This window comes from Microbacterium kribbense (assembly GCF_039537285.1).
Lineage (GTDB): Bacteria > Actinomycetota > Actinomycetes > Actinomycetales > Microbacteriaceae > Microbacterium > Microbacterium kribbense.
Map to the genome: position 1 here is coordinate 226675 of NZ_BAABAF010000002.1, position 57671 is coordinate 284345.

The window sequence follows — 57671 nt, forward strand, 5'->3', positions numbered from 1 at the left end:
AGCGCGGGCCCTGGTGGACCGACACGGCCGAGCTGTTCGGCGCGCGCATCGACAGCGCCTACGGGCTCGTCGAGCCGATCGAGGACGAGGTCGTGGAGCTGACCATGACGGCGGCGCTGGGCACCCTGCAGCCGGGCGACCGGCTGCGGGTGCGGGCGGCGGGAACGCCCGACGGCCGCGCCTATCTGCCCGTCGTCGTCACCGACGGGCAGGTGCTGGCCGTCGACGCGCAGGGCCGGCCGGCCCTGGTCGGCCGCCGGCACGGGGCCGGCTGGGCGGTGCTGGGCACGTATCCGCTGGAGTACCTCGCCGCCCGCCGGGGGCGGGTGAACCCCGAGGAGACCTGGCGGCTGTATGACGCGCTGGCTGCACTCGCCGGCGTCCGCCGACCGGTGGCGCTGGATGACCCGGCTGTGTTCGTCGACGTGCTCGAGCACGCGGACGGCCGGCGGTTCGCGGTGTTCGTGAGCCAGCATCCGCAGCCCGTGCAGGTGCCGGCCACCTGCGCGGACGGTGCCCTGGTCGGCCTCGACGGGGTGCCGAGCCCGGTCGTGGCGCTGGCGGGGTACGGCGCGACGGTGCGCGCGATACGGTGAGGGCCGTGGAAGAGTAGGGGCGTGAACGGAGCCGAGCACGGCGCAGCGCGCGTGACGATCCACGAGATCGCGCGGCGGCTGGGCATCTCTGCCGCCTCGGTGTCGTATGCGCTCAACGATCGACCCGGCGTCGGCGCCGCCACCCGCACCCGGGTGCGGGAGCTGGCACGGGAGCTGGACTGGCACCCGAGCTCGTCGGCGCGTGCGCTGTCCCGCTCGCGCACCGACACGATCGGCATGGTGCTGCGACGCGACCCCGAGCTGCTGGGCCAGGAGCCGTACTACATGAACCTGCTCAGCGGCGTCGAGTCGGCGCTGGCCGAGGCGGGTCAGTCGCTGATGCTGCGGATGGTCGGCACGGAGCCCGGCCACGACCTGGACGTGTACCGGCAGTGGAGCGCGGAGCGGCGGGTGGACGGCGTCATCGTGCTGGACCGGCTCATCGATGACCCCCGGCCGGACCTGCTGCGTGCACTGGGGATGCCGTTCGTCATGCACGGACTGCGCATCGATCCCGCCACCGGCAGGCAGGTCGTGGAGGATCTGCTGACCGAGGCCCGGCTGCTGGTCGACCACCTGGCTGCTCTCGGCCACGTCGACATCCTGCACGTCACGGGCCCGCTGATGCTGACCCACGAGATCGAGCGGCGAGGCGCCGTGGCCGCCGAGGCCGCCGAGCTCGGCGTCAAGGTGAGCTTCGTCGAAGGCGACTACACGCGTGCCGGCGCCGAGCAGCTGGTCGTCGATCGGCTGCGCGACTGGGGGGCACCCACCGCCGTGATCAGCTCGAACGACGTCATGGCGCTGGGCATCCTGAGGTCGCTGCGGGCGGCCGGCCGCGAGCAGATCGCGCTGGTGAGCTGGGACGACTCGATGCTGTGCGACATCTCGGTGCCGTCGATCACGGCCCTGGCGCGCCACCCCGAGGTGCAGGGGCGCCGCAGCGCGCGCGTGCTGCTGGCGGCGCTGGACGGCGACCCCGAGCATCCGGAGCCCGCCATTCCCAGCGTGCTCGTGGTGCGCGAGACGAGTGTGCCCGCCGCCGGGAGGAACCATGCCCGCTGACCCTGCGCTCACGATCGGCCGCGCGACGCGGGTGCTGCACGAGCGGCTGCGCCCCGCGATCGACTCCGATCCGCACCCGCTGCAGCTGGCCGCGCACACCGTCGGCGGCGAGCCGATCCGGGTCGCGGCCGGCCTGGCCGGGCCGTTCGACCCGGTCGCCGTGGGCACCCGCTGGGGTCGCGCGTGGGACACCACCTGGTTCCGGGTCACCGGCCGGGTGCCGGCATCCGCCGCCGGGCGCCGTGTCGAAGCCGTGATCGACCTGGGCTTCGACGACAGCATGCCCGGGTTCCAGTGCGAGGGGCTGGTGTACCGCGCCGACGGCACCGTGGTGCGCTCACTGCATCCGCGCGCGCAGTGGGTGCCGATCGAGGCGGATGCCGGCGACCCGATCGAGTTCTTCATCGAGGCCGCCGCGAACCCGGTGCTGCTGGGCGAGCACCCGTTCCGGCCCACCGCGCAGGGCGAGTGGGACACGGCCGGCGACGAGCCGCTGTACCGGCTGGCGCGCGCCGAGGTCTGCGTGTTCGAGGCGGAGGTGTTCGAGCTCGCCGGCGATGTCGAGGTGCTGCTGCAGCTGGCCGTCGAGCTGCCGGATGCCTCGACCCGCCGTGCTCGCATCCTGCACGCCCTCGACGAGGCACTGGACCGGATCGACCTGCAGGACGTCGCCGGCACGGCCGGCGCCGGTCGCGCCGCGCTCGCCGACGTGCTGGCGGCCCCCGCCGACGCCAGCGCGCAGCGCATCGCGGCCGTCGGCCATGCGCACATCGACTCGGCATGGCTGTGGCCGCTGCGCGAGACGGTCCGCAAGGTTGCCCGCACCGCGGCATCGCAGACCCGCCTGCTCGACGAGCATCCCGAATTCATCTATGCCATGAGCAGCGCGCAGCAGTACGCCTGGCTGCGCGACGAGCGACCCGAGGTGTTCGCGCGGGTGAAGCAGGCGGTCGCCGACGGCCGCTTCGTCCCGGTCGGGGGCATGTGGGTCGAATCGGATGCCGTGCTGCCCGGCGGCGAATCGCTCATCCGGCAGATCGCCTACGGGCAGCGGTTCTTCCGCGAGGAGTTCGACATCGAGTGCCGCGGCGCGTGGCTGCCCGACAGCTTCGGCTACTCCGGTGCACTGCCGCAGATCCTCGCCGGCGCCGGATTCGAGTGGTTCCTCACCCAGAAGATGTCGTGGAACCAGACCAACCGCTTTCCGCACCACACGTTCTGGTGGGAGGGCATCGACGGCACCCGCATCTTCACGCACTTCCCGCCGATGGACACCTATTCCGCCGAGCTGACCGGCGCGGAGCTGGCCCGCGCCGTGCGGCAGTTCACCGAGCGGGCGGTCGCATCCTGGTCGCTCGCACCGACCGGATTCGGCGACGGCGGCGGGGGAGCGACCCGTGAGATGCTCGCCCGCGCGCAGCGCCTCGCGGACCTCGAGGGCAGCCCGCGCGTGCAGTGGATGCGGCCGGACGACTTCTTCGCCCGCGCAAAGGCCGAGCTGCCCGACCCGCCGGTGTGGCGCGGCGAGCTGTACCTCGAGCTGCATCGCGGCACCTACACCAGCCAACATGCGATGAAGGCCGGCAACCGGCTGGCCGAAGCGCTGCTGCGCGCCGCCGAGCTGTGGTCGGCGACCGCGGCCGTGCGCGCCGGGCACCCGTACCCCTACGACGCGCTCGATGCGGTGTGGCGCGAGGTGCTGCTGCTGCAGTTCCACGACATCGTGCCGGGTTCGTCGATCGCGTGGGTGCACCGCGAGGCGCGGGAGCGCTACGGACGACTCGCCGCGGCGCTGCGCGAGCTGATCGCCGCCGCGCTCGCCGCCCTCGGGGTGGGGTCGGAGGCCGGGGCCCGGCAGGTGCTGGTCAATCCCGCCGCCGTCGCCCAGTGCGGAGTGCCGGCCGGTTCGGTCGGGGTCGGCCACGCGGCGGCCTCCCGCAGCGCGCGGTCGGAGGGGGCATCCTTCGTCCTGGAATCGGACGCCGTGCGCGTGGTCGTCGACGCGAGCGGGCACGTCGTGTCGACGGTCGACCGGGCCACCGGGCGCGAGGCGATTCCGGCCGGACTCGTCGGCAACCAGCTGCAGCTGCACCAGGACCTTCCGAACAAGTGGGACGCGTGGGATGTCGACGCGCACTACCGGGGCATGCGCACCGACCTCGGCGGCGGCGAGGTCGCGATCGACGGCGACGCGATCGTGGTGCGCACCACGTTCGGCAGCTCCCGCATCGCGCAGCGGCTGACGCTGGACGACGAGGGCCGCACGCTGATCATCGACAACGACGTGGACTGGCACGAGAGCGAGAAGTTCCTCAAGCTCGCCTTCGCGGTGGATGTCTTCACCGACGAGGTCGTCGCCGAGACGCAGTTCGGCCACCACCGTCGGCCCATCCACCAGAACACGTCGTGGGACACGGCGCGCTTCGAGCAGCACACCCAGCGCTGGTTCCTGCTGGAAGAGCCCGGGTTCGGGGTCGCGTTCCTGAACGACTGCAGCTACGGGTTCGACGCGACCCGCATCCCGCACGACGGCCGCATCGTGCAGCTGGCGCGGTTCTCGATGCTGCGCGCGCCGCGCTACCCCGATCCGCGCACCGACCAGGGCGCCCAGCGGATGCGCTTCGGCCTGGTGGTGGGCACGGATGCCGCCGGCGCGACGGAGGCTGCGTCGCGCCTGACCGCACCCGTGCAGGTCGCATCCGGGGCCGAGGTCGCGCCGCTGGTGGTCTCGGCGAACCCGGCCGTCATCGTCAGCGCGGTCAAGCTCGCCGACGATCGGTCCGGTGACCTGGTCGTGCGGGTCTATGAATCCCGCGGCGGTCGGGCGGCGGCATCCCTCACCCTGCCGGCGGGCGAGGTCGTGCGCGCCGACCTGCTCGAGCGGCCGGGTGAGACCGTGCCGGTGCGCGACGGGGTCGCCCGGCTGACGCTGCGTCCGTTCGAGATCGCGACGCTGCGGGTGCGGCCACTGTGCTCGCCGGTCACCGATCGGGGCGTCGCATCGACCCGCTTGCCATGAACTGACCGTCTGCTGAGCATGAACGGGGCGGCCGGTGGGATAATGAAACCAGGCGTGCTCGTGTCGCCTCTTCCTCGCCCACCACGTGAGTTGAAGTGCCGCCGAGCCCGAGGACAGCGTCCGCCATCCACACTCAGTGAGGAGCGAAATTGTCCCTGCAGAACACCGCTGCCCGCGAGGCCGCAGCGCCCGCGACCGCACCGGCCGTGACATCCGACCGCATCCAGCAGCACCGTCGGTACCTGATGTGCCGACCGGGCTACTTCACGGTCAGCTATGAGATCAACCCGTGGATGCATCAGGCCGTGCCCACGGACACCGCCAAGGCCGTGCAGCAGTGGCAGACGCTGTACGACACGTACCTGGCGCTGGGCCATGAGGTCGAGCTGATCGACCCGGTCGAGGGTCTGCCCGACATGGTCTACACGGCCAACGGCGGGTTCATCATCGACGGCACCGCGCTGGGCGTGCGCTTCAGCGTCGCGCAGCGCCGCGGCGAAGAGCAGCCGTTCATGGACTGGTTCGCCGCCAACGGCTTCGACGTCGTCCGGCCGACCGCGATCCAGGAGGGCGAGGGCGACATCCTGCTGGTGGGGGAGACCATTCTGGCCGGCTACGGATTCCGCTCCGACGTCGCCAGCCACGCCGAGATCGCCAAGGTCTTCGGCCGCGAGGTCGTCTCGCTCAAACTGGTGAACCCGAGCTTCTACCACCTCGACACCGCGATCTGCGTGCTCGATCCGGTGCAGGGCCCCGGCGGTGTGGAGAAGGCCAACATCGCCTATCTGCCCTCGGCGTTCGACGATGCCAGCCGCGCGGTGCTCGCCGAGCGCTACCCCGACGCGATCGTCGTGCCCGAAGCCGACGGCGCCGTGTTCGGCATCAATGCGGCCAGCGACGGCCGCAACGTCTTCATCTCACCGCGCGCGACCGGCTTCGACGCACTGCTGCGCGAGCGCGGATACCACCCGGTGCACGTCGACCTGTCCGAGCTGCTGCTCGGCGGGGGCGGCATCAAGTGCTGCACGCTGGAACTGCGAGGAGGTCGGTCATGAGCATGGCGACGAGTCTGGACACCGAAGCGGTGCGCATCATCCACGACGAGGATGAGCATCTCGCGCACAACTACGAGCCGCTGCCGGTGGTCGTGGCCACCGGCGAGGGCGTATGGGTGACCGACGTCGAGGGCAAGCGCTATCTCGACCTGCTCTCGGCCTATTCGGCGCTGAACTTCGGGCACCGGCATCCCGACCTGGTCAAGGCCGCCGTCGACCAGATCGGGCGGCTCACGCTGACCAGCCGGGCGTTCCACAACGACCAGCTCGGCGCCTTCGCCACGGCGCTCGCGCAGCTGTGCGGCAAGGATCTGGTGCTGCCGATGAACACCGGCGCCGAGGCCGTCGAGACCGGCATCAAGACGGCGCGCGCGTGGGCGTACCGGGTCAAGGGCGTGCCGGCGGATGCCGCGACCATCATCGTCGCGAAGGGCAACTTCCACGGCCGCACCACGACGATCGTCGGCTTCAGCGACGATGCGACCGCGCGCGACGGGTTCGGGCCGTTCACGCCCGGGTTCATCTCGGTGCCGTATGGGGATGCCGCGGCCATCGAGGCAGCCATCGACGAGAACACCGCGGCCGTGCTGATCGAGCCGATCCAGGGCGAGGCCGGTGTGATCATCCCGCCGGCCGGCTACCTGCGGGCCGTGCGCGAGCTGTGCACGAAGAACAACGTGCTGATGGTCGCCGACGAGATCCAGTCGGGCCTGGGCCGCACCGGCACCACGTTCGCGTGCGATCGCGAAGACGTCGTGCCCGACCTGTACCTGCTGGGCAAGGCGCTGGGCGGCGGCATCCTGCCGGTGTCGGCCGTGGCCGGCGACCGCGACGTGCTGGGTGTGTTCGCACCCGGCGAGCACGGCTCGACGTTCGGCGGCAACCCGGTCGCCGCGGCCGTCGGACTCCGCGTCGTGCAGCTGCTGCAGACCGGCGAGTTCCAAAAGCGCGCCGCGACCCTCGGCGAGCACCTGAAGACACGGCTGGACGAGCTGATCGGCCACGGCGTCACCGAGGTGCGCGCGGCGGGCCTGTGGGCCGGCGTCGACATCGAGCCGGCGCTGGGCACGGGGCGCGAGATCGCGCTGAAGCTGCTGGCGCGCGGCGTGCTGGTCAAGGACACCCACGGTCAGACCATCCGGATCGCGCCGCCGCTGACCATTCGCGCCACCGAGCTGGACTGGGCGATCGAGCAGCTCAAGCTCGTGCTGGAGGGCTGAACGCCTCGCCGGGTGCTCGCGCGGCGGGCACCCGGCGGCTACTCGGCGTCGACGCGGGATCCGCGATCGGCTTCACGCCACGTGCACCGTGGTCTCGGGCCAGCCCGATGCACCGTCGGGCACCGGCGATGCCTGTCGTGAGGTCTGCACCTCGCCGGAGGCGCTGGTGGCGCGGCAGCGGATGACGTGATCGCCGTGGTCGGCATACCACGGCAGGTGCCACTGCACCCAGGTGTCGGCCGAGATCGCCGGGGCCAGCTGCGCCGCGACCCACGGGCCGCCGTCGACCGAGACCTCGACCTTCGCGACACCGGTGTGCTGCTGCCACGCGACGCCGGCGATCACGGATTCGCCGGCGTGCACGGTGCCGGTGCGAGGCACGTCGATGCGCGATTCCAGCTTGATCGGGCCACGCGGCGCCCACCCCTGGGTCGTCCAGTATGCGGTGGCCCGGTCGAACCGGGTGACCTCCAGATCGACCACCCACTTCGTCGCCGAGACGTAGCCGTACAGCCCCGGCACCACCATCCGCACCGGAAAGCCGTGCACCATCGGCAGCGGCGCGTCGTTCATGCCGACCGCGAGGATCGCGTGGCGATCGTCGGTGAGCACCTCCAGCGGGGTGGATGCGGTGAACCCGTCCACCGACCTCGACAGCACCATGTCGGCACCGGCGCGAGGACGGGCCTGGGCGAGCAGGTGGCGGATCGGATAGCCGAGCCACTTCGCGGTGCCGATCAGGCTGCCGCCGACCTCGTTGGAGACGCAGGCGAGCGTCGTGTAGCTCTCTTCGAGCGGGAGCGCCAACAGCTCGGTCCAGGTCAGCGTGAGCGGATGGTCGACCATGCCGTGGATGCGCAGCGACCACGATCCGGGATCGACCTGCGGCACCAGCAGGGCCGTGTCGACACGGTAGAACTGCCCGTTCGGCGTGATCAGCGGTGCGAGCCCGGGGATGTGCAGCGCTGCCGCGGCGGGGATGGGTGCGGCAGGTGCAGCCGGTGTGGGCAGGCGCAGTGCGGCGCGGGCCGCGCCGGCCGCGCGGGTGCCGGTCTGCAGCAGCGCGCCGCCCGCGGCGGCGGCCACGCCGACCAGTGCGGTCGCCGCCGTCCAGGCGAAGAAGCGCCGCCGCGAAGGCTCGGCCGGACGGTCTCGCACAGGGCGGTCGTCAGTCGGGCGTGTGGCGGCCGTTCGTGCGCCGTGCGCCGCCATCGCCCCGCCGGCTCGGCGCACCAGCGGCCCGATCGTGAACGCGGCGAGGCCGCCGGCGACGGCCGAGGGCGCCCAGGCCAGGCCCCCGGCATCGGCCCGCGTCACGGCCGCGACGATGCCGGCGACACCGAGCGCCCCGCACAGGACCGCGCCGATGCTCGGCGTCCACGACTCGAGGATGCCGATGCCCGCCGCGATCGCGAGCAGCACGATCACGATCCCGACCACGAGCGCCATCTTGTCGGCCGCACCGAACAGTCTGATCGCCGTCTCTTTCGCCCATCCGGGGGCGACATCGATGAGTGCGCCGCCGACGACCGTCACGGGGCTCGACGAGGGCGCGAACGCGGCGGCGGTCAGCTCGCCGACGCCCGCGCCGAGCACGACCGCGGCGATTCCGGCCATGGCCGCGCGCAGCCTCATCGACCCGCTCACGATCCCGAGCCTATGTCCTCGAGCGCGTCGCGCGCCGGGAGTTCGCGCTTGCTCGCTTCCGCAGGGCGGCAGGGATGCCGATCAGATCCGGGTGGTGGTGGTTGGCTGGGCGCACGGCCGCGAGACAGCGGTGGTGCAGCAGCGGCCACACGTCAGCAGCCTGGAGGGGAGAACTGATGGCACACGTGGCGATCGTGGAGTTCCGGGTCGACGCTGATCGGCTCGCGGAGGCGAAGCCGGCGTTCGAGGCGATGCTGGAGACATCCCGCGCTTTCGACGGATGCGTGCGGCTGGACTGGCTTGTCGATCGCGATGACCCCGCATCGTGGCTGCTCTATGAGGAATGGGACTCATGGCAGGCCGAGCAGGCGTACCGCGACTTCCGGGCGAGTCCGGCGGGGGCGGTGCCCGGACTGGCGGGCCTGTTCGCGGGTCCGCCGCGGCTGGTGCGCCTCGAGCCGATTGGCCGGTAGTCGATCGCCGAGTGGCCGATCGAGGGGTAGCCCGTGATCACGGGTCTCAACTTCGAGGATCGAACCGGCGCGGCGCGTGCGTGCGGGCGACGAGGTCGCGCAGCGATTCCAGCGAGCCCGAGACGAACCCGGCCGCACGCGCTTGCACCAGGATGTTGCCCAGGGCCGTCGCCTCGACCGGGCCGGCCAGCACCGGCATCCCGGCGCGCTCCCAGCCGCACACCGCCTCGGTCAGAACCCACAGACCCAGCGCGCCGTCCGTTCGGGCACCGGTCATGTGCCGGGCCTGCGTCGCTCACGCGCGGATCGGTGAGGCGGCGTGGTGTCAGCGCAGGTCGTAGACGCGCTGGTACTTGCCCTGGCTGCGGGGGAGGCTGCCGGGTTCTTCGAGATGGATGTCGACGGTGGTGCCGATACGTCCCTTCACGCGCTGCTTGAGGACGACGGCGGCCGCTTCGCACACCCCGACGTCCAGGGCGGGGTCGCGCTCGATCCGGATCGTCATCGCATCCAGGTGCCCGTTCTTGGTGAGCTCGAGGATGAAGTGCGGGGTGAGGGCCTCGATGCCCAGCACGAGCTCTTCGATCTGGGTCGGGAACAGGTTCACGCCGCGCAGGATGATCATGTCGTCATCGCGACCGGTGACCTTCTGCATCCTGCGCATGCCGGGGCGGGCGGTGCCAGGCAGCAGCCGGGTGAGGTCGTGGGTGCGGTAGCGGATGACGGGGAAGGCCTCTTTGGTCAGGGATGTGAACACCAGCTCGCCCAGTTCGCCGTCGGCCATGGGGGCACCGGTGGTGCTGTCGATGGTCTCGGGCAGGAAGTGGTCCTCCCAGATGTGCGGGCCGTCCTTGGTCTCCACGCATTCGTTGGCCACCCCCGGCCCCATGACCTCGCTGAGGCCGTAAATGTCGACGGCATCGATGTTCAAGCGCTGCTCGATCTGATCGCGCAGCTGAGTGGTCCAGGGCTCGGCCCCCAGCACCGCGACCTTCAGAGACGTGGATGCGGGATCGATGCCGGCCTCCTGAAGGGCATCACATCATCGTCTCCTCGTCATCGGCATCACCGATCAGTGATGCTCAGCCGTTCTCCGCAGCGATCGGCATCGATCAGCAGTGCGCACACTGTGCGTCATGGCCACCGTGCTCGCCATGCCCGGCGTGCTGCTCGGGCGAGGCGGGCACGTCGAGGGTGGGGTTGCGGTCGAAGAACCCGTTGGGCTTCAGGGTGAAGCCGCAGGTATCCACGGGCATGATCGGCCAGTCCTCCGGTCGGGGGAAGTGTGCGAGCCCGAACGTGTGCCACACGACGATGTCCTGACCGTCGATGTCGCGGTCCTGTGCGGCGAACGCGGGCAGGCCCACGAGCCCCGGCTGCTGATTGACGAAGTCGCCCGCCGCGTAGCGCTCGTCCGGCGCGTAGCGGGTCACCCACAGGTCCTTCGTCGCGAACCGGGCCCGGCGGGCGATGGATGCCTCATCATCGGCCATCAGCAGGGGCTCGCCCTGCGGATACAGGACATACGAGGTGGGCCGGCCAACCCGGTTGACGGACTCGGAGCTGCCGATCTGCCAGACGCGGCCCGCGGCCTTGTCGGCCAGGCGCTGCCCCTCGGACTCCCGATGCAGGCGTGTCGCACGTCGCGTGAACGCGTTGCCGTACGGGTTGTCGGGCCCTGCGGGCACCCGGACGGCGTCGAGCTCATCGACGGCGTTCTCGACACCGTCGACCATCATGTCCAGGCGCGCGCTGAACAGATGCTGATGGTAGGGCGCTCCCAGACCCGGCGCGACCTGGCTCGCCCACGGATACCCGTCACCCGGGTATGCGGAGGTGAACAGGATGCCGGTGGCCTTGCACTCCAGCTGGATGGTGCCGTCCAGATACAGGTACCAGTAGAAGCCGTAGTCGTAGTTGCCCACGGTGATGAAGAACGAGATCACCAGCCGCCGCGCACGGCGGGTCTCGGCGGAACCGGTGTAGATGTCGGTGTGCTTCCACAGCACGCCGAAGTCCTCTTCGTGCAGGCAGATGGCGTTCGCGATCTGCTGTGGATGGCCGTTGTCATCGGCGACCCACCCGTCGAAGTAGTGGATCTCGCCGAGGCAGTCGCAGCCCAGGACGAGCGAGTTGGTCCACTTGCCCATGAGGTATTCACCGGCGTCGAAGTAGTTCTGCCAGAACCGCACCGGGCTCGGGTCGCCGTAGGGGACGACCATCTCGGCGACCGAGGCCCGATAGATGATCGGCCGGCGGCGACCGCGGTCGTCGAACGACAACTGGTGCAGCACGAGCCCCTCGCGGGCGTCGAAGCCGACCCGGAACCGCCAGTTCTCCCACTCCACGACGTTGCCGTCGACCCGGAACGAAGGGCCTTCGGGTTGGGTGATGTGGATGGGGCGCAGCGAGGTGCGCGCCGGGCCGGTGGCTTCGGGGTCGTCGAAGTTGCCCTCCTCGTCGGGGATGGGCATGACGGTGTCGTCGATGACCTCGATGACGGTCTTGCGAGTCAGGTCGATGTAGGCGACGACGCCGTCGATCGGATGCGCCCAGGGGTGGTCCTCCTTGCGGTGCTGCAGGAACGACAGCACCCGCAGCATCCGCCGCCCTTCTTCACCCGGGATGCCGTAGGTGCCCGCCGAGAGGGGACACGTGCACACGAGATCGACGTCGGTCACACCGCGCCGCGCGATGGCCTCACGCCACCGCGGGTCGGCCTTGACGATGTCGTCGACGCTCTCGAAGTCATCCAACAGCACGGGCGGCTGCCCGTCGTTCTCGCCAAGTGTTCGTTCTCGGACGATCCGTCGGGTCGTCAATGACGCCACGACGTCCTGGGTACGGCTCGAGGGAAGGTCGACGAGGAATGCACGTACTCGACGGTCTGGGGGGCTTGCGGGATCGAAGGCGAGGACGTCCTGTTTGTCGGGCTCGTCGAGGCCGAGGTAGGCGAATCGCGTGTCGTCGGTGACCAGTCCCACATCGACGAGGATCTGGCGGGCGGCTTCGATCTCCGTCTCAGTCAGGCGATCCAGCGGGTGCGTCTGTGCGACGACGGTGGACGCCGGTGTGTCGGAGGCGGTCATGATGTGCAGTCCTTTCGTCGGGTGTCAGCCCGTGAAGCTTCCCAGCTGTGCGTAAGTGTCGGGTCGTGAGGTCTTCCATCGGGCGGCCAGGACGTACCCGAGCACGAAGGCCACCACGATGATCGCCTCGAACGTGATCGCCAGACCCATCGACCCACCGATCAGCGTCGTGAAGTTCCATACGACCAGCACCAGGAGGAAGAGAAGGCCCGCCAGACCCAGTGCGGGGGCGATGACGGTGTTCCAGGGTCTGGTGTCCAGGCGGCTTCGGCGGAAGAAGACGATCACGCCGGCCGAGGTCAGCGCCATCAGGGCGATCAGGCCGAGGGTCGCAAGGCCCGACATCCACGCGAACACGGCCGCGACGGGGTCCAGACCCGCCAGCGCGAAGATCGCGATGATGATCAGGGCCGACACGGTCTGGGTCAGCGATCCGAAGTGCGGGGATCCGTACTTGGTGTGCGAACGGCCGAAGCGCTCCGAGACCACATGCTCCCGGCCCAGCGAGAACAGGTACCGGGCGATCGCGTTGTGGAAGGCCAGCAGCACGGCGAACAGGCTTGTCACCATCAGGATGTTCATGGTGACTTCGGCCCACGTGCCCACGTACGTCTGCGCGGTGGCGAACGTCAGACCGGCCGTGTTCTCCTGTGCGGCGGCCACGACCTTGCCGGAACCGTACGCGATGACCATCGCCCAGGAGGCGAACGCGTAGAACACGCCGATCAGGATCACCGCGACGTAGGTGGCGATGGGGACGGTGCGCTTGGCGTCGCGTGCCTCTTCGCTGTAGATCGCGGTGGCCTCGAAGCCCATGAACGAGGCGATGGCGAACATGACGCCGATGCCCGGACTGCCGCTGAAGAACGCGGACGGGGTGAACGAGGTGAGGGAGACGCCGTCAGCCCCGCCCCGGGCCAGCACTGCCACGCACACGATCGTGATGATCGCCACTTCGCACAGCATCAGCACGCCCAGCACCTTCACGCTGAGGTCGATGTTGCGGTAGCCGAGCACAGCGACCACGGCCAGGGCGGCCACGGCGCACAGCCACCAGGGGATGTTCGGCACGCCCCACGAGGCCAGCAGACCCGACAGTGTCGCGCCGAACAGTCCGTACACGGCCAGTTGGATCGTCGTGTATGAGACGAGCGCGACGAAGGCGGCGCCCAGTCCGGCCGGCTTGCTGATGCCGCGGGTGATGTACGAGTAGAACGCACCGGTGTTCGTGACGTGTCGGCTCATCAGGCTGTATCCCACGGAGAACAGCAGGAGGATGACCGCCACCAGCAGGTATGCGGCGGGAACACCGGGGCCGTTGCCGATGGCCAGGGCGACCGGGACACCCCCGCCCACCACGGTCAGCGGAGAAGAGGCCGCGACGACCATGAAGACGATACCCGCGACGCCCAGAGTGCCGTGCAGGCGCTCCTGCCGGGCGGATCCCACGGCGGAGAGGTCGGCGGCTGGGGGGTTGACGGCACTCATGATTCCTCCTCGGTGAACGATCCCGCCGGACCCTTGACGGAGACGGCCTGTGCGCACTCGAGCAGGCCCTCGCGCCCGAACTCAACACCGTAGCCGGACCCCTTCGCTCCGCCGAACGGAACGCGGGGGTCGATGGTCCCGTGCTCGTTGACCCACACGGTGCCCGCGTGCAGCCGCAGCGCGACGTCGCGCGCCCGCTTCGGTGAGGAGGACCACACGGAAGCGCCGAGGCCGACATCCAGTCCGTTGGCCCACTCGATGGCCTGCTCGAGGTTCGTGTAGCGGATGATGGGGAGAGCCGGTCCGAACTGCTCCTTGGCGACCAGGGGGTTGTCGTTGTCGATGTCGGCGACCAGGGTCGTCGGATAGAAATTGCCGGCGGCGTCCGGATCGGGGTCACCGCCCACGAGGATGCGGGCGCCGGAGGTGCGGGCGTCCTCCACGAGAGAGGAGACGATGTCGTACTGCTTGCGGTTCTGCACGGGGCCCAGCAGGTTCTCCTCGGACAGGCCCACCCCCATCGGGACGGCGCGGGCGACCTCGGTGAGCTCGTCGCAGACGGCGTCGTACAGCCCGTCCGGCACATACAGCCGCTTCAGCGCGGCGCAGGTCTGGCCGGTGTTGATGAAGGCGCCCCAGAACAGTTTCTGGGCGATCTCCGCTGGGTCGGCGTCATCCAGCACGATCCCGGCGTCATTGCCTCCCAGCTCCATGGTGACCCGTTTGACTGTGTCGGCCGAGGAACGGATGATCGCCTGACCGGTCGGGATCGATCCCGTGAACATGATCTTGTCGATGCCGGTGTGGGCGGCCATGGCTTCGCCGACGTCGCGGCCCCCTGCCACGGCGATGAGGACGCCGTCGGGGAGCGCCGTGTTCAGCACGTGCACCAGGCCGAGGACCGACAGCGGGGTGAACTCGCTGGGTTTGACGACGATCGTGTTGCCCATCCGCAGGTTCGGGGCGATCTGCCAGATGGCGATCATCATCGGCCAGTTCCACGGACCGATGGCGCCGACCACGCCCAGGGGCTGATAGTGGACCTCGGCACGCGTCTCGCCGTCGTCGATCACGATCTGCGGAGAGACGTCGGGCACAGTGGCCGCACGCAGCCACGCGACGCATGCGCCGACCTCGAATCGGGCGTTCGGGCCGTTCAGGGGTTTGCCCTGTTCGCGGGACAAGAGCACGGCGAGTTCTTCGGCGTACTGCTCGATGGCGTCGGCGGCCTTGTTCATGAGTTCGACGCGTGTGGCGTCGCCGAGGGCGGTCCAGCCGGGTTGGGCGGCCCGAGCCGCCGCGATGGCCTTGTCCAGGTCGTCGACCGTCGCCGTCGGCGTGCGACCGATCTCCTCTCCCGTGGCCGGGTCTGTGATCGGGCGACCGCTACCGGCGGGGGCCTGGATGTCTTCCAGCAGAGTGGTCATGGCGTCTCCTTCGGAGTGTGCTCGGAGCGGTCGCGGACGACGGTGTACGGACGCGGTGGCACCGGAGCGGGGAATGTGCGCCGGTTCGGGTGGCCGTCTGCGTTGGTGTCGGCGGCCGTGCCGGTGCACGTCGGGTGGGGAATAGGTACTCCCTTGTGTCCTGTGTTGGGAACATCGTCGTCCGCGTGCGCATTGTGGGCATCGGCGTGGGGCGCCCAGCCGTGTCCACAGCGCGCCCTTTTCGGTGCGCAATCCGTCCATGATGTGGTGAACTGGGTACCAGCGCCTGGCACCGAGGGGGGGTCGGTCGGGTGCGGCGGGCGAGGAGGCTCGGCGATGAGCGTGATCGGGCAGGATGTGCAGGTCTTCGACACGGCAGCGATCGATCCTTCGGACCGGTTCGACGCGTGGCGTGAGGCGGTGGATGCGGCGTATGTCCCGTTGCAGGTGGAGGCGCGGTGCACGGGTGGGTACCAGGGCCTCCTCCGCTCGCAGGACCTGGGTGCCGTCATGGCCACAGAGGTCGGTGGTTCTCCGGTCACTGTCTGGCGCGACCGTGCGTCCATCGCCCTGTCCGACCCCGGAGTGTACAAGTTCGGGTTGCAGCTGCGCGGGTACTGCGTGCTGTGCCAAGACGGGCGCGAGGCTGCCTTGACCCCCGGGGACCTCGCGATCTATGACACGACGAGGCCGTATACGCTGCACGTGCCCGATCTCTACCAGATGTTCATCCTCGTGATCCCACGGGATCGGCTGGGTCTGCTGCCCGGACAGGTGCGGGAGTTGACGGCAGAACGGATATCCGGGCGTCGCGGACTGGGGTCGCTGACGTCGTCGCTGCTGACGCAGCTGGGGGCGCAGATGTGTGCGGGAGGGGCCGATCCGACGCCTCGTGCGGTCGATGCCATCGTGGACCTGGTCGGTGCGACGCTCAGCCAGCGGTTCAGCGACACGGGCAGAGTGCCGGGTGCATCCACGGTCGTCGCCGCGGCGACCGCATGGATCGACGAGCACCTGTGCGACCCCTGCCTGACCGTCGACGACGTCGCGCTCTCGCAGCACGTGTCGATTCGGTACCTGCAGAAGCTGTTCGCCGAGCAGGACGTCACGCCCAGCGGCTGGATCCGGCAGCGCCGGATCCAGCGGTGCCGGGCCGACCTGCTCGATCCCGCGTTGAGGACCCGGCCCGTCGCCTCGATCGGGGCACGGTGGGGCTTCGAGGATCCGTCCGGCTTCACCCGGGTGTTCAAAGCGCAGACCGGCATGACCCCCGGCGAGTACCGCGCCAGGGGAACCCCCTGACTGCCGCTGCCCGTCGCTGACCGCCCAGGAGGCGCGGGTCGGTCAGCGGCGCGGGGCGCCGACGCGGGCGCGGCGGGAATGGCAAATCCGCTCGTGAGCCCCCACGCGAACCCGATCAGAAGGAACAGGAGGCTTCCGACTCGGTCAGGACGGGCCCGGCCGGAACAGTGTCAGTCGCTGCGTGCGCGCGACGAGGTCGCGCAGCGCCTCGAGCGACCCGCTGACGGCACCGGCGGTGCGTGCCTGTACGAGCACGTTCCCCAGCGCCGTCGCTTCGACCGGGCCCGCCGATACCGGCAACTGCGCCCGGTCGGCGGTGGCCTGGCACAGCAGTGCGTTCAGTGAGCCGCCGCCCACGATGTGCACGACCTGCAACGTCCGTCCCGTCACGCGCGCCACGGTGTGCACGGCGTCGGCGAAGGCCTGAGCGATGCTCTCGATGATCGTTCGGACCATGGTCGCACGGTCCGCCGGCACCGGGTGCCCGCCGTGCTGCAGCAGCACTGCGATGCGTGCAGGCATGTCACCGGGCGTCGACAGGGTCTGATCGTTCGCGTCGAACAGCGGGGTCGGGCCGGTGACGGCAGCTGCCTGCGTCAGCAGCGCGGGCAGGTCGATCGGCCGACCGTCGTGCGCTTCCCAGGCACGCACCGATTCACTCAGCAGCCACAGGCCGGTGACGTTGTGCAGGAACCGCACGCGCCCGTCGACGCCGCCCTCGTTGGTGAAGGCGGCGGTCCTGGCGGCATCCGTCATCACCGGCGCATCCAGCTCGATGCCCACCAGCCCCCACGTGCCGCAGGAGATGTACGCGGCCCGCGTCGGGTCGGCCATGGGAACGGCGACGACCGCGGATGCCGTGTCGTGCGACCCGACTGCCACGACCGGCGCATCGCCGCAGACGGCCGCCGCGACGGCCGGCTGCAGCATCCCCAGCGCCTCACCCGGTGCGATCAGTGACGGCAGGATACCCTGTGGAAGGCCCAGGAGCTCCGCCAGACCGTCATCCCACGCACCTGCGCGCAGCAGCCCCGTGGTCGATGCGTTGGTGCGCTCGGCGCGGGCGTTGCCGGTGAGCCAGAATCCGATGAGATCGGGGATCAGCAGCACGGTGTCGGCGAAGGCGAGGCGGGCGGCGGGCTCGGCGGCCAGCTGGTACAGCGTCGTGAACGGCAGGAACTGCAGCCCATTGCGGGCGTACAGGGCGGCGTGGGGCATCCGTGCATGCACCGACGCCACCCCGTGTGCGGACCGCGGATCGCGATAGTGGAACGGGTTGCCCACCAGGCTGCCGTCTCGCAGCAGCCCGTAGTCCACGGCCCACGAGTCCACCCCGATCGAGGCGAGTCGGGGCTCGGCGCGGAACGCGTCGCGCAGCCCCGCCAGCGCCGCGCCGTACATCCGCAGGATGTCGATGTGCAGGCCGTCGCCGGCCTGCACGGGATCATTGGCGAATCGGGCGATCGGTTCCAGTTGCAACAGGCCGTCGCCGACGTGGCCGATCATCACCCGCCCGCTCGTGGCGCCGAGGTCGATGGCGGCGACCGCGCCCGCGCTCATCGCAGGAAGGCGGCCGCGACGCCGGAGTCGACGGGGATGTGCACGCCGGTGGTGCGGCTGAGCTCCGGTCCGGTCAGCACGAACACGGCGTCGGCGACGTTCGCCGGCACCACCTCGCGCTTCAGGATCGTCCGGTTCGCGTAGAACTGGCCCAGGTCCTCTTCCTTGACGCCGTAGGTGGCGGCACGCTGTGCGCCCCACCCGCCCGCGAAGATGCCCGAGCCGCGCACGACGCCGTCCGGATTGATGCCGTTCACGCGCACACCGTGCTCACCGAGCTCGACCGCCAGCAGCCGCACCTGGTGGGCCTGGTCGGCCTTGGTCGCCGAGTAGGCGATGTTGTTCGGGCCCGCGAACACGCTGTTCTTCGACGAGATGTAGATGATGTCCCCGCCCATCTGCTGGGCGATCAGGGCGGGGGCCGCCGCCTTCGACACCAGGAACGAGCCCTTGGCCATCACGTCGTGCTGCAGGTCCCAGTCCGCCTCGGTCGTCTCCAGCAAGGGCTTGGACAACGACAGCCCGGCGTTGTTGACCACCAGGTCGATCCCGCCGAATGCGAGCACCGTGGCGTCGATCGCGGCCCGCACGGCCGCCGCGTCGGCGACGTTGCATGCCACGCCGATCGCGACATCGGTCGAGCCGAGCTCGGATGCCACGTCCTGGGCCTTGCCGAGGTCGAGGTCGGCGACCACGACGCACGCGCCCTCGGCGGCCAGCCGCGCGGCGATCGCCTTGCCGATGCCCGATGCGGCGCCGGTGACGAACGCGATCCGACCCTGGTGCGACTTCGGCTTCGGCATCCGCTGCAGCTTCGCCTCTTCGAGCGCCCAGTACTCGATGCGGAACTTCTCGGCATCCGAGATCGGGCGGTAGGTCGAGACCGACTCGGCCCCGCGCATCACGTTGATCGCGTTCAGATAGAACTCGCCGGCCACGCGCGCGGTCTGCTTGTTCGCGCCGTAGCTGAACATCCCCACCCCCGGCACGAGCACGATGAGCGGGTCGGCGCCGCGCATCGCGGGCGAGTCGGCATCGGCGTGCGCGTCGTAGTACGCCCGATAGTCGGCGCGGTAGGCCTCGTGCAGCTCCTGCAGTCGGGCGACGGATGCCTCGATCGTGGCGTCTGCGGGCAGGTCGAGTAGCATCGGCCGCACCTTGGTGCGCAGAAAGTGGTCGGGGCAGCTGGTGCCCAGCGCCGCCAGCGCGGGCGCCTTCTCGGATGCGAGGAACTCGAGCACCGCGGGGGCGTCGGTGAAGTGGCCGACCATCGGCTTGTCGGTCGAGGCCAGGCCGCGGATGGTCGGGGCCAGAGCTGCCGCCTTCGCGCGCCGCTCGGCGTCGGGGAGCGCGTCGAACCCGTGCCGAACTCCTCCGAACGGGGCGGCCACGCCGTGCGTGTGCAGGTATGCGGCCGCCGTCGCGATGATCCAAGAGGAGTTCTGCTCGGCCTGCGCCGAGCTCTCACCCCACGCGGTGATGCCGTGCCCGCCGAGGATGCACCCCACGGCCTCCGGGTGCGTGTCCTTGATCGCGGCGATGTCCAGACCCAGCTGGAATCCGGGCCGGCGCCACGGCACCCACACGACCTTGGCGCCGAAGATCTGCGGCGTCAGGACCGCGCCGTCGGCGGCCGTGGCGATCGCGATGCCGGCATCGGGGTGCAGGTGGTCGACGTGGGCGGCATCCACCAGCGCATGCATCGCGGTGTCGATCGAGGGGGCGGCTCCGCCGGTGCCGTGCCGGCAGTAGTCGAACGCGGCGACCATCTCGTCCTCGCGGTCCACGCCCGGGTAGACCGCGCGCAGCGCGCGCACGCGGTCCAGTCGCAGCACCGCGAGACCCTCGGGCCTCAGGGTGCCCAGGTCGCCGCCGGAGCCCTTCACCCAGAGCAGGTCGACGCTCTGCCCGGTCACCGGATCGATACCGGTGCCCTTGGCCGACGTGTTGCCGCCGGCGTAGTTCGTGTTCGCCGGGTCGGCGCCCAGGCGATTGCTGCGCGCGATCAGCTCGGCGACGGTGTGGCCTGCCACGCTCATGCGCCCCATCCCGCCTGCACGCCGCCCACGCGGTCGGCTTCGATCTGCCCCTGGTAGCCGGATGCCGCATAGGCGGCCATCGGGTCGGCGGCGAGCCCGCGCGACTCGCGCCACTGCGCCAGGGCGGGGCGCACGTCGGTGTAGAACGCGTCCATCACGATCGCGTTGGCCGCCAGCACGTCGTTCGCGCGCTGCGCCGCCGCGAGTGCCTCGCGGTCGATCAGCAGCGCGCGGGCGGTCATCTCCTGCACGTTGAGCACGGAGCGGATCTGGCCGGGGATCTTCGCCTCGAGGTTGTGGCACTGATCGAGCATGAACGCGACGCCAGGGCTGTTCAATCCGCCGCCGCGGATCACCTCGGACAGGATCCGGAACAGCTGGAACGGGTCGGCCGCACCCACGATCAGGTCGTCGTCGGCATAGAAGCGCGAGTTGAAGTCGAACGAGCCGAGCTTGCCCAGACGCAGCAGCTGCATCACGATGAACTCGATGTTGGTGCCCGGGGCGTGGTGACCGGTGTCCAGGCACACCATCGCACGGTCGCCGAGCGCGGCGGTCTGCACGTAGGCGGTGCCCCAGTCGGGCACGTCGGTGTGGTAGAACGACGGCTCGAACAACTTGTACTCCAGCACCAGGCGCTGGTCGGCGCCCAGCCGCGCATAGATCGTCGCGAGCGAGTCGTGCAGGCGGTCCTGGCGGGCGCGCATGTCGTTCTGCCCCGGGTAGTTCGAGCCCTCGGCGAGCCAGATCTTCAGGTCGCGCGAGCCGGTCGCATCCATCACGTCGATGCAGGCGAGGTGGTGGTCGATGGCCTTGCGGCGGATCGTGTCGTCCTCGTGCGTGAGCGCGCCGAACTTGTAGTCATCGTCCTGAAACGTGTTCGAGTTGATCGTGCCCAGCCGCACGCCGAGGTCTTCGGCATGCCGGCGCAGCGCGCCGTAGTCGTCGACCCGGTCCCACGGGATATGCAGCGCGACGGTGGGGGCCAGCCCGGTGAACCTGTGCACCTGGGCGGCGTCGGCGACCTTCTCGAACGGGTCGCGCGGGGTGCCCCGCGTGGCGAACACCTTGAACCGGGTGCCCGAGTTGCCGAATGCCCAGCTGGGCAGCTCGACGGCCTGGCTCTGCAGCGCGGCGAGGATATCGGAGGACAGCGTGGTCATGATGCGTTTCCTTCTTCACCGGCGGGATGCGCCGGTGCGACAGTGCGTCTTCTCGCTAAATTGTGAATCGTTTCAACATGAACGTATGCTGATCTCCTCCGCTCTGTCAAGCACGCGTGGGTCCTGCGGTGAGCGTCGGAATGATCCGTTTCAGTCAGTCGGATATCATCGCAGGATTCCGCCGGACCCGACGAGGAAGTGCAGGACCCGATGCTCCCAACCACGCAGCACACACCGACCACAACGCTGGCGGGCGCGGCCTTCATCGCGGCCGATGCCGCACGTGTCGTCGCACCCCGGTTCCATAAGGCGGTCGCACTGGATCAGGATGCCGCGAACGTCCAGTCGGCCACCCTGCACGCCACCGCCCACGGCGTCTACGAGGCGCGCATCGGCGGCGCACTCGCGTCGACGTCGGTGCTGGACCCCGGATGGACCTCGTACGAATGGCGCCTGAACGTGCAGCACCACGATGTCACCGAGCAGGTGCGCGCGGCGGGCCGTGACGTCGAGATCGAACTGCTGCTGGGCAACGGCTGGTACCGGGGCAGTCTCGGCTTCGAGAGCGCCGACGCGAACTACGGCGACGAGATCGCCGTGTGCGCGGTGCTCGAGATCAGCTACGCCGACGGCGCCGTGCAGCGCTTCGGCACCGACGACGGTTGGCGGGCCGAGGCATCCGAGATCACCCGCAACTCGCTCTATGACGGTCAGACCATCGACGCCCGGATGCGGTCCGCAGCCGGACGGGAGCTGCCGGTGCGCGCCGTCGAGGTGGACCGCAGCACCCTCGTCGCCCAGACCGCCCCGCCGGTGACCCGCCACGAGGTGCTGCGCCCGCAGCGCATCTGGACGTCGCCCCGGGGCCGCCTGCTCGTCGACTTCGGACAGAACCTGGTCGGCTGGACGCGGTTCACCGTGCAGGGCACGGCAGGAGAGGCGGTCGCGATCCGGCACGCCGAGGTGCTCGAGCACGACGAGCTGGGCACCCGCCCGCTGCGCGGAGCCGACGCGACCGACGTGTTCGTCCTGTCCGGGGACGTCGACGCGTTCGAGCCGACGTTCACGTTCCACGGCTTCCGGTACATCGAGGTCACCGGCTGGCCGGGCGAGCTGACCGAAGGCGACATCGAGGCCGTGGTGGTGCACTCCGCGATGCGCCGTACCGGCCGCTTCGAGTGCTCCGAACCGCTGGTGGGCCAGCTTGTCTCGAACTCGGTGTGGGGGCAGAAGGGCAACTTCCTCAGCGTGCCGACCGACTGCCCGCAGCGCGACGAGCGGCTCGGCTGGACCGGCGACATTGCCGCATACGCGGCATCCGCGTCGTTCCAGTTCGACACGGCCGACTTTCTCGACAACTGGCTGCGCGATCTGCACGCCGAGGTCGCGCACGCACCGAAGCAGGTCGTGCCGGCGGTCGTGCCGAACGTGCTCAAGTATGCGCACTTCGGCGAGGATTTCGCGTTCGGCGAGCTGGGCGCGACGGCGATCTGGGGCGACGCGGCGGTCTGGGTGCCGCAGGCGCTGTGGACCGCCTACGGCGACCGTGCGCGTCTGGCCAGGCATTACCCGGCGATGGTGCTGCACCTGGAATCAGTCGAGCGCGCGCTGTCGCCTGGTGGGCTGTGGGACCAGGGCTTTCAATTCGGCGACTGGCTCGACCCGGATGCGCCGCCGGACCAGCCGGCCGCGGCCAAGGCGGACCCAGCCGTGGTGGCCACCGCGTGCCTGTTCCGCAGTGCGTCATTCGCGGCCGAGGCCGCGCGCATCCTGGGCGAGACCGACGACGCGACCCGGTGGGCGGCGCTGACCGAGCGCACGCGGCGGGCGTTCACCGCGCACTACGTCGCCGGCGGACGGGTGCGCTCGGACTGCGCCACGGTGTATGCGCTGGCGATCTGCTTCGGCCTGCTCGATGACGCTGATCGGGATGCCGCGGGGCAGCGCCTGGCCCAGCTGGTGCGCGCGAGCGGCTTCCGGGTGACCACCGGATTCGCCGGCACGCCGTTCGTGACCTGGGCGCTGTCCGAGACCGGCCACATCGACGAGGCCTACCGTCTGCTGCTGGAGCGCGAGTGCCCGTCCTGGCTCTACCCGGTGACGATGGGGGCGACCACGGTCTGGGAGCGGTGGGACTCGATGCTGCCGGACGGAACGATCAACCCCGGCGACATGACGAGCTTCAACCACTACGCGCTCGGCGCGGTCGCCGACTGGATCTACCAGGTCGTCGGCGGCATCCGGCCGGTCGAGCCGGGATACGCACGGGTGCGCATCCAGCCGGTGCCGGGACCGGGCATCACCTGGGCGAGCTGCTCGTATGACGCGGCGGCCGGCACGATCGAGTCATCGTGGCGCGTCGAGGACGGGCGCTTCACACTCGACGTGCACCTGCCCGACGGCCTGGCCGGCGAGGTGGTGCTGCCGGGCGGCCGGGTCGAGCAGGTCGGCGCAGGAGCGCACCGTTTCACTGCCGCGTGGGTCGCGCAGCCGACGGCCTAGGCTCGCCGTGACGACGAGGGGACTGCCATGGCGGTGAGCGTGCGCGATGTGGCCGAGGCGGCCGGCGTCTCGGTGGGCACGGTCTCGAACGTCTTGAACCGGCCCGAGAAGGTGTCGGCGGCCACGGTGGCACGCGTGCACGACGTCATCGCGCGGCTGGGTTTCGTGCGCAACGACGCCGCGCGCCAGCTGCGTGCCGGTCGCAGCCGGGCCATCGGCCTGCTGGTGCTGGATCTGCGCAACCCGTTCTTCGCCGACCTGGCCCGCGGCGCCGAGGAGCGCGCCGCCGAGCACGGCTTGTCTGTCTTCGTCGTCGGCAGTGACGAGAAGCCCGAGCGCGAGCGCGCCGCGATCGACCTGTTCGAGCAGCAGCGCGTGTTCGGGATGCTGCTCGCCTCCGCCGGTGACGACCTCCCGCGGCTGCGGCAGCTGCAGCAGCGGGGCATCCCGGTGGTGCTCGTGGACCGCGAATCTCCAGACGCCGCCGTGCCGTCGGTGGCGGTGGACGATGTCGACGGCGGACGGCTGGCGGGGGAGCACCTGCTGAGCATCGGGCGTCGGCGCATCGCGTTCGTCGGCGGCCCCGCCTCGATCCGCCAGGTGACCGATCGACTGGAGGGGGTGCAGCAGGCGGTCGCGGCGGTGCCGGATGCGACCCTCGAATTCGTCGGGACCGCGGCGCTGTCGGTGCTGGAGGGCAGGCGCGCGGCCGAGCGCATCGCCGGACGCCTGGCATCCAGCCGCCCGCAGGCGATCTTCGCGGCCAACGATCTGCTCGCGCTCGGACTCATCCAGGGCTTCGTCATGACGGGCGCCGTGCGGGTGCCGGACGACATCGCGCTGATCGGCTACGACGACATCGACTTTGCGACAGCCGCGGTGGTGCCGCTGAGCTCGGTGCGCCAGCCGGCGGCGCTGATCGGTGCGACGGCCGTCGATCTGCTGGTCGGCGCGACGGATCAGACCGGCGGACCCGCGCACGTCATGTTCCAGCCCGAGCTGGTGGTCCGGGCGTCGACGACCGGGTGAGCGGGGTGCACCTGCTTGCCGGCGACCGGCGGGTGCATGCCCTTTGAACTCCACGGCGTGCCACAGCAGACTGACTCGATTCCATCCGGGACGACCAACCGCACCCCGGCGCGCGCGGCCAGTGTTGCGAATGCGGCACTGACTCCGATAACGGTGTCGGACGCGGCGTCCGAGTCGCAGTCGCCGCCCGCAACAGGGCACCGACCTCGTGTGCGTCCGCGGCCACCATGACCGCATCGGGAGTGAGGAGGATGTGGGAGGCGTCGCAACGTTGCTGGGCCTGTCCACAGTCAGTACGATTGAAACCTAATTCATTGTAGAATGAATATGCGGGCCAGAGAACCCCGCATCGCAATGGAACGGACCCCGCATGGACTCGGACATCCCAGCTGCGCTCCGCGATGACCGGCTCGCCCTCGGCACCTCGGGACTCGGCCGCGCCACGGTGCCGGGTTCGGCCGGAGAAGCCGTCGCGGTCACCACCGCCCGTGCGCTATTGACCAGCCGGTACGCGGCGGTGGACACCTCGAACGCATACTCGGTCGGCCGATCCGAGGCGGTGTTGGGAATCGCCCTGCGCGACCTCGGCCCCGACGCGGCCGGACGGGTGATCACCAAGGTGGATGCAGACCCGCGGACCGGAGCACTCGATCGCGATCGGGTGTTTCGCTCCGTCGAGGAGAGCCTGCGCCGGCTCGGTGTGGACCGCGTACCGGTGCTGCACCTGCACGACCCCTACTCGATCACCTTCGCCGACGCGATGGCGCAAGGCGGTGCGGTCCAAGCCCTGGTCGAGTTGCGTGAGGAAGGCGTCGCAGGCGGAATCGGCATCGCCGCAGGTCCGGTCCCTCTGGTCGCCCGATACGTCGGCACCGGCATCTTCGACGCGGTCCTGGTCCACAACCGATATACCCTGGTCGACCGCAGCGCAGGGCCGCTGTTCGCGCGGGCGGCCCGAGCCGGGATGCGCGTGTTCAACGCCGCTCCGTTCGGGGCGGGCATCCTGGCCCGCGGTTCCGGTGCCGGAGCGTCATACGCCTATCGCCCAGCGCCTGCTGCACTGCAGCAGTGGGTGCGGCGGGTCGAAGCCCTCTGCGGCGAATATCGCATCACGCTCCCGGCGGCGGCACTCCAGTTCGCCCTGCGTGCACCGAATGTACACACGACCGTGGTCGGTGTCTCCTCGTCGGCCCGGCTGGGCCAATTAGACAAGCTGGTCGCGCTGCGTGTCCCCGACGAGTTCTGGCAGCGTCTGGAGGCGTTGCCGTCCGCCCCGACCCCGATCGACGACAGCGAGGAAAGTCCGGCATGAGCGACTACTGGCAGAGCACCGCACCGGGCGCCGGATGTCGCGCGTCCCGTGCACAGGCGCCGGGCGACGCACGGACGATGAGCCTCAACGGCACCTGGCGCTTCCGCCTCTCACCCACCGCAGCAGGCACCGGCACTGCGTTTCAGACCGACGAATTCGACGATAGTGACTGGGACCGGATGCCCGTGCCGTCGCACTGGGTGCTCGAGCCGTTCACGCCGCTGGCCGGCGGACCCGCGCGCTCGATGCGCGGCACGTCGGAAGGGCCGCTGTATACGAACACGTCGTACCCCATTCCGCTGGACCCTCCGCGAGTGGGTTCCGACAATCCCACGGGCGACTATCGGCTCGCCTTTGATGCACCGGATGGCTGGGCGCACGCGGTGCTGCGCTTCCAGGGCGTGGACTCGTGCGCGAAGGTGTGGCTGAACGGAGCCGAGCTGGGCTGGTCGACCGGCAGCCGGCTGCCGTTCGAGTTCGACGCTCCGCTGCGGCCCGGACGCAACGTGCTGGCGGTGCGGGTGCACCGGTGGTCGGCGGGCACCTATCTCGAAGACCAGGATATGTGGTGGCTGCCGGGCATCTTCCGTGACGTCGAGCTGCTCGAGCGCCCTGCCGACGCCATCGACGACCACTTCGTGCACGCCGACTACGATGCGCAGACCGGATGCGGCACCCTGCGCGTCGACGCGTCGATCGCGTCGATCGTAGAGGTACCCGAACTCGGTATTCGGATGGCCGCCGGCGAGGTGATGACCATCCCGGTGGAGCCGTGGAGTGCGCATTCGCCCAGGCTGTACCGAGGTACGTTGCGCTCGCCGGGGGAGGTGATCGAGCTGGCGATCGGATTCCGCCGTATCGAGGTGGTCGGCGGTGCGCTTCATGCCAACGGCACTCCGCTGACCTTCCGAGGGGTGAACCGCCACGAGCACCATCCCGATACCGGACGCACCCTCGACCGCGAGACGATGCTCCGAGACGTCCTGCTGATGAAGCGCGCCAACATCGACGCAGTGCGCACCAGCCACTATCCACCGCACCCGGAGTTTCTGCGGCTCTGCGACGAATACGGGCTGTGGGTGGTCGAGGAGTGTGACCTGGAGACGCACGGCTTCATCTTCACCGGGTGGGAGGGCAACCCGCCAGACGAGCCCGCGTGGCGCGATGCGCTGCTGGACCGACTGGTGCGCACCGTCGAGCGCGACAAGAACCACCCGAGCATCGTGATCTGGTCGATGGCGAATGAGAGCGGCACCGGCAAGACGTTCGGCGACATGCGCACGTACCTGACCGAACGAGACCCCTCGCGTCCGGTGCTCTATGAGCGGGATCCGTCGTACCGGGACTCGGACTTCTACTCGCTGATGTACCCGTCGCTGGAGGAGCTGGACGCGATCGGCCGCCGTGACGAGACACGCCCGGACGGGGTGACGGATGCTGAGGACGAGCGTCGTCGGGCGCTGCCGTTCCTGCTCGTGGAATACGCGCACGCGATGGGCAACGGCCCGGGGTCGCTGTCGGACTATTGGCGGATCATGACCGCGTATGAGCGGATCTGCGGCGGCTTCGTGTGGGAATGGATCGACCACGGGTTCAACGCTCGGGATGCCCATGGTCGACCGTACGTGATGCATGGTGATGACGTGGCAGATTATGAACCGCGTGGCGGTCGGTTCAGCCTGCACGGATTGATCTTCGCGGACCGCACGCCCACCCCAGGCATCGTCGAGTTGGCGAAGGCTTATGCGCCATTGCAGATCGACATGGTGGCAGGTCGGGTGCGCGTGCGCAACGGCCGGCATGATGGCAGCACTGCCGATCTCGCGTTCACCTGGCGGGTTGAGGTGGACGGGTATGCCCGCGGGCAGGGGGCGCTCGAGGTGCCGGCGGTGGCCCCAGGAGAGACCGTTGTGGTGCCGATGCCGGTGATTGACCAATTCCCACTCGGTGAAGTGGTGCTCACGGTGCAGGCGGCGCTCGCAGCTGACGCAGCCTGGGCGCCGACCGGGCACGTCGTGGCCTGGGGACAGGCCACCATTGCGACGCGCTCACCGTCTGCACACCTCGCCCCGGTGTGCGGGGGGAGCCGCGTCAGTGGCTCGGCCGAACTCAGGGTCGGTGCGGCGCGCTTCGACCCGCATACCTTGAGGCTGCGGCGGCTGGGCGATCTGGACTTGGACGGGCCATGGCTGGACTTGTATCGGGCGCCCACCGAGAATGACCACGGTCAAGGCGATCTCAACGACATCGCATCGGTGTGGGCGTCGACCGGGATGGGCCGGATGGTGGATCGCATCGATGAGGCTGAAGCGGGTGATGGTTGGCTGCGGGTGACTGGGCGCACCGGTCCCAGCGCGCATCCGCACGGTGTGGCCTGGTCGATGTGCTGGCGCGCAGACGGCGATGGCGTCGTGCTGGAGACAGTCGCTGACTTCGTCGGTCCGTGGGAGAACACGCCGTACCGCCATCGCGACATCTGGGTGCCCCGGCTCGGTCTGCTGTTCGCCCTGCCCGGCGGGATGGACGAGGTGGAGTGGTTCGGTCGCGGACCCGGTGAAACCTACGTCGATTCGTATGAAGGGTCGCGGATCGGTCGCTTCACCCGTCGCATCGACGATCTGCAGACGCCCTACCCGGTGCCGCAGGAGAATGGCAATCACGTGCAGACCCGGGCCCTGCAGATCCGCGGCGCGGGTATGCCCACACTGGGCGTGCAGGGCCGACCGACAGTCGACTTCACGGCACGACGGTGGCGCTCTCTCGACCTGGAGCGGGCGATGCATCCGGTCCAGTTGGTCGACTCGGGCCGGGTCTGGCTGAACCTCGATCACCGTCAGCAGGGCATCGGCTCGGCCTCGGTCGGCCCGGCGCTTCCGGAACGTTATCGGGTTCCGCGAGAGCGCACTACGTGGTCGGTCCGGCTGGGCTGATCACACATGCCGTCAGGACCCGAGCGTGCGTACCTTGTCGAACAGGTCTTGCGCGCCGACCTGGCCGCCCTTGAGAAGCAGTTCCAGGCCATCCAGCTGAGGGTCGGCGCAACCTGCGCGCAGCAGCACGACATTGCCCCACGGGTTCGCTGCAATCGAAAGCGACTCCACGCCGAGCAGGCGGGTGATCCTGCTGGAGGCATCGCCGCCGCATACGATCACGCGGCGAACACCGGCACGGCGCACCGCCTCGTCGACGAACGCGGCCGCAGCTGTGGCTATCGCCATCAGGGTGCCGGCAGCAGGGACATCGGCATCATCCGACGTCAGCACCACGCTCGTGCCTGACCGTAGCACCGCGGCGACACGCTCCAGACTTGCCTCATCGGCTGGCAGTCTGAGCGGCTCGACGTGCCAGCCGGCACGAGCAGCGGCGTCCGCCTGGCGTCGCGTCTGGGCGGATCGGCTGCCCGAAACCACCAGCACAGCCCCCGGCGTCGTCAGTCGCGTGATCGTGCCCCGAGCACCCGGCTGTGTCGATCTGGGGGATGCTTGGCCCAAGCCGAGGCTGAGCCCGCCGGAACCGATCGCGAAGGCTGTCGCAGGCAGCCCTGCCACGGCGTGGCCGACCAGCGCCACCTGGGCACCGTCGAGGGCGTCGAGTACCACGCCGGCCTCTGATGCGTCGCGCAACCGTTCGGTGAGCGCGTGGGCAGAAGTGTACTCCGTGAATGAAATTCCTCCGATGGGCAGTGACGTCTGTCGGGCCAGGTGTAGGGCGAGATCGGACTCGGTCATCGGCGTCGTAGGGTGGTTCGACATAGTGGGTTGGCGATCGAGTCGATAGATGCGACCGCCCTCAGCTGCGAAATGGTGTCCGAATGCGGTGTATCGACCGAAGTCGGGCTGGGCGAACAGCAGCGGCACCGGCCTGCTGCCGAAGACATCCCGAGCTATCTCGATGACCCGCCCGAGGCTGCCGACGGACGGCGCCGAATCGGCCGTGGAGCACGCCTTGTACTGAACCACCGCCGGATGCAGTGCTGCCAGTGCTTCGAGCACCGGACGCACCTCGGCGTCCAGTTCGGCAGTGCCCAGCGACCGCGAGATTCCGGCAATGCCGATCACATCGCATTCGTCCGCGGCCTGTCGGAGGGCATCGCCGGGCGGCAGCCCGACGAACAGCTGTCCGGTCAAGCCGCTTCGCACGAACTGCAGCAGTGCGTCGACACTGCCGGTGAAGTCGTCGCCGTAGAAGGCGACCTGAGCGTCAGACACGGACCGGGCCGAACAGCTCCGCCGCCCGGCGCAGCGGTGCCGAACGGCGTAGCGCCATCTGTACGTCCTCGCCCGCCGCCGCGGACTCCCAGGCGTCACGCATGCTCGCCACACCTGCTCCGGCGCCGTCCGGGTGGCCGTGGATGCCGCCGCCGGCCAGCACCAGCAGGTCGGTGGTCCCCGTCGCTGCGAATGTGGCGTGTGCCAGCCCACCCCACTGCCCGGACGACAGCACGGGCACCGTTGAGTTCAGACCCAGCAGTGGCATACGCACCGCCGCGATCGAGTCGAGCACTTGAGCATCCGTTTCGTAGAATTTGTTGCTGATCCCGTTGGTGTGCAGGTGGTCGGCACCGCAGAGCCGCACGAGTTTCTGCCACGCCCGGAATCCGATCCCGACCTGGTCCGAGCGGCTGATGGCACCGAACATGGCGCGATGACCATGGATGGGCACCTGCGCACGGCGACGCAGGAACTCCAGCCCAGCCAGCCCCACCATGTTCACACACACCATGACGCAGGTGCCGCCGGCTGCGACGACGAGGTCATGATTGGCTTCGAGCCTATCGATGTCGTCGGTGATGTTGAATGCGTACATCGGTTTGACCCCGGTGCGGTCCGCATGGCGCTCGAGCACCGGCATCACGGCGCGCACCCGTTCGTGCAGCGGCGCAGACGGACCGTTGCCCTGCAGTTCATCGTCCTTGATGAAATCGACCCCGGCCGCGGCGAGCTCGCCGACCAGCTCGCCGAGTTCGTCGGGGGACAAGCCGATGCTCGGCTTGATGATCGTGCCGAGCATCGCCCCATCTGGCCTGCTCATCAGCTCACGGGTGCCGGCTATGCCGAACTGCGGTCCGGCATAGCGGTCCGCGAAGGCGGGTGGCAGGTCCAGGTCGACGAGCTTGATCGCGGCGAGCTCCTTGATCTCGAACAGGTTGCCGGCCACCGCTGCCAGCAGGTTCGGTATGGATGGACCGAAGTTGTCGAGGGGGAAGCGCAGCCGGAGTCGAGCCCGGTGACGCAGCGCCGGGTCGCCCACGGTGCCCGGCAACGCGCGGGCACCCGTCAGAGGCAGGTCCTCGATGCTTTCCACCTGCGCGGCGAAGCGCGCACGGATGCCGTCGGACTCGCGCTGAACCCGCACGAACGTTCCGGTGGATTGCTCGCCGGCGAGCACCTCGGCTGCGTGCTGCAGTGGGAGGGAGGTCTCGATGAGGTAGGTCGCGATGACGTGCTGTGCGCTCATGTCGCCGGTCCTCACCAGACCAGCGGCAGCCAGACGGACATCTCGCCCGCCCCGCGGTTGCCCCAGGCATAGTAGGGGATCAGTCGGGCATGGACGCTACGCAGCGGCGCGGCGTCCAGATCGTCGTAGAGGGCAGATCCGGTAGCGCTGGGCAGAACCGTCAATTCGGCTTCCAGCGTGATCATCCGGTGGCCGCCGATCTCGGTCGGCACCGGTCGCAGCTGGATGCCGCGACGCAAAGCGGCCTGTTCCAGCAGGACGTCGTCAGGAAGATCGGCGCTCTCCAAGCAGTACACGACGGGACCGCGCTGCACGGCGACCTGGTTGGTGATCTCTTCGGCCAGTCGGTGCCCGCGCAGCACCCGAGGCGGCATTGGCAGGATGATCTCCACCACATCTCCGACGGTCCAAGACCGTTCGATGCCGGTGTAGTGGCCGGGCGTCGACACCGGTACGCTCTCGCCGTTGACGGTCACCGTCGCGCCGCTCGTCCAGTCTGGGATACGCACGTGCAGCGGCATCGCCCCGGCGGCTGCGACGACGGTGAACACGATTCGCTCGTCCCACGGGTAGTCGCTGTCTTCGCGAAGCGACAGGTGCTGCCCGGCGCTATCGGTCACGTCGAGATCACTGCCGCCGTACAGATGCACATACAGTCCGTCCGCGCCCAGCGATGCCGTCCGCTCGTGGAACCGGGCCAGCGTGCGCGCCGTGTTGGGTGGGCAGCAGAAGCAGCTCAGGTATGGCTGCCGCGCGCGCGCGTCGGAGGCCGGCGGCGGCGGGGTCGGATGCTGTCCGGTGTCGCCGGGGCGCCGCAGCGGATAGGGCAGTTCGCGCACCTGCCGCAGCGGGTTCGTGTACAGATAGTCGTCGCCATCCAGCCCGATGCCGGCCAACAGGCTGTTGTAAGCGATCCGCTCGATGACGTCCGCGAACCGGGCGTCACCGGTCAGTGTCAACATCCGCTCACTCCACAGGATCATGCCGATGTGTGCGCAGGACTCGTTGTGCGCCGTGGTCTGCGGCAGCTGATACGCGCGACCGTAAGCCTGGTGGACCCGGCTGATCTCCTCCTGCCACGGATATCCGTCGGGCGAAGCTCCGTCATAGAGTGCGCCGCAGCCGCCGGTGACATAGAGCTTGGTGTCGACCACGTCCTGCCAGAGCCCACCCAGGACGTCCTGCAGTTCGGCGTCGCCGGTCTCGGCGACGAGATCGGCGAGTCCCGCGTAGAGGTAGTTGGCACGCACCGCATGCCCGGCCGCCACCCGCTGCTCGCGCACAGGGAGCCGATCCTGGTTGTCGTCGCCGCCAGCGAAGTCGTCGCGCAGCCGCACGAATGCCTCGGCCAGCCGCAGCCATCGCGCCTCGCCGGTCGCACGGTACAGCTCGATGACCGCCATGTAGTGCGAAGGGCAGATCGCACTTCGGGCCAGCTCGACCGGCTTTTCGCCAGCCAGGATCTCTAGGAAACCGGCCGCGCGGCGGGCGACATCCAGCAGAGTGGTGGTACCGGTGACTTCGAAGTGGCGTACGCCCGCGGTGATCAGGTGACCGAGATTGTATGTCTCGAAGTGGAATCGGTCGGCGAGTTCGGCGGCATCGTGATGATAGCGCGCCGAGATCAGTGTGGCCGTGTGCAGATAGCCATCGGTGCGTTGGATCGACGCGATCAGCGATGCCACCCGCTCCACGGTCTCAACGAGCCACGGTTGGGGGTCCAACTCGAGCTGCGCGATCGCTGCTTCCAACCACTTGTAGAAGTCGCCGTCCATGAAGGGCGGACCATCGTGTTCACCCTCTTCAAGCCCCGCCGCAATCTGGAAGTTGCGTAGGCCGGGACTGATCTCGGGGTTGGACAGCGAGTCCCAGATCTGGGGGATGGTGGTGCGGAAGGTACGCTCTTGCACCTCGCGCCAGAATCCACGACCCCAGCGTGCGCTGTCAGCGTTCAGTGGGCGCAGTCGCCGACTCTCGGGGAGCGTGGTATTCGTCGACATGGGGCTTCCTCTCGGAGTCGTCGATCAGTCTCGCGGATGAAGGCTGCAAAAAATACCAGCCCTGCATGAATTTGCAGTCTATGCATCGAACAAGGCAACTGCAATGAATATTATTTCACTACTGATTGTTGACACACTCCGAAATCGTGTCTAGTGTCACTCCCAAGAGGTTCTGCAATCCCCCCACTTCACCCTCGTCAAGGAGGACGTTATGTACTCACGTCGAACACACCGCGGCATGTTCGCTGCCGGTATCGCGCTCATCACTCTCGTCCCGCTGGCTGCGTGTTCGGCGGGCTCGTCGACTCCCGGTTCCACGTCTGGTGCTGCGGGAGGCACGGACCCTGCAAAGTTCACGGTGCTGACAGCGAATGAGAATCCCACTCTTGCCAAAGAACTGGACGCACTGGCTGCCGGCTCGTGCAAGGCGGAGAACACCGCACTCCCACTTGAGCACCAGACCGTCGCGCAGGCCGACACGGTCCAGAAGATCACGCTGCTCGCCAGCCAGGGCGCACTGCCCGCGCATTTCATCGCCGGCACCGCGATGGTGCGCCCAGACGGCGACCTCGGCAAGGCCGGTCTGGTGCTGGACTACAAGAAGGCGCTCACCGATCTGGGCGCATGGGATGGCATCCTGCCCGCTGCCGCATCCACCGTCGACTCGGTGTACGGCCAGATGGTTTCACTGCCCTACCAGTACAACATTGAGGGGATTTGGTACAACAAGGCGATCTTCAGCAAGCTGGGCTTGCCCGTGCCGACCACCTTCGACGAACTGCTCGCCGATTCCGCGAAGATCAAGGATGCCGGGTATACGCCGTTCGCGATGGATGGCAAGGATGCCTGGCCGGTCACCAGACTGATCGGCATGTACATCTTCCGAAACGTTGGTCCCGACGCCATGAAGAACGTGCAGGCCGGCACCGCCAAACTCACCGATGCCGACTTCGTCAAAGCGGCCGCGGCAGTGCAGACGATGGCCAAGGACGGCTACTTCGGCGAGGGGTTCATCTCCAATGACGGTGCTGCGGCGAACAATGCGTTCCTCACTGGCAAAGCCGCAATGAAATACGACGGCTCGTGGCTGCTGAGCAACATCAACGACGCCAGCCAGGACACCATCGGCGCCGACAATGTGGGATTGATGCCGTTCCCCGCGGTCACCGGCGGTGCCGGGAGTATCGATCAGTGGGCGGCCAACGCTGGTGCCGCCATGGCGATGAACCCCAAGTCCTACGGCCCCAAGGTCGCCGCATGGCTCAAGTGCATCGTCACGAACTACGGTTCTCAGGCACTGCAGGATGCCGGTGTCGTCTCGGGCTTCAAGGTGAACACACCGGTCACCAGTATCCCGGTGGCCACCAAGATGGTGCAGGAAAAGGTCGCCAGCATCCAGCAGACCGTCCTGTGGTTCGAGGCGCTGATGGACGGCAAGTCGACTGCGCTGGCACAGTCGAACGTGTCGCTGCTGGTGACCGGCCAGATGTCCGCGCAGGATTACATGTCGCAGCTGCAGACCAGCATCGATGCCAACAAGTAAGCGTTGACCAGACAGGCAGCAGAACGCGGTCGGCCCGAGCCCGCAAGGGTCCGGGCCGACCGACGCCGGGAGGCTCCATGAACCGCGTGTTCGGTGATCGCAAGACGATCATCATCCTGCTCGCGCCGACACTGACCATCTACGTGCTGATCAAGCTCGTTCCAGTTGCGTGGTCGCTCGGATTGTCGTTTTTTCAAGGCAACACGCTACGCGGCTTCACCTTCGTCGGAATCGCGAACTTCGACCACTTTGTGAAGGATCCGGCGGCGATCCAGTCGCTGTGGGTCAGCATCATCTTCGCGATCCTCGCCACCGTGGGCCAGATTGTCCTGGGCTATCTGCTTGCCCTGCTGTATGTGTTCGTGCTCCGCAAGGGCTCGGCATTCATCCGCACGGCGGTGTTCTTCCCGATGGTGCTGCCCACGGTCGCCGTCGCGTTGCTGTTCCGCAGCCTGGTATCGGTGGGCGAGAACCAGGGTCCGGTCAACGACATCATCAACTTCTTCGGCGGGAACAGTGTCGAGTTCCTCGCCAACACGGTAGGCACGATGGGCGTGGCGCTGGTCATGACGTACTGGAGCTCGATGGGCTTCTACGCGATCCTGCTCTACACCGGCCTGCTCGACATACCCGATGAGATCATCGAGTCGGCTCGCCTGGACGGTGCCAGCGGGATCCGCCTGGTCCGGCACATCGTCATCCCATTGTCACTGCCCATCCTGATCTCGTCGATCATCTTCAGCTTCAACGCCACGCTCAAGGTGTTCGACAGCCTGCTGGCCTTGAACAACGGCGGTCCGGGGACGACCACCTCGCCCCTGACGCTGTATATGTTCCGGACGGCGTTCGAGTACGCCGAATACGGCTACGGGTCCACCATCGCGCTGGTGCTGACGCTGCTGTGTCTCGTGTTCACTCTCGCGATCTTCCGATCGTCGAGACGGCGGGCGGAGGATTGAGATGACCGCCACGCAGACCCTCATCCAGACGCGTCCGGGCACGCGCAGGACGTCCGGCCGCCCGACCGGAACGGGGCACCGAGCCGTCCGTCGCACGCTGCGCCGCCTACCTGTTTGGATCCTTGTCGCCGTGCTGCTGGTGATCGTGCTCTACCCGCAGTTCTGGGTGATCATGGGCTCGTTCAAGTCGCAGACCGAGTTCCTCTCGACCCCCACCTGGTCCCTTCCGCACGCGTTGGACTTCAGCAATTACTACGAAGCCCTGTTCCGTGGCAATGTCGCGGTGAACTACCGCAACAGCATCCTGGTGACCATCCCCTCAGTCGCACTGATCGTGCTGCTCGGCGTTGCTGCCGGGTATGCGCTGGAGATCATGATCTGGAAGGGCCGCGGCACGACGCTGATGCTGATCCTCGGCGGCATCATGGTGCCGGGACAGATGATCCTCGTTCCGCTGTTCATCGCGTACTTCAAGATCGGCCTTACCGACTCGCTGTGGCCGTTGATCATCACCTACACCGCAGACGGGCTGCCGCTGGCCACGTTCTTGATGGCCGCATATTTCCGGACCGTGCCGCGAGAGATCTTCGAAGCCGCGACGATGGACGGCTGCAGTCCCCTGCGCTCGTTCTTCGCGATCGGGTTGCCATTGATGCGCAACGCCATCCTCACCGTCGCCCTTGTCGAATTCTTCAGCGTGTGGAACGACCTGCTGGTCGCGCTGACGTTCACCACGAACCCGTCGCTGGCGACGATCCAGGTTGGCCTATTGAGCTTGAACGATCAGTATGGAAGCACCCAGTACGGGCCGCTGTTCGCCGCAATCAGCATCAACGTGATCGCACTGCTGATCGTGTTCGTGTTCTTGAACAAGAAGATCATGGCCGGCCTGGCCGCCGGCTCGCTGAAGGGATGAAATGATGCGGATCGCTTTTGTGCACACCGGAGCAGTTGTGATTCCGCCGGTGATGGCACTGGCGGGACGGCTGCTGCCGGATGCTGTCGCCGTCAACTACCTGGACGACAGGATCGTCGCCGACCTCGGCGACGAGCAGCGCGCCGGATCCATCCCGCAACGCCTGCATGATCTGGTGCACGCCGCGAAGGCCGGCGGGGCGGATCTGGTCATGCTGACGTGCTCGTCGATATCGCAGTATGCAGCACCGCTGGCGGCGGATGCCGGAATCCCGGTCTACCGGATCGATGAGGCGATGGCAGACGCGGCCGTGCGCATCGGTCCGCGGATCACGGTACTGGCCACACTCGCCACCACGTGCACGCCGACTGCCGCCCTGATCCGCGAACGGGCGGCGCTGGCAGGGACCTCCCCCCAGATCCGCAGCGAGGTCATCGACGGTGCCTTCGCCGCCGTCTCCAGCGGAGACCGCGCCGCACACGACCGCGTCGTTGCCGCGGCCATCGAGCGTGCGGCAGGGGAGTCGGACGTCATCGTGCTCGCGCAAGCGTCGATGGCCAGCGCGGCCGATGCGGCGAATGTGGATGTGCCGGTGCTGTCCAGTCTGGTGCCTGGCATCGAGCGGCTGCGCCGGTTGGTCGCTGGCTGAGCCGTTCAATCGGCCGCGCCGCGGTGGGCGAGATGCTCGGCGGTGCGCAGATCGGTGATCAGGGTCGTCACCCAGCCGCCGCGCAGGGCACCATGGATCGCGTCATACTTGCGCGAGCCACCGGCGATGCCGACACGGCGGGGAATGCGCATCAGGTCGTCGACCGGAATCGCGATGATCCGGTCATCGATGGCCCCGCGGACGAGGGTTCCATCAGCGCAGTAGATGCGGTGGCAGATGTCGCCAACCGCACCGGCGTCCAACAGGGGGCGGCGCTCCGCGCTGGAGAACGCGTTGCCGCTGGTGGCCAGCACATTGGACGGCTCGATGTTGCCGATACCCATGATGGCCATCGTCAGCTCACGCCAATGCCGGGTGACCTCATGCATGGAGGGATCGCGCAACAGGCTGTCCCGAATCTCCCGTCCCGCCACCACGCCGGGGGCCTGCACGTAGATCGGCTCGGCGCCCAGCATCCGCGCCAACTCGGTGAGGATCCGGTTCGAGTGGCTCTGCGATTCGGGCGCACCGACGCCGCCCAGCAGCTGCACCACCTCGGTCGCCCCGCGCACGGTGAGCGGGCGCATCCGATCGACCATCGCCAGGATGGTCTGACTCCAGGACGAGACGCCGATGCGGTCGCTGCCGCCCAGCGTGGCCTCGAGGTAGGCCGCTGCGCCGGCACCGATGGATGCGATCGTCTCCGCCTCGTCGGCATCGGGCCCGACGTCGACGACGACCGCCTCGGCGATGCCATAGGCGGCCTCGACCTGCTCTTCCAACTCGGAGTACACCCCCGGGGCGACGGTGACGGTGGTGCGCACGATGCCGACGGATTCGGCGCGCTTGAGCAGCCGAGAGACCTTGGCCTGCGAGATACTCAACGCCGATGCGATGTCGGCCTGACGGATACCGCGCTCGTGGTACATCCGCGCGATCTTGGTCATCAGGCGGACCTGTGCGTCGTAGGGGCGCGTGTAGCGGATCATGGACAATCCGGGTACTCCGTTCGTTGGCGGCATCAGTCGGGCGGTGCAGTCCGGCTCACGACTCTGGTATGGGTGCCCGGCCCGATCGACTCGGGCACGTGTCCGTCAAGCTCCAGAATGCCACGCGCACCGACGGGGACCGTCAGTTCGACGTGCAGCATGTCGCCGCGGATCGTCCATGCGATCGCCGCGTCGCCGAACGGCGTGCGGTGGCGTGCCGCTGCGTGCGTGAGGCCGCCGCCGGGGCGTGGCGCGAAGCGGATGCATCGAAAGCCCGGCTCGGCCCCGGCGATGCCGGCGACGGTACCGTGCAGCCAGTCTGCGATCGCGCCCAGCGCGTAGTGGTTGAACGAGGTCATCGTCCCCGGGTTGACGGTGCCGTCCGGGAGCATGGCGTCCCAGCGCTCCCACATCGTCGTCGCGCCCATGTCGACTTGGTACAGCCAGGAGGGACATTCCCGCTGCAGCAGCAGGTCGTACACGCTGGAGGTATGCCCGCTCTCGCTCAAGGCCCCGGCTATCAACGGCGTGCCGACGAATCCGGTGGCGATCCGATTGCCCGCTTCGGCGACGAGCCCTGCGAGGCGATCGGCGGCGATGCGTCGGCGCGCGGGATCGGGGATCAGGTCGAAGGACAGCGCCAGAGCGTACGCAGTCTGCGCATCGCTGGTCATGATCCCGTCCGCGCCGATGTAGGCGGTCGCGAATGCCGCGCGCACCTCGGCGGCCAGCGCCTTGTAGCGAGCGGCGTCGTCAGCTCGTCCGATGCGCTCGGCCATCCTGGCGACGGTGCGCGCGGAGTGCGCGAAGTATGCCGTGGCCACCAGGTGCCGGTCGGTCCGGCCGCCTGCCGGATCCTGCGGTGGGGCAGCAGGATCGAGCCAGTCACCGAGCTGAAAGCCCGTCGCCCAGAGTCGTCCGGGCCCAGCCAGGCGTTCGATCAGATCGACCCAGCCCCGAGCGGAGTCGAACTGTGCTCGCAGTACGTCGGTGTCTCCGTAGCGCTCGAAGATCGTCCACGGCAGCAGTGTGGCGACGTCACCCCAGGCGGCACCCGGTCGGATCGGCGTCCACATCTGATGGGCGGGAATCACGGGCACGTACCAAGGGACGGTCCCGTCCGGGAGCTGTTCGATGGCGACGTCGCGCAACCATCCCGACAACATCCCTGACACGTCGAACAAGAAGCTCGCCGTGGGCCCGAACACCTGGATGTCACCTGTCCAGCCGACCCTCTCGTCTCGTTGCGGGCAGTCCATCGGGATGTCTACGAAGTTGCCGCGCATGCTCCACACCACGTTCTCGTGGAGGCGGTTCAGCCCGAGGTCGGAGCATTCGAACCAGCCGGTGCGCTCCAAGTCGCTGTGGTAGACACGCGCCACCAGATCACCCGCAGCGGTGGCGGCGTCCAGGTCTCCCGGCCACCCGGTCACCTCGACGAAGCGGAATCCGTGGAAAGTGAACCGCGGCTCCCAGGTCTCGCCTTCGGCGCGTCCGGCGAGAGTGTAGCTGTCGGTGGAGCGCGCGCCGCGCAGTGGACGCGTATAGACCTCGCCATCCTGCAATACCTCGGCCGTGCGCAACGTGACGGTCCGTCCCGCGGCTCCGACAACGGTGATCCTGATTCGTCCTACCAGGTTCTGGCCGAAATCGATGACGCGCCGGCCGGAGGGCGTGGTCAGCAGTCGGACCGGGCGCAGCTCCTGCGTGCACCGCACCGGCGGTGAGGTCGGCGCCACCAGGGTCGATCGGTCGCGGTGACGCAGCTGCACACCTTCCCACCCCGAATCGTCGAAGCCAGGGCTGCTCCAGCCCGGCTGTTCGGCTCGAGCGTCATAGTCCTCGCCGTCATAGATCCCGCTGCGCAAGATCGGGCTCGGGCCCACGCGCCAGCTGGCATCGGTGGGGATGACTTCGCGGGAGCCGTCTGCGTAGGACAGCTCGAGCTGACCGAGGAATGAAAGGTCATCGCCCCAGATATTGCGAAATGCCGTCCGCCAACCCAGGCGGCCGCGATACCAGCCGTCACCCAGCCACGCCCCGATCGCGTTCAGGCCCGGTCTGAGCAGGTCGGTGACGTCGTAGGTGTAATACCGCAATCGCGCGTGGTAGACGGTCCACCCTGGCGAGAGGGCATCGTCGCCGACGCGTTGTCCATTTATCTCCGCTTCGTAGAGGCCGTGCGCGCTCGCATACAGGCGGGCCGAGACGAGTCCGTCCCGAATGACCACCTCGCGTCGGACCAGCGCGGCCCGTCGGTCGTCGGCATCCGGATCCTCGTTCCAAGTCGCCCCGATCGGCCAGGCCTGCCAGTCGGTGGCATGCAGCCCGGCCTCTACGACGGTCTCCGGTGCGGTGGGTGACCATTCGCCATCCGGGCCTCGCACCTGCACGGACACGTACAGGCGTTCGCGCGAGCGGAGGGGGCGGAACGGCCAGTCGACAAGGATCTGGTCGTCGGAGGCCGTTTCGTGGACAAGCTGGACGCCGTCCACGCCTCGGGCGACTATCCGGTAGCCGGTCTGCGTCCACGATGCAGGTGCGTTGCTGATCACCCAGCTCAGGCGGGGCGTGCGCTCGTCGATGCCCACGGCCTCACGGTGATGCTCGATGCGCACAGCGCTGACCGTCGGCATTCGACCTCCCATGTAAACATCTTTCACTATAGAATGATTATGCACACACGTACAGCGACGCCTCGATGCGGAGAGAAGGCACCATGCACATCGGTGTGACCGGCAGCGAAGGCAAGCTCGGGAGGGCGACCATTGAGCGGCTACGGGAGGACGGACACGACGTCGTCGGCTTCGACCTCGCCGGCTCGGCGGGTCCTGGCTTTACTCGCGTCGAACTGACCGATTACGGCCAGGCGCTCGACGCTCTGCTCGGCGTGACCGCCCGACACGGTGGACTGGACGCGCTTGTGCATCTGGCGGCCGTCCCGGTGAACGGCCTGATCCCCGATGCGGCCACCTTCCAGAACAACATGCTGGTCTCGTTCAACGCGCTGTTCGGCGCTTACCGAGCCGGCATCCGAACCATCGTCCTCGCCTCCAGCATCACCGCGATGGGCTTCCCCTTTGATGTCGCGCCGCCGCGGCTGCCGGTGGACGAGACGTGGACCCGCGCGTACAACACGTATGGCCTCGGCAAGGTCGCGGAGGAAGCCATCGCCGCCCAGTTCGCACACTGGTCTGCGGACACCTCGGTCACCGCGCTGCGCTTCACCAACATCGTCGGCGCGGACGAGTACGGCACCTTCGGCCGTGCCGGTGAGCCGGACTATCGTCGTGACCTGATCGGCTCGTGGGTCGACGCGCGAGATGGCGCGCACGCGGTCGCCCTGGCACTGGCCGCTGCGACGCCGGGTTATCGTGTCTACAACGTGGCTTCGCCGACCTCGGGCACCGCCACCTCGTCTCGTGTGCTCGCCGAGCGCTGGTTTCCAGGCGTGCCGATCGCCGACGACCTGGGCGAGTTCGAGTCCCTGATGTCCACGCGCAAGATCGTACGAGAACTCGGCTTCGCTGCCGAGCACGACTGGCGCTGAGCCGGCGTGTCGAGAACCATGACCGAACAGCAGCACTGCATTGTGGAACTCACGTTCGGCGGCACGTATGCGCTTCCCGTCGACAATGTGCCGCCGGTCCTGGTGCGGTTCTGCCATGGGACCCACGCGGTGGTCGTACCGGGGTTCTGGGACGGCGAGACAACCTATCGTGTGCGGTTCCTGCCTGAGCTCGTCGGAACGTGGACGTGGCGCACCGAAGCCGAACGTGCGGGGATTCGCTCGGCGTCTGGTGCGTTCACCGTGCTCGCGAGTGCGATGCGTGGCGCCGTCCGCGTTGCGCACCGATTCCACTTCGCGCATGCCGATGGCACACCGTTCCGCCCGGTCGGCACCACTGTCTACAACTGGCTGCATCAGGATGAGCCTGTGCGCAGGGAGACTGTCGCCGCCATCGCCGGGGCGGGGTTCAATAAGCTGCGCTTCCTGATCTTTCCGCAGGCGGGGGGTTATGTCGAGCATGAGCCAACGCTGATGCCGTTTGCACGGGACGGCGGAGAGTGGGATGTGTCAGCCCCGAGCATTCCATTCTTCCGTCAGCTGGATGCCGCAGTCGAATTGCTCGGGGCGCATGGCATTCAAGCAGATGTCCTCATCTTCAACGCATACGATCGCGGGCACTTCGGACTCAACCAACTCAGCGCCGCCGAAGACGACGTATACCTGCGTTATCTGGTCGCGCGACTGTCTGCCTACCCCAATGTGTGGTGGTCGCTGTGCAATGAATTCGATCAGCTGGGTCGACGTCCTGGGCGGTGGCATCGGGTCGGTGCACTCCTGGCCCAGCTCGATCCTTCCGCACACGTCCGCTCCATCCACAACTGGATCGAACTGTATGACAACAATCAGGACTGGGTCACCCATGCGTCTGTGCAGAATGGCTCCGCCACCGTCGATTTTGGTCGTGCCTCGCTTTATCGAGATGTCTGGGGAAAGCCGGTCATCCTCGACGAGATCAAATACGAGGGCGACATCCCGGAGCGCTGGGGCGCGATAAGCGGGCGCCAACTCGTGCACCGGTTCTGGGTGGCCGCTGTGTCGGGCTGCTATGCCTCGCACGGTGAGAGCCTCTCCCGCAACGATGGCAGCCTGCACGTGGTCGCCGGTGGCTCGCTGCACGGTGAGGCCCCTGCGAGGCTCGGATTCCTGCGCGATATTCTCGATGGCCTCGTCGTGGACGGGCTCGACCCGATCGACAAGTGGGACGACCCGGCGTTCGTGGCGGGGGCACCGCGACGGCAGTACCTGCAGTACTTCGGGCGGTCCGCGCCGGAACAGTGGTCGTTCCGACTGCCCCAGGGTCCGCTCGGTGAGCGGCTCATGGTCGGCGACGCATTTGACGTCGATCTGATCGACACGTGGCACATGACCATCACCTCTGCGGGGCGTCGATTCACGCTGACGGAGGTGGCAGCCAATGACGCGTACGATCGCGCCGGGCCGCCGCTGGACCTGCCCGCGGGGCAGGCATTGGCGTTGCGCATCACGCGAATCGAGTGATCAGTCCCCGACCTGCCGCCACCCGCCCGGCGCCAGGACGACGGATGCCTCGCCGGTGGGCGTGACCACCGTCAGGGTGCGCTCGATCCGGTCGAGATTGGCGGCCAGCACGGTGGTCGCGCCCTCCCTCGAGACACCGCCGACGGCCCAGACCAGCCCGTCCGGGCTGTCGCCGTGCAGCAGCGCCGCCCCCCGCAGCGCGCCGAGCGCGGCCAGGGCCGCGGCGACCGGCCGTGCACTCCCGTCGGCGCGCACCGGACCCCGCGGCCCCCACTGCTCGAAGTAGGTCACGGTGGCCACCCCCGGCACCGCCAGGGCCGCGGCGCTCGCGATGGTCCACGCCGCCAGTTCGGGCGCGTCGTAGCGCTCGTCGTCCGCGTCGATCAGCGCCGTGCCGTACCCCTCCGCCAGGTCGGTGGCGCCGGAGGAGGGCGGGGGAGTGGTCGCCACGTCGTTGAAGTGCGCACGCAGGGTCACCGGGCCGACATGCACCGCAACGCCGCCGGCAAGGGAGACCGCCTGCTGTGCCACCAGCCGCTGGATCGCGACGGCCTCGACGAGCTGCTCCGTCGCGGTGCTGTGGAACAGCGGCGTCATGCTGAACACGATGCCAGCCAGATCACGTGGCAAGCGGTCGTGCTCGCGGTTCAGCTCGGTGAAGTGCGACCGGGCTCCGCCGACCACCGGGATGTCCAGCCCTGCGGCATCCAGCGCCGCGCGCAGAGCATCGGTCGCGTCGTGGTCCGAGACGTGCTGCGCCGGGCCGTCGGGCTGGAACGCCGCGACGCGCACCACCGGCAGCCCGGTCAGCGCGCGCACGCCGTCGCCGAGCGCGCCGCCGGGTGCGCCCGCCGCGGCGCCGGACCCGCCGAGCACGAACCGCACGTCGAGCTGTCTCGCCGCGTCGGCCGCGCGGCGCAGCGCCGCCGGCCAGTTCGGCGTGCGCAGGTCGAGCTCGACGAGCACCGGCCCGGTGCCCACGTCGAACGCGGGGGCCGGGTCCGGCGCGGTCGCCGCCCCGACGCCCAGTGCCGGGAACGTGCCGCCGGCAGCGAGCGTGATCCGCGCGTCCGGGCCCGCCGGTGCCGCCGCCGCAGCGCGCGCGCGAGCCCGCACCTGCAGCGTCTGCGCGATGACCTCGCCCGTCGCCAGTCGGTACGGGAACGGCAGGGCGAGCGGGCGGTTGTAGGTCTTGAACGAGGCGTCCGTCCAGTTGCGCTGGTCTTCCATCTCGAACACGTCGCCGCCCAGGCGCAGTGCGACCTCGGTGCCGGCATCCTGCCAACGCAGCCCGGCGATCTCGTACGCCGGCTGATGCGGGCTGATCTGCTGCGGAAAGGCGGTGTGCTGCACTGTCCCGTCCGGATGCGTCACCGCCAGCGGCGAGCCGGCCAGGTGCGGCGGGTGCAGCACGACCAGGCCGGTGCGGTTGGTCCAGAACTCGTCGTGCGCCCGCAGCTCGAGCTCGACTTCGAAGGCGTCCGCCGCGGCGACCACCACGAGCGTGCCGCGCAGATCGGCGCCGAAGCCGTCGGAGCGCAGCTGCAGCGCCAGCCGCCCCGGCGTGGCGTCGTCGACGGCATCCACCACCATCGTCGGCGTGTGCCAGTCCTCATCGCGCGCCACCGCCCGGATGCTGCGCAGCACGGGCCGGCCGCCGAAGGCCAGATCGGCGATCTCATCGCCGCGCAGCTCGAACGACCAATGGCCGCCGCGCCATAGGGGGTGGTCGGCAAGCCAGCTCATCGGGGCGCCCGTCCGCCCATCTCAGAGCGTCGACATTCCGCCGTCGACGGCGAACAGCGACCCGGTCGCGAACGCGCCGTCGTCGGATGCCAGGAACACCATGATCCCCTCGACGTCGCGGGGTGCCCCCGCCCGGCCCAGCGGAATGCGCCCGATGATCGCCGCGCGGTCGGCGGGATCGGACGAGATCGTGCTCACCAGCGACGTCTCGGTATAGGCCGGCACCACGGTGTTGACCCGGATGCCGCGGTCGGCATATGCCGCCGCCACGGTACGCGCCAGGCCGTGGATGCCCGCCTTGGTCGTGCTGTACGCCGTGAAGTCTGCGCCTTCGCCGTTCAGCCCCGTCGGGCTGCCGGTGAGGATGATCGACCCGCCGCGCCCGTGCGTGAGCATCGACCGGACGGCGTGCTTGACCGTGAGGAACGTGCCGGTCAGGTTGATGTCGAGGGTGCGCCGCCACACCGCCAGATCGAGGTCGGCGGCCTTCGCGTCCTGGCCGAACAGCTGTACGCCGGCGTTGGCCACGACCACGTCCGGTGCCCATCCGTCCGCTTCGCACGCGGCGAACGCCGCCGCCACCGACTCCTCGTCCGCGATGTCCACGGCCACGGCCCGCGCCGCGGCGCCGATCGCGGCGGCGGTGCCGGCGGCGGCATCCGCATCCCGGTCCGCGATCACGACCCGTGCGCCTTCGCGCGCGAACCGCGCGGCCACCGCCCGGCCGATGCCGCTGCCCGAACCGGTGACCAGCGCCGTCTTGCCCTCCAGCATGCCCATGTCGCCCTCTCAACGCTCGATGTGGTCCAGGTGCAGCATCCGCGCCAGGTTCTTGTCGAGCTCGTCGTCGCGGAAGATCTTCTTCCAATCCTCTTTGATGATGCTCTCGCGACCGTAGTCCATCGCGATCAGGCATGCGTCGCTGAACGGGTTGTCGCCGCGCAGACCGTTGGCCAGCGCCACCTGGGTGTGCCCGTACAAGATGCTGCGGGCCGCGGCCTCGGGCACCCCCATCGTGTGCACGGCCTCGTCGAGCGCCTCGTTCAGCAGGCCGCCGATCATGCACGCGACCGTTTCGACCAGGGTCGGCTCGAGCTGGGCGAGCTGCTTGATCGTGACGTAGTGCACGTCGATGATCGGGGCGTAGATCGCCCGCACGGTCGCGTCGAGGATCGCCTTCTTGGCCGGGTCATCCGATTCGATCGCCGCGATCGAGTCCTGCGGGGCCGCGATGCCGCCGAACGTGTCGGCGTACTCTTCTGGGGTCGTGCGCTGCAGGAAGATCGACGGATGGCACGGGTGCGCCACCGCGCGGATCACGTCGTCGCGGTCGGTGAGCAGGCCCGCGTAGGCCGCCGCCGGGTCCAGCGTCAGCGCGATCGCGCCCGATCGCATCTGCGGCACCAGGTCGGCGGTGACCTGTGCCAGCGACAGGTCGGGGACGGCGAACACGACGATGTCGGCGTCGGCGACGGCGGGGGCCGCATCGGTGAGGCTGCGGCCGGCGTCGGTCGTGCGCTGCCGGCCGGCGGGCGAGTTCTCGACGTAGGCCACCCGGTGGGCGGTGCGCGCGAGGTTGTTCGACACGCGCATGCCCATCTTTCCGCCCGCACCGATGACGGCGATCGTGTAGGTGTCGGCGGTGGTGCTCATGTCGTGCTCCTCAGGTAGTCGATGGCCGTGCGGGTCCAGTCCCGCTCAGCCTGGATGGTGGTCTGCGCGTCGGTCTGCCAGCTCAGCCAGTGCTCGACGATCTCGTTGATGCCGCGTTCGCGCGGGCGCACCGCGGCAAGCAGGTGCGGGTAGTCGTGCAGGCCCGTGCCCATCGGCGCGCCGCCGTAGGTGAAGCCGACCCAGCCGGGCTGCCGCGCGAACGCGAAGTCCTTGGCGTGCACGCTGCGCACGAGCGGTGCGGCCTGGTCGACGCAGTCGCGGGGTGACTCGAGCCGGGCCACGACGTTGCCGGGGTCGAGGCAGATGCCCAGCTGCGGGCTGTCGATGCGTTCGACCAGGCCCGCCAGATCGGCGGTGGCCAGCTGTTCATAGGTCTCGAGCGCGAGCGTGACGCCGGCCGCCCGGTAGCCGGGCAGCGCGGCGCGCAGCCAGCGCTCGGCCTGCTGCAGGGCGGGCCGGGATGCCTCGGAGTAGATCATGCTGCGCACCAGCGCTGCGTCGAAGATGCCGGCCAGGTCCAGGAACCGGGCCAGGTGCGCGGGCTCGACGCCCTTCGTGCCCAGTTCGATGGTCAGGCCGAGGTCGCGGGCGGCAGCGGCGGCATCGCGCAGCTCGGCGTCTGACATCGCGGTCAGCGGGGCGTAGTCGCAGATCTGGAACAGGTCGACCCCGAGTGCACGGGTGGCCTCGAACGCGCCGGTCAGGCTCAGCGGGTCGGGCACCCGGTCGGAGTGCTGCCAGAAGAACGCATAGGTGCCGAGGCCGATCACACTCTTCATTTTGTCGAACCGGTTGACCGATTGCAAGACTCTGCGGCGCGTCCGCGGTAGATTGATGGCGTGCCCGCATACCCCGGCGACCGTGCCGCCGAGATCACCGCCGCCTTGGGTGCGCTGCCGGCGGGCTCGCCGGTCTCGGAGGTCGCCCGCCGCCTGCTCGATCTGTTCACCGGCGGGTCGATCGCACCCGGCACCCGGCTGCCGCCCGAGCGGCAGCTGGCCCTGACCCTCGGTGTCGGTCGGTCGGCGGTGCGCGAGGCGCTGGCGGCGCTGGAGATCCTCGGGATCGTGGACGTGCGCCCCGGGTCGGGCACCTATCTGCGCGGTCAGGCGAGCGAGCTGCTGCCGCAGACGCTGCGCTGGGGGCTGCTGATCGGCGAGCGCAACACCGCCGAACTCCTCGAGTTGCGCTCGGGCCTGGAGATCTACGTCGCCCGGCTCGCGGCGGGCCGGGCGGACGGCGCGACGGGCGCGGCGCTCGCGGGTCACCTCGAGCGGATGCGCGCCACGGTCGGCGACCTGAAGGCCTTCGCCCGGGCCGATCTGGCATTCCACGACGTGCTGGCCGAGATCGCCGGCAACGCCACCCTGGTCGACCAGCTGCACGTGGTGCGGGCGCTGCTGCAGGTCTATGCCGACCGCGCCGTGCGCGGCGGTGCCGAGGCAGCGACTGCCCTCGCCGAGCACGAGATCATCTGTACCGCCGTTGTGGCCGGTGACGAGGATGCCGCCGCCTCGGCGATGGCCGTGCACATGACCACCGCGTCGTCCCGGCTGGCTGCGGCATCCGCGGAGTGAGGGCGCAGTCGTCTGCTCAGTGCGCGTCTGCTCAGTGTGCGTCTGCTCAGTGTGCGTCGATCCATTCGGCCAGGCGTGTGATGCTGCGCTGGGCCGAGGCGGCCTCGGGGTAGTTCAGGTGCCCGTGCGTCGCGCTGCGCTCGGCGAACAGCACGATGCTGGCTCCGGCCGCGCGCAGCTGCTGCGCGAACAGGTCGCCGGACGCGCGCAGCTCGTCGATCATCGCCACCAGGATGTAGGTCGGCGGCCAGTCGTGCAGGTCATCGGCGACCCCGGGGAACGCGTACGGGTCGCGCACACCGGCGCGGCCGGCATAGTGCTTCGCGAAGGCCCGCACGATCGAGGGTCGGAACCGCATTCGTGCCGGCAGCTTCTTGGTCAGCGCGAGGGTCGCCGCCGTCGTCGGCGGCAGGTACGGATGCAGCATCGGGTACGCCAGCAGCAGGGATGCCGGTGCCGGGCCGTCCTCGTCGCGCGTCCGCAGCGTCACGCCGGCGACGATGGCGCCACCGGCGCTGGCCCCGCCCAGATGCACGCGTGCGGCATCCACCCCGAACAGCTCGTCCGCATGTGCGGTCGCGTGCAGCCAGGCCGCACGGATGTCGTCGGAGGGCACCGGATGCCGCACTCCGCGCAGCGCCTTGCGATAGTCCACCGCCAGCACCGGGATGCCGTGCGCGGCCAGCTCCAGCGCCACCCAGTTCGATTCCGGCATGTCCAGATCGCCGCTGACGAACGCGCCGCCGTGCAGCCATACCAGCGCGCTGCGGGCATCCTGCCCCGGCATCCGGTACTGCCGTGCCGGCACGCCGCCATGCGGGCCGGCGATCGCCGCGTCGGTGATCTCGACCGCGGCCAGGTGCGGACGGCGCTGCCGCAGCGTCGCCGTGTCGACCTCGGGGCGGGCATCGGGCTGCCGCCCGGTGCGGGCCAGATGGTGCGCGAAGATCCGCACGCCGATGTCGACGGGGGTCAGCATCGGCTCAGGCGCGCGAGCCGCGGATGCGGCGCTTGCGCCGCACGGGCACGTCGCCGTCGAGGTTCGGCAGCGGGATCGGCATCGTCTGAGCGACCTCGTCGCTGAACTCCTCGGGCACGTGTTCGACGATGCGGATCGGCCGGGTCTCGTCGATCGTGAGCCGGAACCGGCTCGTCTCGTGCCGGTGCAGGCGGCCCGAGTTGATCATCCAGATCGATCCGATCACGCAGGACACGAGGCCCGCGACCGCGCCGACCTGGATCGCCGTGCGGGGCCCGAACACGGTGGCCACCCAGCCGACGATCGGCGCGCCGACCGGAGTCGAGCCCATCAGCACCGCCATGTACAAGGCCAGCACGCGCCCGCGCAGCTGCGCGTCCGTGGTGGTCTGCACATAGCCGTTGGCAGTGGTCAGCATCGACACCGTCGAGAAGCCGACGAAGACGACGGTCGCCCCGTACAGCCAGTACTCCGGCATCATCGACGACACCAGCGAGGCCACTCCGAAGCCGCCGGTCGCGACGATCACGACGCGCATGCGGGCCGTGTCCCGCCGGGCCGCCATCAGCGCGCCGGCGAGCGAGCCGACCGCGAGCATCGAGCTGAGCGTGCCATACCCGTCGGCCTTCAACCCGAACTCCAGTGCCATCGTCGAGGCGAAGATGGCGAAGTTCATGCCGAACGCGCCGACCAGGAACACCATCACGAACAGCACCACCAGGTCCGGCCGGCGCGCCACGTACCGGAACCCGTCCGCGATGCGCGCCGCGGTGGTCGTCTTCACCCGCGGCTGCAGCTCGCCGGTGCGCATCATCGACAGTGCGATCAGCATCGCGGCGAAGGTGGCCGCGTTGATGATGAACATCCAGCCGGTGCCCACCAGCACGATCAGCACGCCGCCCACGGCCGGCCCGATCAGGCGCGCCATGTTGAAGGATGCCGAGTTCAGTGCGACCGCGTTCGAGGCGTTCTCGCGTGAGACGACGTCGGAGACGAACGCCTGGCGGGCCGGGCTGTCGAACGCGTTGGCGATGCCGAAGAATCCGGCGAACATCCACATCATCGGCAGCGTCATCACGTGCGTGAGCAGCAGCACGCCGACGGTGACCGCCAGCAGGCCCAGCGTGGTCTGGGTCACCATGAGCAGCTTGCGCCGGTCGAAGTGGTCGGCGACCCAGCCGGTGATGCTCACCAGCACCAGCGGCGGGCCGAACTGCAGCGCCATCGTCACGCCCATCGCGGTGGCGTCGTTGTGCGTCAGCTCGGTCAGCACCACCCAGTCCTGTGCGGTGGACTGCATCCAGCCGCCGATGTTCGAGATGAGTGCGCCGATGAACCAGACGCGATAGTTGAACAGGCCGAGGGAGCGGAACATGGCCTTCATCCGGCGGCCACCTCGCTCATCAGTGCGGCGGCATCGGCCAGCGTCTTGCGCTGGGCGGGGGACAGGTCCGCGACGACTGCGGCCAGCCACAGGTCGCGACGGCGCACGGTCTCGGTCACCAGTGTGCGCCCCGCCGGCGTGATGTCGATGATGACCTTCCGCCGGTCGGACTCGTCGGGCGTGCGGGTGACGAAGCCGGGCTCCTCCAGGCAGTTCACGGTGCGGTTCATCGACGGGGCCGTGACGTGCTCGCGCTCGGCGAGCTCGCCCAGGGTGTGCGGTCCGTGGCCCTTGAGTGTGGCCAGCACCGCGAACTGGGCGTCGGTCATCGTGTCCAGTCCGCGCTCGCTGCGCAGCCGGCGGCTGAGGCGGAAGGTGGCCATCCGCAGGTCGCGCGCAGTGCCGGCGTTCTCGTCCGGAACGGGAACCTCGTGCGCTGCGACCATAAGAATAATTAGCCTACCTTATTAGTCTGGCTAAGTAAAAGTCGGATCGCCGCCGGAACCCGGCGGTAGGCTCTGCGCATGCCCGAGTTCACCGACGCACACGGCATCGCCATCGTCTACGACGTGCATCCCGCCTCATCCGCACCCCGGGCCGTGATCCAGCTGCTGCACGGCGTCGGCGAGCACGCCGGCCGCTATGGGGCGCTGATCGCGGCGCTGACGGCCGCCGGTTACACGGTGTATGCCGACGACCACCGCGGCCACGGGCGCACCGGCATGCGGCAGCACGGGGGCGATGCGAGCAGACTCGGCCGCCTCGGCCCCGGCGGGCACCGGGCCGCGGTCGCGGCCTGCTGGCAGTTCACCCAGCTCATCCGCGCCGAGCACCCGGGACTGCCGCTGGTGATCCTCGGGCACTCGTGGGGGTCGTTCCTGGCGCAGATCCTGGTGAACCAGCATCCCGAAGCCTATGACGGGCTCATCCTGTCCGGCTCGGCGCTGCGCATGCCCGGGTCGCTGAACGCCGGCGACCTGAATGCGAAGTGGAAGACGAAGGATGCCACCGGATTGGAATGGCTCTCAATCGATCCGCGCGTCGCACAGCAGTTCCATGCCGACCCGCTCACGGTCGAGACGCCGCTGCGCAAGCTGTTCGGCACTCTCGACGCAGCCCGGCTGCTCGGGCGGCCGCGCGCGGACCTCGGCCGCGACCTGCCGCTGCTGCTGATCGTTGGCCGCGACGACCCGGTGGGCGGTCCGCGCAGCGTGCACAAGCTGGCTGCCGAGTACCGCACCCGGTCGAAGCTGACCGACGTCACGACGCTGGTCTATCCGGATGCCCGGCACGAGCTGTTCAACGAGACCATGCAGGCCGAAGTGCGCGCCGATGTGCTGGCGTGGCTGGACGCGCGGTACCCCGCTCGCGACTGAGCCGCGCCCGGAGGCTCAGCGACCCGGGTGCGACGCGCGGCGCGGACCGCGTGCGCTGCCCATCCGGGCGCCGATGGTCGGCCGGCCCGATACGTCGCGGCCGGCCTGAGGGGCCGCCGCGGTGCGGGGTGCGCCGCCCTGGCCGCCCTGACCGCCGCGGCGCGAGCGCGCCGGGCCGCCCTGGCGGGCGGTGCGGGACGCGGCATCCTGCCCGTCGCGGGCCTGCTGCCCGCCGCGACCGCTGCGCGACTGCCCGCCGCGGGAGCGCCCGCCGGCGCCGCGCCCGGGCTGCGAGACCTGCTGCGGTGCCGCCGGTGCGGGCTTGACGTAGGGCGCCGGCTCACCGACCAGCTCGGTGACCTGGGGACCGGCGGCCGCGACACTCTCCAGCTCGGCCCGGATGTGCGCTTTGCGCAGCAGGTCGGTCACGTCGCGGCGCTGGCTGTCGAGGGCGACCGTGACCACGGTGCCCGAGTCGCCGGCACGGGCGGTGCGGCCCGAGCGGTGCAGGTACGCCTTGTGTTCGACCGGCGGGTCCACGTGCACGACCAGCTCGACGTGGTCCACGTGCACGCCGCGGGCGGCGACGTCCGTCGCGACCAGCACGCGCACCCCACCGGCATCCGGTTCCGCGTTGAACGCGGCGAGATTGCGCTCGCGGGCGTTCTGCGACAGGTTGCCGTGCAGGTCGACGGCCGGGATGCCCGACGCGGTCAGCTGCTTGGCCAGCTTCTTGGCCTGGTGCTTCGTGCGGGTGAACATGATCCGCCGGCCCTGGCCGGAGGCGAGGTGGCGCACCAGCGCCGTCTTCTCGTCGGTTCCGGGCACCACGAACACGCGGTGCGTCAGCGTGCCCTGCGGCACCGACGACTCGTCGACCTCGTGCCGGACCGCATGGTGCAGGAAGCGCTGCACGAGCTTGTCGATGCCGTGGTCCAGCGTCGCGCTGAACATCATCCGCTGCCCGTTTGCGGGAGTCGCGGCGAGGATCCGGGTGACGCCGGGCAGGAACCCCAGGTCGGCCATGTGGTCGGCCTCGTCGAGCACCGCGATCTCGACGGCGCCGAGGTCGATGATGCGCTGCTTCATCAGGTCCTCGAGGCGCCCGGGGCAGGCCACCACGATGTCGACGCCGCGCGCGAGCGCCTGCTCCTGCGGGCGCTGGCTGACGCCGCCGAAGATCGTCGTGACCGAGAGGCCGGCGGCATCGCCGAGCGGCTTGATGGTCGCCGCGATCTGGCTGGCCAATTCGCGGGTGGGCGCCAGGACCAGGCCGCGGGGGCGGCCGGGGCGGCGCGACGTGCGGGCGGCGGCCAGGCGTGCCACCAGCGGCAGGGCGAACGCGATGGTCTTGCCGCTGCCGGTGCGGCCGCGGCCGAGCACGTCGCGGCCGGCGAGGGAGTCCGGAAGCGTGTCGCGCTGGATGGCGAACGCCTCGGTCTTGCCGTCGGCTTCGAGTACCGCGGCGAGGTTCTCGGGCACGCCGAGAGAAAGGAAGGAAGACATGGGGTTGCTTTCAGAATGAGCACACGCGTGCACAGTGGCACGGATGGGCGGGTGGGCGACGGCGCAGATGTGCGCATCGGTTCGCCGTGCGAGAAGAAGCCGGGAGCGGGAGCGGATGTCCCGGTCGGAAGCGTGTCGACGACGCTGCGGTATGACCGCATTCCCCATCCTACCGGGCCGTAGGCTGTGAACATGCACGGTGAGTACAAGGTCCCCGGTGGAAAGCTCGTCGTCGTCGATCTGAACGTGCGCGACGGACTGATCGCCGACTTCCACCTGGCGGGTGATTTCTTCCTCGAACCCGACGATGCACTGGCGGACATCGACGCCGCCGTGAACGGGATGCCGGCCACGGCCGACTCCGCAGCCATCGCCGCCGCCGTGCGCGCCGCGCTGCCCGAAGGCGCCGCGCTGCTGGGCTTCACCCCGGAGTCGGTGGGCACCGCCGTGCGCCGGGCACTGGTGACCGCACCCGGGTGGGGCGATTTCAGCTGGGAGATCATCCACGACAAGCCGGTCTCGCCGCGGATGAACCTCGCCCTGGACGAGGTGCTCACGACCCGCGTCGGCGACGGGCGCCGCAACCCGACGCTGCGGATGTGGGAGTGGGATGAGTCGGCCGTCGTGATCGGATCGTTCCAGTCGCTGCGCAACGAGGTCGACCCGGACGGCGCCCGTAAGCACGGCTTCGACGTCGTGCGACGGATCTCCGGCGGCGGCGCGATGCTGATGGCGGCAGGCTCCATCGTGACGTACTCGCTCTACGTGCCTGCGTCGCTGGTGGCCGGCATGACGTTCGCCGACTCCTATGCATTCCTGGATGACTGGGTGCTGCAGGCGCTGCGTTCGCTCGGCATCGACGCGAGCTACCAGCCGCTGAACGACATCGTCGGGCCCAGCGGCAAGATCGGCGGGGCCGCGCAGAAGCGGCTGGCCAACGGCGGCGTGCTGCACCACGCGACGCTCAGCTATGACATGGACGGCCAGGTGATGACCGAGGTGCTGCGCATCGGCCGCGAGAAGCTCAGCGACAAGGGCACGGCGTCGGCCGCCAAGCGCGTCGACCCGCTGCGCAGCCAGACCGGACTGTCGCGCGAGGCGATCATCGCGCGGTTCATCGAGACGTTCACGAACCTGTACGGCGCGACGCCGAGTCATATCGCCGATGCGGAATATGCCGAAGCCGAGGCACTGGTGCAGTCGAAGTTCGCCACCGACGCCTGGCTGCACCGGGTGCCGTGACGACGCCCGGAACCATCCGCATCCACCACGGCGACAACCTCGCGGTGACGGCGGGCTTGCCCGACGAGTCGTTCACCCTGATCTACCTCGACCCGCCGTTCAACACCGGCCGGATGCGGCGGCGACCCGCCGCTGCGGATGCCGCGGTCGCCGTGCCCGGGCGGCGCACGGCGGGGTTCCGCGGGCGCGAGTACGAGCGGCTGCGCGGCGAGCTGCGGGTGTACGACGACCGGTTCGACGACTACTGGGGCTTTCTGCAGCCGCGGCTGCTGCAGGCGTGGCGGCTGCTGGCTTCCGACGGCACGTTGTATCTGCACCTGGACTTCCGCGAGGCGCACTACGCCAAGGTGCTGATGGATGCGCTGTTCGGGCGGGATCACTTCCTCAACGAGTTGATCTGGGCGTATGACTACGGGGCGAAGGCGCGCCGGCGCTGGCCGACCAAGCACGAGACGATCCTGGTGTACGTGAAGGACCCGCAGCGCTACTGGTTCGATTCGTCCGCCGTCGACCGCGAGCCGTACATGGCGCCGGGTCTGGTGACGCCCGAGAAGGCGGCACGGGGCAAGCTGCCCACCGACGTCTGGTGGCACACCATCGTCCCGACCAGCGGGCCGGAGCGGACCGGCTATCCCACCCAGAAGCCGGAGGGCATCCTGCGACGCATCATCCAGGCATCCAGTCGAGAAGGAGACCGGGTGCTCGACTTCTTCGCCGGCAGCGGCACGACCGGCGCAGTCGCCGCGGCGCTGGGCCGCCACGCCGTGCTGGTGGACGACAACCCCGAGGCGATCGCCGTGATGCGGGCGCGGATGCCGCAGGCCGTGCTGTCCGACGAGCGCGTGTCAGACGGCGGAACGCCATGACCGAGCAGCCGGCCGAGATCGACTGCGTCGAGGTGGCCACGACGGCCGGCCGGGTGCGCGGATGCTGGCGCCCCACCACGGGGACCGGCGGCGCGCGGCGATCGGCGGCGTTCCTCGGCATCCCGTTCGCCGAGGCCCCGGTCGGGCGGCGGCGGTTCGCCGCCCCCGTCCCGAAGGCGCCGTGGGACGGCGTGCGCGATGCCCTGGCCTTCGGCGCCACCGCGCAGCGCGGCGATCCGGGCATCACGCTCATCCCCGAACCGAGCATCCCCGGCCAGTGCACGCTCACCGTCAACGTGTTCACCCCCGACCCCGATGCCCAGGGGCTGCCGGTGCTGGTCTGGATCCACGGCGGCGGCTACTTCTCCGGGTCGCCGGCGAGCCCCTGGTATGACGGACGCAACTTCAACCGCGACGGCGTCGTGACGGTGACGCTGTCGTATCGGCTGGGCTTCGACGGCTTCGGCTGGATCGAGGATGCCCCGTCCAACCGCGGCGTGCGCGACTGGCTGCTCGCGCTGGAGTGGGTGCAGCAGAACATCGGCGCGTTCGGTGGCGACCGCTCGCAGGTGACGATCGCGGGGCAGTCCGCGGGCGGCGGCGCGGTGCTGACGCTGCTGGGCATGTCCGCGGCGCAGCACCTGTTCAGCCGGGTGTACGCGATGTCTGCGGCGTTCGCCGACGTGGCGGCGGCGCGGGCCGAGGCATTCGGACGCGCGCTGGCCGGATCAGGCGGCGTGGCGCCGACTCGCGCCGGGCTGTCGTCGCTGTCCGAAGAGCGGGTGCTCGAACTGCAGAAGAAGGCGACCGAGCTCGATGCCGCAGGGCTCGCCGCGGTCCTCGACCAGGGCCTGCCGCTCGGCCCGGTCGTCGACGGCGATCTGATTCTCCAGCCGACGCGCGACTCGCTGCAGGCCGGCGTCGGTGCCGACAAGCCCCTCGTGGTCGGCGCCGCCGACGACGAGTTCACGATGGTGATGACCGGCGCCGAGAAGAAGCTGCGCTGGGTGCCGCGCCGACTGCTGCTGGGCAAGCTGGGCCTGCCGGCCGCCGCCCTGCGCGGGTACCTCGCCGCGAACGCCGACGTCGCGGCCAAGGGCAAGGCGCGCCTGGCCGGGCGCCTGGTGAGCGACCGGATGTTCCGCACCACCGTGCCGGGCATCGCCGCCCACCGGGGGAGCGCGCCGACCTGGCTGTACCGGTTCGCGTGGCCGTCGGGTCACTTCGGCTTCGCGGAGCACTGCCTCGACGTGCCCTTCTTCTTCGACTGCCTCGACGGCCCGGCGATCGACCCCCTGGCGGGTCCGAACCCGCCGCAGGCGCTCGCCGACCAGGTGCACGCCGCCGCCGTGGCGTTCGTCTCCGGCGGCGATCCCGGCTGGCCGCGCCACGACGGGCGCGGTGTCGCGCGGGTCTACGACGTCCCGGTCCGTGACGTCGCCGACGCCTACGCCTCGGTGCGGCCGCTGCTCTGAGCCGACCGCAGCGGGGCCCCGCTGTTACACCGCGAGGTCATCCCCGCGCTGTCCGGACCGCCGTATCCGTCGGAGTCGTCTGCAGGGCGGTGAACAGGGCGCCGACGATGGCCGCCATGTCGATGTCGGGCTCCAGCAGCCACTGCAGCTGCAGGCCGTCCGCCACCGCCTGCAGCACCCGGGCGAGCGTGTCGGGGTCGATCCCGGGCGACAGGTCGCCGGTGGATTGCGCAGGGGCGATGACGTCGATGAACAGCTTGCGCAGGGTCCGCCCGCGCT

44 protein-coding genes and 1 pseudogene (2 of these 45 only partly in view) are annotated in these 57671 nt (G+C 69.4%); 22 read left to right on the forward strand and 23 right to left on the reverse strand.

The features are described 5' to 3' along the window. The 5 genes from ABD705_RS04190 to rocD form a co-directional block, all read left to right on the forward strand. Window positions 1-596, forward strand: the final stretch of a protein-coding gene (locus ABD705_RS04190) for a cellulase family glycosylhydrolase (RefSeq protein WP_344780866.1). Its footprint begins 1339 nt before the window's first position; only the last 596 of its 1935 coding nucleotides appear in the window; the start codon falls outside the window, past its left edge; its stop codon occupies window positions 594-596. A gap of 21 nt (window positions 597-617) precedes the next feature. After that, window positions 618-1661 carry a LacI family DNA-binding transcriptional regulator gene (locus ABD705_RS04195; RefSeq protein ID WP_344780868.1) on the forward strand — a complete coding sequence of 348 codons (1044 nt, stop codon included), beginning with the start codon at window positions 618-620 and terminating at the stop codon, window positions 1659-1661. Continuing rightward, window positions 1651-4680 (forward strand): alpha-mannosidase, encoded by a 3030-nt coding sequence (locus tag ABD705_RS04200; RefSeq protein ID WP_344780870.1) that lies wholly within the window; start codon window positions 1651-1653, stop codon window positions 4678-4680. Before ABD705_RS04195 ends, ABD705_RS04200 begins: the two co-directional genes overlap by 11 nt. 155 nt (window positions 4681-4835) lie before the next feature. Continuing rightward, window positions 4836-5735: a dimethylargininase gene (gene ddaH, locus ABD705_RS04205; RefSeq protein ID WP_344780999.1), complete on the forward strand. Its 900-nt coding sequence runs from the start codon at window positions 4836-4838 to the stop codon at window positions 5733-5735. Continuing rightward, complete coding sequence (rocD, locus tag ABD705_RS04210) at window positions 5732-6955, forward strand: ornithine--oxo-acid transaminase (protein WP_344780873.1); 1224 nt, start codon at window positions 5732-5734, stop codon at window positions 6953-6955. Before ddaH ends, rocD begins: the two co-directional genes overlap by 4 nt. A 72-nt stretch (window positions 6956-7027) precedes the next feature. On the opposite strand, the gene ABD705_RS04215 is transcribed toward rocD, so the two are convergent. Next, a complete protein-coding gene (locus ABD705_RS04215) occupies window positions 7028-8590 on the reverse strand; it encodes a molybdopterin-dependent oxidoreductase (RefSeq protein ID WP_425562026.1) in 1563 nt (520 codons plus the stop codon). 188 nt (window positions 8591-8778) lie between these two features. Between ABD705_RS04215 and ABD705_RS04220 the strand changes: the two genes are divergently transcribed. Continuing rightward, entirely contained in the window at window positions 8779-9075 is a 297-nt protein-coding gene (locus ABD705_RS04220; RefSeq protein WP_344780878.1) for a putative quinol monooxygenase, read from the forward strand. Window positions 9076-9121: 46 nt separating this feature from the next. Here ABD705_RS04220 and ABD705_RS04225 read toward each other — a convergent pair. The 5 genes and pseudogenes from ABD705_RS04225 to ABD705_RS04245 all read right to left on the reverse strand — a co-directional run. Further along, window positions 9122-9286 (reverse strand): annotated as a pseudogene (locus tag ABD705_RS04225) (rhamnulokinase); the annotation flags it as partial. Window positions 9287-9400: 114 nt separating this feature from the next. Continuing rightward, on the reverse strand, window positions 9401-10060 hold the full coding sequence (locus tag ABD705_RS04230; RefSeq protein WP_344780880.1) for a phenylacetate--CoA ligase: 660 nt from the start codon (window positions 10058-10060) through the stop codon (window positions 9401-9403). Between the two features lie 127 nt (window positions 10061-10187). Then, on the reverse strand, window positions 10188-12164 hold the full coding sequence (locus tag ABD705_RS04235) for a primary-amine oxidase (RefSeq protein WP_344780882.1): 1977 nt from the start codon (window positions 12162-12164) through the stop codon (window positions 10188-10190). A gap of 24 nt (window positions 12165-12188) precedes the next feature. Beyond that, entirely contained in the window at window positions 12189-13652 is a 1464-nt protein-coding gene (locus ABD705_RS04240) for an APC family permease (protein WP_344780884.1), read from the reverse strand. After that, window positions 13649-15079 (reverse strand): aldehyde dehydrogenase family protein, encoded by a 1431-nt coding sequence (locus tag ABD705_RS04245; protein ID WP_344780886.1) that lies wholly within the window; start codon window positions 15077-15079, stop codon window positions 13649-13651. Before ABD705_RS04245 ends, ABD705_RS04240 begins: the two co-directional genes overlap by 4 nt. Before the next feature lie 336 nt (window positions 15080-15415). On the opposite strand from ABD705_RS04245, the gene ABD705_RS04250 reads away from it, so the two are divergent. Continuing rightward, a complete protein-coding gene (locus ABD705_RS04250; protein ID WP_344780888.1) occupies window positions 15416-16381 on the forward strand; it encodes an AraC-like ligand-binding domain-containing protein in 966 nt (321 codons plus the stop codon). A 144-nt stretch (window positions 16382-16525) separates the two neighbouring features. Here the strand turns inward: ABD705_RS04250 and ABD705_RS04255 are convergent, their stop codons facing one another. From ABD705_RS04255 to rhaI, 3 genes are read right to left on the reverse strand one after another with little or no spacing between them, the layout of a single operon-like run. Continuing rightward, window positions 16526-17941, reverse strand: a complete 1416-nt coding sequence (locus ABD705_RS04255; RefSeq protein ID WP_344780890.1) for a rhamnulokinase — start codon at window positions 17939-17941, stop codon at window positions 16526-16528. Further along, on the reverse strand, window positions 17938-19980 hold the full coding sequence (locus tag ABD705_RS04260; RefSeq protein ID WP_344780892.1) for a bifunctional aldolase/short-chain dehydrogenase: 2043 nt from the start codon (window positions 19978-19980) through the stop codon (window positions 17938-17940). Before ABD705_RS04260 ends, ABD705_RS04255 begins: the two co-directional genes overlap by 4 nt. After that, window positions 19977-21143, reverse strand: coding sequence for an L-rhamnose isomerase (gene rhaI, locus ABD705_RS04265; protein ID WP_344780894.1), 1167 nt, complete (start codon window positions 21141-21143; stop codon window positions 19977-19979). The genes ABD705_RS04260 and rhaI overlap by 4 nt, the downstream gene beginning before the upstream one ends. A 210-nt stretch (window positions 21144-21353) precedes the next feature. Here rhaI and ABD705_RS04270 point away from each other — a divergent pair, with 210 nt between their 5' ends. The 4 genes from ABD705_RS04270 to ABD705_RS04285 all read left to right on the forward strand — a co-directional run bounded on the left by ABD705_RS04270 (window position 21354) and on the right by ABD705_RS04285 (window position 28916). Beyond that, entirely contained in the window at window positions 21354-23645 is a 2292-nt protein-coding gene (locus tag ABD705_RS04270; RefSeq protein ID WP_344780897.1) for a family 78 glycoside hydrolase catalytic domain, read from the forward strand. A gap of 27 nt (window positions 23646-23672) precedes the next feature. After that, the gene (locus ABD705_RS04275; RefSeq protein WP_344780899.1) at window positions 23673-24674 is read left to right on the forward strand and encodes a LacI family DNA-binding transcriptional regulator; all 1002 of its coding nucleotides are present in this window, start codon (window positions 23673-23675) and stop codon (window positions 24672-24674) included. A 370-nt stretch (window positions 24675-25044) separates the two neighbouring features. After that, the gene (locus ABD705_RS04280) at window positions 25045-25986 is read left to right on the forward strand and encodes an aldo/keto reductase (protein ID WP_344780901.1); all 942 of its coding nucleotides are present in this window, start codon (window positions 25045-25047) and stop codon (window positions 25984-25986) included. Continuing rightward, window positions 25983-28916 (forward strand): glycoside hydrolase family 2 TIM barrel-domain containing protein, encoded by a 2934-nt coding sequence (locus tag ABD705_RS04285; RefSeq protein WP_344780903.1) that lies wholly within the window; start codon window positions 25983-25985, stop codon window positions 28914-28916. Before ABD705_RS04280 ends, ABD705_RS04285 begins: the two co-directional genes overlap by 4 nt. 12 nt (window positions 28917-28928) lie before the next feature. Here the strand turns inward: ABD705_RS04285 and ABD705_RS04290 are convergent, their stop codons facing one another. Genes ABD705_RS04290 through ABD705_RS04300 form a run of 3 tightly spaced genes read right to left on the reverse strand, consistent with a single transcriptional unit; the run spans window position 28929 to window position 33443 of the window. Continuing rightward, window positions 28929-30194, reverse strand: a complete 1266-nt coding sequence (locus tag ABD705_RS04290) for a four-carbon acid sugar kinase family protein (protein WP_344781000.1) — start codon at window positions 30192-30194, stop codon at window positions 28929-28931. Further along, entirely contained in the window at window positions 30187-31443 is a 1257-nt protein-coding gene (locus ABD705_RS04295; protein ID WP_344780905.1) for a RuBisCO large subunit C-terminal-like domain-containing protein, read from the reverse strand. The genes ABD705_RS04290 and ABD705_RS04295 overlap by 8 nt, the downstream gene beginning before the upstream one ends. Before the next feature lie 11 nt (window positions 31444-31454). Continuing rightward, window positions 31455-33443 carry a glycoside hydrolase family 127 protein gene (locus tag ABD705_RS04300; protein ID WP_344780907.1) on the reverse strand — a complete coding sequence of 663 codons (1989 nt, stop codon included), beginning with the start codon at window positions 33441-33443 and terminating at the stop codon, window positions 31455-31457. Between the two features lie 358 nt (window positions 33444-33801). On the opposite strand from ABD705_RS04300, the gene ABD705_RS04305 reads away from it, so the two are divergent. From ABD705_RS04305 to ABD705_RS04320, 4 genes are all read left to right on the forward strand, one after another. Then, the gene (locus tag ABD705_RS04305) at window positions 33802-34986 is read left to right on the forward strand and encodes an ABC transporter substrate-binding protein (RefSeq protein WP_344780909.1); all 1185 of its coding nucleotides are present in this window, start codon (window positions 33802-33804) and stop codon (window positions 34984-34986) included. A gap of 77 nt (window positions 34987-35063) precedes the next feature. Next, entirely contained in the window at window positions 35064-35945 is an 882-nt protein-coding gene (locus ABD705_RS04310; protein WP_344780911.1) for a carbohydrate ABC transporter permease, read from the forward strand. A gap of 1 nt (window position 35946) precedes the next feature. Further along, complete coding sequence (locus ABD705_RS04315) at window positions 35947-36861, forward strand: carbohydrate ABC transporter permease (RefSeq protein ID WP_344780913.1); 915 nt, start codon at window positions 35947-35949, stop codon at window positions 36859-36861. Window positions 36862-36865: 4 nt separating this feature from the next. Beyond that, on the forward strand, window positions 36866-37510 hold the full coding sequence (locus ABD705_RS04320; protein ID WP_344780915.1) for an aspartate/glutamate racemase family protein: 645 nt from the start codon (window positions 36866-36868) through the stop codon (window positions 37508-37510). A 5-nt stretch (window positions 37511-37515) separates the two neighbouring features. Here the strand turns inward: ABD705_RS04320 and ABD705_RS04325 are convergent, their stop codons facing one another. Together ABD705_RS04325 and ABD705_RS04330 are read right to left on the reverse strand one after the other, a co-directional pair. Continuing rightward, window positions 37516-38499, reverse strand: coding sequence for a sugar-binding transcriptional regulator (locus tag ABD705_RS04325; RefSeq protein ID WP_344780916.1), 984 nt, complete (start codon window positions 38497-38499; stop codon window positions 37516-37518). Between the two features lie 32 nt (window positions 38500-38531). After that, window positions 38532-41135: a family 78 glycoside hydrolase catalytic domain gene (locus ABD705_RS04330; RefSeq protein ID WP_344780918.1), complete on the reverse strand. Its 2604-nt coding sequence runs from the start codon at window positions 41133-41135 to the stop codon at window positions 38532-38534. Between the two features lie 83 nt (window positions 41136-41218). On the opposite strand from ABD705_RS04330, the gene ABD705_RS04335 reads away from it, so the two are divergent. Beyond that, window positions 41219-42049 (forward strand): NAD-dependent epimerase/dehydratase family protein, encoded by an 831-nt coding sequence (locus ABD705_RS04335; protein WP_344780920.1) that lies wholly within the window; start codon window positions 41219-41221, stop codon window positions 42047-42049. 18 nt (window positions 42050-42067) lie between these two features. Then, entirely contained in the window at window positions 42068-43567 is a 1500-nt protein-coding gene (locus ABD705_RS04340; RefSeq protein WP_344780921.1) for an apiosidase-like domain-containing protein, read from the forward strand. Here the strand turns inward: ABD705_RS04340 and ABD705_RS04345 are convergent, their stop codons facing one another. From ABD705_RS04345 to ABD705_RS04360, 4 genes are read right to left on the reverse strand one after another with little or no spacing between them, the layout of a single operon-like run. Beyond that, entirely contained in the window at window positions 43568-45313 is a 1746-nt protein-coding gene (locus ABD705_RS04345) for a D-apionate lactonase family protein (protein ID WP_344780923.1), read from the reverse strand. A gap of 21 nt (window positions 45314-45334) precedes the next feature. Continuing rightward, on the reverse strand, window positions 45335-46093 hold the full coding sequence (locus tag ABD705_RS04350) for an SDR family NAD(P)-dependent oxidoreductase (RefSeq protein WP_344780925.1): 759 nt from the start codon (window positions 46091-46093) through the stop codon (window positions 45335-45337). Between the two features lie 9 nt (window positions 46094-46102). After that, the gene (locus ABD705_RS04355) at window positions 46103-46966 is read right to left on the reverse strand and encodes a phosphogluconate dehydrogenase C-terminal domain-containing protein (RefSeq protein WP_344780927.1); all 864 of its coding nucleotides are present in this window, start codon (window positions 46964-46966) and stop codon (window positions 46103-46105) included. After that, window positions 46963-47757 (reverse strand): sugar phosphate isomerase/epimerase family protein, encoded by a 795-nt coding sequence (locus ABD705_RS04360; RefSeq protein WP_344781001.1) that lies wholly within the window; start codon window positions 47755-47757, stop codon window positions 46963-46965. Before ABD705_RS04360 ends, ABD705_RS04355 begins: the two co-directional genes overlap by 4 nt. Before the next feature lie 69 nt (window positions 47758-47826). Between ABD705_RS04360 and ABD705_RS04365 the strand changes: the two genes are divergently transcribed. Further along, complete coding sequence (locus ABD705_RS04365) at window positions 47827-48564, forward strand: FadR/GntR family transcriptional regulator (RefSeq protein WP_344780929.1); 738 nt, start codon at window positions 47827-47829, stop codon at window positions 48562-48564. A 46-nt stretch (window positions 48565-48610) separates the two neighbouring features. Here the strand turns inward: ABD705_RS04365 and ABD705_RS04370 are convergent, their stop codons facing one another. The 3 genes from ABD705_RS04370 to ABD705_RS04380 are packed head-to-tail and all read right to left on the reverse strand — an operon-like array spanning window position 48611 to window position 51373. Further along, the gene (locus tag ABD705_RS04370) at window positions 48611-49543 is read right to left on the reverse strand and encodes an alpha/beta hydrolase fold domain-containing protein (protein ID WP_344780931.1); all 933 of its coding nucleotides are present in this window, start codon (window positions 49541-49543) and stop codon (window positions 48611-48613) included. 4 nt (window positions 49544-49547) lie between these two features. Then, window positions 49548-50918 carry an MFS transporter gene (locus ABD705_RS04375; protein ID WP_344781003.1) on the reverse strand — a complete coding sequence of 457 codons (1371 nt, stop codon included), beginning with the start codon at window positions 50916-50918 and terminating at the stop codon, window positions 49548-49550. 5 nt (window positions 50919-50923) lie between these two features. After that, entirely contained in the window at window positions 50924-51373 is a 450-nt protein-coding gene (locus ABD705_RS04380) for a MarR family winged helix-turn-helix transcriptional regulator (RefSeq protein WP_344780933.1), read from the reverse strand. A 78-nt stretch (window positions 51374-51451) separates the two neighbouring features. Between ABD705_RS04380 and ABD705_RS04385 the strand changes: the two genes are divergently transcribed. Then, window positions 51452-52303 carry an alpha/beta fold hydrolase gene (locus ABD705_RS04385; protein ID WP_344780935.1) on the forward strand — a complete coding sequence of 284 codons (852 nt, stop codon included), beginning with the start codon at window positions 51452-51454 and terminating at the stop codon, window positions 52301-52303. Window positions 52304-52318: 15 nt separating this feature from the next. Here the strand turns inward: ABD705_RS04385 and ABD705_RS04390 are convergent, their stop codons facing one another. Further along, window positions 52319-53809, reverse strand: a complete 1491-nt coding sequence (locus ABD705_RS04390) for a DEAD/DEAH box helicase (protein WP_344780937.1) — start codon at window positions 53807-53809, stop codon at window positions 52319-52321. A gap of 192 nt (window positions 53810-54001) precedes the next feature. Here ABD705_RS04390 and lplAB point away from each other — a divergent pair, with 192 nt between their 5' ends. The 3 genes from lplAB to ABD705_RS04405 are packed head-to-tail and all read left to right on the forward strand — an operon-like array spanning window position 54002 to window position 57392. Beyond that, complete coding sequence (gene lplAB / locus ABD705_RS04395; RefSeq protein ID WP_344780939.1) at window positions 54002-55051, forward strand: lipoate-protein ligase LplAB; 1050 nt, start codon at window positions 54002-54004, stop codon at window positions 55049-55051. Further along, entirely contained in the window at window positions 55048-55917 is an 870-nt protein-coding gene (locus ABD705_RS04400) for a DNA-methyltransferase (protein ID WP_344780941.1), read from the forward strand. Before lplAB ends, ABD705_RS04400 begins: the two co-directional genes overlap by 4 nt. Further along, entirely contained in the window at window positions 55914-57392 is a 1479-nt protein-coding gene (locus ABD705_RS04405; RefSeq protein ID WP_344780943.1) for a carboxylesterase/lipase family protein, read from the forward strand. Before ABD705_RS04400 ends, ABD705_RS04405 begins: the two co-directional genes overlap by 4 nt. A gap of 37 nt (window positions 57393-57429) precedes the next feature. On the opposite strand, the gene ABD705_RS04410 is transcribed toward ABD705_RS04405, so the two are convergent. Continuing rightward, window positions 57430-57671, reverse strand: partial view of a TetR/AcrR family transcriptional regulator gene (locus ABD705_RS04410; RefSeq protein ID WP_344780945.1) — the 3' portion only. Its footprint extends 481 nt past the window's final position; only the last 242 of its 723 coding nucleotides appear in the window; its start codon lies off the right edge, out of view; its stop codon occupies window positions 57430-57432.

Excerpts from the sequence above, each read along its gene's own strand:
- ABD705_RS04325 (WP_344780916.1), bottom strand. The coding sequence starts at position 38,499 with ATGATCCGCTACACGCGCCCCTACGACGCACAGGTCCGCCTGATGACC.
- ABD705_RS04295 (WP_344780905.1), bottom strand. The coding sequence starts at position 31,443 with ATGAGCGCACAGCACGTCATCGCGACCTACCTCATCGAGACCTCCCTC.
- ABD705_RS04405 (WP_344780943.1), top strand. The coding sequence starts at position 55,914 with ATGACCGAGCAGCCGGCCGAGATCGACTGCGTCGAGGTGGCCACGACG.
- ABD705_RS04335 (WP_344780920.1), top strand. The coding sequence starts at position 41,219 with ATGCACATCGGTGTGACCGGCAGCGAAGGCAAGCTCGGGAGGGCGACC.
- ABD705_RS04300 (WP_344780907.1), bottom strand. The coding sequence starts at position 33,443 with ATGTCGACGAATACCACGCTCCCCGAGAGTCGGCGACTGCGCCCACTG.
- ABD705_RS04355 (WP_344780927.1), bottom strand. The coding sequence starts at position 46,966 with ATGAGCACCACCGCCGACACCTACACGATCGCCGTCATCGGTGCGGGC.
- ABD705_RS04370 (WP_344780931.1), bottom strand. The coding sequence starts at position 49,543 with ATGCTGACCCCCGTCGACATCGGCGTGCGGATCTTCGCGCACCATCTG.
- ABD705_RS04255 (WP_344780890.1), bottom strand. The coding sequence starts at position 17,941 with ATGAGCGCGGGCGCGGTCGCCGCCATCGACCTCGGCGCCACGAGCGGG.
- ABD705_RS04320 (WP_344780915.1), top strand. The coding sequence starts at position 36,866 with ATGCGGATCGCTTTTGTGCACACCGGAGCAGTTGTGATTCCGCCGGTG.
- rhaI (WP_344780894.1), bottom strand. The coding sequence starts at position 21,143 with ATGACCACGCTGTCCTCCGATATCCTCGCCGCGCTGCAGAGCCAGGCC.
- ABD705_RS04270 (WP_344780897.1), top strand. The coding sequence starts at position 21,354 with ATGCTCCCAACCACGCAGCACACACCGACCACAACGCTGGCGGGCGCG.
- ABD705_RS04375 (WP_344781003.1), bottom strand. The coding sequence starts at position 50,918 with ATGTTCCGCTCCCTCGGCCTGTTCAACTATCGCGTCTGGTTCATCGGC.
- ABD705_RS04280 (WP_344780901.1), top strand. The coding sequence starts at position 25,045 with ATGGACTCGGACATCCCAGCTGCGCTCCGCGATGACCGGCTCGCCCTC.
- ABD705_RS04315 (WP_344780913.1), top strand. The coding sequence starts at position 35,947 with ATGACCGCCACGCAGACCCTCATCCAGACGCGTCCGGGCACGCGCAGG.
- ABD705_RS04235 (WP_344780882.1), bottom strand. The coding sequence starts at position 12,164 with ATGACCGCCTCCGACACACCGGCGTCCACCGTCGTCGCACAGACGCAC.
- ABD705_RS04260 (WP_344780892.1), bottom strand. The coding sequence starts at position 19,980 with ATGAGCGTGGCAGGCCACACCGTCGCCGAGCTGATCGCGCGCAGCAAT.
- ABD705_RS04220 (WP_344780878.1), top strand. The coding sequence starts at position 8,779 with ATGGCACACGTGGCGATCGTGGAGTTCCGGGTCGACGCTGATCGGCTC.
- ABD705_RS04350 (WP_344780925.1), bottom strand. The coding sequence starts at position 46,093 with ATGGGCATGCTGGAGGGCAAGACGGCGCTGGTCACCGGTTCGGGCAGC.
- ABD705_RS04385 (WP_344780935.1), top strand. The coding sequence starts at position 51,452 with ATGCCCGAGTTCACCGACGCACACGGCATCGCCATCGTCTACGACGTG.
- ABD705_RS04275 (WP_344780899.1), top strand. The coding sequence starts at position 23,673 with ATGGCGGTGAGCGTGCGCGATGTGGCCGAGGCGGCCGGCGTCTCGGTG.
- ABD705_RS04245 (WP_344780886.1), bottom strand. The coding sequence starts at position 15,079 with ATGACCACTCTGCTGGAAGACATCCAGGCCCCCGCCGGTAGCGGTCGC.
- ABD705_RS04345 (WP_344780923.1), bottom strand. The coding sequence starts at position 45,313 with ATGAGCTGGCTTGCCGACCACCCCCTATGGCGCGGCGGCCATTGGTCG.
- ABD705_RS04310 (WP_344780911.1), top strand. The coding sequence starts at position 35,064 with ATGAACCGCGTGTTCGGTGATCGCAAGACGATCATCATCCTGCTCGCG.
- rocD (WP_344780873.1), top strand. The coding sequence starts at position 5,732 with ATGAGCATGGCGACGAGTCTGGACACCGAAGCGGTGCGCATCATCCAC.
- ABD705_RS04285 (WP_344780903.1), top strand. The coding sequence starts at position 25,983 with ATGAGCGACTACTGGCAGAGCACCGCACCGGGCGCCGGATGTCGCGCG.
- lplAB (WP_344780939.1), top strand. The coding sequence starts at position 54,002 with ATGCACGGTGAGTACAAGGTCCCCGGTGGAAAGCTCGTCGTCGTCGAT.
- ABD705_RS04340 (WP_344780921.1), top strand. The coding sequence starts at position 42,068 with ATGACCGAACAGCAGCACTGCATTGTGGAACTCACGTTCGGCGGCACG.
- ABD705_RS04215 (WP_425562026.1), bottom strand. The coding sequence starts at position 8,590 with ATGAGGCTGCGCGCGGCCATGGCCGGAATCGCCGCGGTCGTGCTCGGC.
- ABD705_RS04390 (WP_344780937.1), bottom strand. The coding sequence starts at position 53,809 with ATGTCTTCCTTCCTTTCTCTCGGCGTGCCCGAGAACCTCGCCGCGGTA.
- ABD705_RS04240 (WP_344780884.1), bottom strand. The coding sequence starts at position 13,652 with ATGAGTGCCGTCAACCCCCCAGCCGCCGACCTCTCCGCCGTGGGATCC.
- ABD705_RS04200 (WP_344780870.1), top strand. The coding sequence starts at position 1,651 with ATGCCCGCTGACCCTGCGCTCACGATCGGCCGCGCGACGCGGGTGCTG.
- ABD705_RS04380 (WP_344780933.1), bottom strand. The coding sequence starts at position 51,373 with ATGGTCGCAGCGCACGAGGTTCCCGTTCCGGACGAGAACGCCGGCACT.
- ABD705_RS04330 (WP_344780918.1), bottom strand. The coding sequence starts at position 41,135 with ATGCCGACGGTCAGCGCTGTGCGCATCGAGCATCACCGTGAGGCCGTG.
- ABD705_RS04250 (WP_344780888.1), top strand. The coding sequence starts at position 15,416 with ATGAGCGTGATCGGGCAGGATGTGCAGGTCTTCGACACGGCAGCGATC.